This window comes from Pseudomonas sp. Sample_21, from assembly GCF_004307525.1.
Lineage (GTDB): Bacteria > Pseudomonadota > Gammaproteobacteria > Pseudomonadales > Pseudomonadaceae > Aquipseudomonas > Aquipseudomonas atacamensis.
In genome coordinates this window covers 1-55911 of record NZ_RCNZ01000033.1, presented here as the reverse complement: position 1 = coordinate 55911, position 55911 = coordinate 1, and the positions used below count along the sequence as shown (strand labels likewise).

The 55911-nt window shown below is 59.7% G+C and carries 52 protein-coding genes and 1 riboswitch (1 of these 53 only partly in view); of the genes, 37 read left to right on the top strand and 15 right to left on the bottom strand.

Annotated elements, in window-relative coordinates:
• Nucleotides 1–970, bottom strand: partial view of a glyoxylate carboligase gene (gcl, locus tag D8U71_RS03380; RefSeq protein ID WP_016771026.1) — the 5' portion only. It extends 806 nt beyond the left edge of the window; the window shows 970 of its 1776 coding nt (coding positions 1–970); the start codon lies at nucleotides 968–970; the stop codon falls past the left edge of the window.
• Nucleotides 971–1238: 268 nt separating this feature from the next.
• Between gcl and D8U71_RS03375 the strand changes: the two genes are divergently transcribed.
• Together D8U71_RS03375 and D8U71_RS03370 are read left to right on the top strand one after the other, a co-directional pair.
• The gene (locus D8U71_RS03375) at nucleotides 1239–1679 is read left to right on the top strand and encodes a heme-binding protein (protein WP_130887157.1); all 441 of its coding nucleotides are present in this window, start codon (nucleotides 1239–1241) and stop codon (nucleotides 1677–1679) included.
• 212 nt (nucleotides 1680–1891) lie between these two features.
• Nucleotides 1892–2350, top strand: a complete 459-nt coding sequence (locus D8U71_RS03370) for a transposase (protein ID WP_073472715.1) — start codon at nucleotides 1892–1894, stop codon at nucleotides 2348–2350.
• Between the two features lie 102 nt (nucleotides 2351–2452).
• On the opposite strand, the gene D8U71_RS03360 is transcribed toward D8U71_RS03370, so the two are convergent.
• Nucleotides 2453–3061: a TetR/AcrR family transcriptional regulator gene (locus D8U71_RS03360; RefSeq protein WP_041479604.1), complete on the bottom strand. Its 609-nt coding sequence runs from the start codon at nucleotides 3059–3061 to the stop codon at nucleotides 2453–2455.
• Nucleotides 3062–3196: 135 nt separating this feature from the next.
• Between D8U71_RS03360 and D8U71_RS03355 the strand changes: the two genes are divergently transcribed.
• A complete protein-coding gene (locus tag D8U71_RS03355) occupies nucleotides 3197–4111 on the top strand; it encodes a DUF808 domain-containing protein (RefSeq protein WP_130887155.1) in 915 nt (304 codons plus the stop codon).
• A 127-nt stretch (nucleotides 4112–4238) separates the two neighbouring features.
• Here the strand turns inward: D8U71_RS03355 and D8U71_RS03350 are convergent, their stop codons facing one another.
• Entirely contained in the window at nucleotides 4239–5027 is a 789-nt protein-coding gene (locus tag D8U71_RS03350) for a VacJ family lipoprotein (protein ID WP_024012144.1), read from the bottom strand.
• Nucleotides 5020–6318, bottom strand: coding sequence for a serine protein kinase PrkA (locus tag D8U71_RS03345; RefSeq protein ID WP_016771020.1), 1299 nt, complete (start codon nucleotides 6316–6318; stop codon nucleotides 5020–5022). The genes D8U71_RS03350 and D8U71_RS03345 overlap by 8 nt, the downstream gene beginning before the upstream one ends.
• Nucleotides 6319–6542: 224 nt before the next feature.
• Here D8U71_RS03345 and D8U71_RS03340 point away from each other — a divergent pair, with 224 nt between their 5' ends.
• Nucleotides 6543–6911: a hypothetical protein gene (locus D8U71_RS03340; RefSeq protein WP_130887154.1), complete on the top strand. Its 369-nt coding sequence runs from the start codon at nucleotides 6543–6545 to the stop codon at nucleotides 6909–6911.
• Nucleotides 6912–7031: 120 nt separating this feature from the next.
• On the opposite strand, the gene D8U71_RS03335 is transcribed toward D8U71_RS03340, so the two are convergent.
• Nucleotides 7032–8627, bottom strand: a complete 1596-nt coding sequence (locus D8U71_RS03335) for a beta (1-6) glucans synthase (protein ID WP_130887153.1) — start codon at nucleotides 8625–8627, stop codon at nucleotides 7032–7034.
• Between the two features lie 297 nt (nucleotides 8628–8924).
• Here D8U71_RS03335 and D8U71_RS03325 point away from each other — a divergent pair, with 297 nt between their 5' ends.
• The 3 genes from D8U71_RS03325 to D8U71_RS03315 all read left to right on the top strand — a co-directional run bounded on the left by D8U71_RS03325 (nucleotide 8925) and on the right by D8U71_RS03315 (nucleotide 11984).
• Nucleotides 8925–9776: a glycine betaine ABC transporter substrate-binding protein gene (locus tag D8U71_RS03325; protein ID WP_041479599.1), complete on the top strand. Its 852-nt coding sequence runs from the start codon at nucleotides 8925–8927 to the stop codon at nucleotides 9774–9776.
• A gap of 241 nt (nucleotides 9777–10017) precedes the next feature.
• Nucleotides 10018–10329, top strand: coding sequence for a DUF485 domain-containing protein (locus D8U71_RS03320; RefSeq protein WP_016771016.1), 312 nt, complete (start codon nucleotides 10018–10020; stop codon nucleotides 10327–10329).
• Entirely contained in the window at nucleotides 10326–11984 is a 1659-nt protein-coding gene (locus D8U71_RS03315) for a cation acetate symporter (protein WP_016771015.1), read from the top strand. The genes D8U71_RS03320 and D8U71_RS03315 overlap by 4 nt, the downstream gene beginning before the upstream one ends.
• 1013 nt (nucleotides 11985–12997) lie before the next feature.
• Here D8U71_RS03315 and gltA read toward each other — a convergent pair.
• On the bottom strand, nucleotides 12998–14287 hold the full coding sequence (gltA, locus tag D8U71_RS03310) for a citrate synthase (RefSeq protein ID WP_003222994.1): 1290 nt from the start codon (nucleotides 14285–14287) through the stop codon (nucleotides 12998–13000).
• 363 nt (nucleotides 14288–14650) lie between these two features.
• On the opposite strand from gltA, the gene sdhC reads away from it, so the two are divergent.
• The 10 genes from sdhC to brnQ all read left to right on the top strand — a co-directional run bounded on the left by sdhC (nucleotide 14651) and on the right by brnQ (nucleotide 27807).
• Entirely contained in the window at nucleotides 14651–15025 is a 375-nt protein-coding gene (gene sdhC, locus D8U71_RS03305) for a succinate dehydrogenase, cytochrome b556 subunit (protein WP_016773673.1), read from the top strand.
• Nucleotides 15019–15387 (top strand): succinate dehydrogenase, hydrophobic membrane anchor protein, encoded by a 369-nt coding sequence (gene sdhD, locus D8U71_RS03300; protein WP_008049683.1) that lies wholly within the window; start codon nucleotides 15019–15021, stop codon nucleotides 15385–15387. Before sdhC ends, sdhD begins: the two co-directional genes overlap by 7 nt.
• Before the next feature lie 3 nt (nucleotides 15388–15390).
• Complete coding sequence (gene sdhA / locus D8U71_RS03295) at nucleotides 15391–17163, top strand: succinate dehydrogenase flavoprotein subunit (protein ID WP_024012149.1); 1773 nt, start codon at nucleotides 15391–15393, stop codon at nucleotides 17161–17163.
• An 11-nt stretch (nucleotides 17164–17174) separates the two neighbouring features.
• Nucleotides 17175–17879, top strand: coding sequence for a succinate dehydrogenase iron-sulfur subunit (locus tag D8U71_RS03290; RefSeq protein ID WP_016773675.1), 705 nt, complete (start codon nucleotides 17175–17177; stop codon nucleotides 17877–17879).
• Between the two features lie 251 nt (nucleotides 17880–18130).
• Nucleotides 18131–20962, top strand: a complete 2832-nt coding sequence (locus D8U71_RS03285; protein ID WP_041479560.1) for a 2-oxoglutarate dehydrogenase E1 component — start codon at nucleotides 18131–18133, stop codon at nucleotides 20960–20962.
• 44 nt (nucleotides 20963–21006) lie between these two features.
• Nucleotides 21007–22233, top strand: coding sequence for a 2-oxoglutarate dehydrogenase complex dihydrolipoyllysine-residue succinyltransferase (gene odhB, locus D8U71_RS03280; RefSeq protein ID WP_125927004.1), 1227 nt, complete (start codon nucleotides 21007–21009; stop codon nucleotides 22231–22233).
• 108 nt (nucleotides 22234–22341) lie between these two features.
• A complete protein-coding gene (lpdA, locus tag D8U71_RS03275) occupies nucleotides 22342–23778 on the top strand; it encodes a dihydrolipoyl dehydrogenase (protein WP_016773678.1) in 1437 nt (478 codons plus the stop codon).
• 182 nt (nucleotides 23779–23960) lie between these two features.
• Nucleotides 23961–25127 carry an ADP-forming succinate--CoA ligase subunit beta gene (gene sucC / locus D8U71_RS03270; RefSeq protein WP_016773679.1) on the top strand — a complete coding sequence of 389 codons (1167 nt, stop codon included), beginning with the start codon at nucleotides 23961–23963 and terminating at the stop codon, nucleotides 25125–25127.
• On the top strand, nucleotides 25127–26011 hold the full coding sequence (gene sucD / locus D8U71_RS03265) for a succinate--CoA ligase subunit alpha (RefSeq protein ID WP_016773680.1): 885 nt from the start codon (nucleotides 25127–25129) through the stop codon (nucleotides 26009–26011). Before sucC ends, sucD begins: the two co-directional genes overlap by 1 nt.
• 482 nt (nucleotides 26012–26493) lie before the next feature.
• Entirely contained in the window at nucleotides 26494–27807 is a 1314-nt protein-coding gene (gene brnQ, locus D8U71_RS03260) for a branched-chain amino acid transport system II carrier protein (protein ID WP_016773681.1), read from the top strand.
• A gap of 96 nt (nucleotides 27808–27903) precedes the next feature.
• Here the strand turns inward: brnQ and D8U71_RS03255 are convergent, their stop codons facing one another.
• Entirely contained in the window at nucleotides 27904–29133 is a 1230-nt protein-coding gene (locus D8U71_RS03255) for a hypothetical protein (protein WP_130887152.1), read from the bottom strand.
• Nucleotides 29134–29365: 232 nt separating this feature from the next.
• Between D8U71_RS03255 and D8U71_RS03250 the strand changes: the two genes are divergently transcribed.
• Nucleotides 29366–30103: a DUF599 family protein gene (locus D8U71_RS03250; protein WP_016773682.1), complete on the top strand. Its 738-nt coding sequence runs from the start codon at nucleotides 29366–29368 to the stop codon at nucleotides 30101–30103.
• Entirely contained in the window at nucleotides 30103–30504 is a 402-nt protein-coding gene (locus tag D8U71_RS03245) for an MAPEG family protein (RefSeq protein WP_016773683.1), read from the top strand. Before D8U71_RS03250 ends, D8U71_RS03245 begins: the two co-directional genes overlap by 1 nt.
• Before the next feature lie 62 nt (nucleotides 30505–30566).
• On the opposite strand, the gene D8U71_RS03240 is transcribed toward D8U71_RS03245, so the two are convergent.
• Complete coding sequence (locus tag D8U71_RS03240) at nucleotides 30567–30803, bottom strand: hypothetical protein (RefSeq protein ID WP_007959016.1); 237 nt, start codon at nucleotides 30801–30803, stop codon at nucleotides 30567–30569.
• Between the two features lie 158 nt (nucleotides 30804–30961).
• Between D8U71_RS03240 and D8U71_RS03235 the strand changes: the two genes are divergently transcribed.
• The 4 genes from D8U71_RS03235 to D8U71_RS03220 all read left to right on the top strand — a co-directional run bounded on the left by D8U71_RS03235 (nucleotide 30962) and on the right by D8U71_RS03220 (nucleotide 34672).
• Nucleotides 30962–31438 (top strand): PaaI family thioesterase, encoded by a 477-nt coding sequence (locus D8U71_RS03235; protein WP_024012154.1) that lies wholly within the window; start codon nucleotides 30962–30964, stop codon nucleotides 31436–31438.
• A complete protein-coding gene (locus D8U71_RS03230) occupies nucleotides 31435–31887 on the top strand; it encodes a PaaI family thioesterase (RefSeq protein ID WP_130887151.1) in 453 nt (150 codons plus the stop codon). The genes D8U71_RS03235 and D8U71_RS03230 overlap by 4 nt, the downstream gene beginning before the upstream one ends.
• Before the next feature lie 82 nt (nucleotides 31888–31969).
• Nucleotides 31970–33874 carry a molecular chaperone HtpG gene (htpG, locus tag D8U71_RS03225; protein WP_038861952.1) on the top strand — a complete coding sequence of 635 codons (1905 nt, stop codon included), beginning with the start codon at nucleotides 31970–31972 and terminating at the stop codon, nucleotides 33872–33874.
• Between the two features lie 69 nt (nucleotides 33875–33943).
• Nucleotides 33944–34672: a dienelactone hydrolase family protein gene (locus D8U71_RS03220; RefSeq protein ID WP_130887150.1), complete on the top strand. Its 729-nt coding sequence runs from the start codon at nucleotides 33944–33946 to the stop codon at nucleotides 34670–34672.
• A 200-nt stretch (nucleotides 34673–34872) separates the two neighbouring features.
• Here D8U71_RS03220 and D8U71_RS03215 read toward each other — a convergent pair whose 3' ends face one another.
• Nucleotides 34873–35739, bottom strand: coding sequence for a pirin family protein (locus tag D8U71_RS03215; protein ID WP_130887149.1), 867 nt, complete (start codon nucleotides 35737–35739; stop codon nucleotides 34873–34875).
• 61 nt (nucleotides 35740–35800) lie between these two features.
• The gene (locus D8U71_RS03210) at nucleotides 35801–36217 is read right to left on the bottom strand and encodes an OsmC family protein (protein WP_130887148.1); all 417 of its coding nucleotides are present in this window, start codon (nucleotides 36215–36217) and stop codon (nucleotides 35801–35803) included.
• Nucleotides 36218–36370: 153 nt separating this feature from the next.
• Between D8U71_RS03210 and D8U71_RS03205 the strand changes: the two genes are divergently transcribed.
• Both D8U71_RS03205 and D8U71_RS03200 read left to right on the top strand, forming a co-directional pair.
• Nucleotides 36371–37393, top strand: a complete 1023-nt coding sequence (locus tag D8U71_RS03205; RefSeq protein ID WP_177434878.1) for an amidohydrolase family protein — start codon at nucleotides 36371–36373, stop codon at nucleotides 37391–37393.
• Nucleotides 37394–37531: 138 nt separating this feature from the next.
• On the top strand, nucleotides 37532–39157 hold the full coding sequence (locus D8U71_RS03200; RefSeq protein WP_130887146.1) for a methyl-accepting chemotaxis protein: 1626 nt from the start codon (nucleotides 37532–37534) through the stop codon (nucleotides 39155–39157).
• Nucleotides 39158–39395: 238 nt separating this feature from the next.
• On the opposite strand, the gene D8U71_RS03195 is transcribed toward D8U71_RS03200, so the two are convergent.
• The 3 genes from D8U71_RS03195 to purM are packed head-to-tail and all read right to left on the bottom strand — an operon-like array spanning nucleotide 39396 to nucleotide 41826.
• On the bottom strand, nucleotides 39396–40109 hold the full coding sequence (locus D8U71_RS03195) for a DUF3108 domain-containing protein (protein ID WP_016773693.1): 714 nt from the start codon (nucleotides 40107–40109) through the stop codon (nucleotides 39396–39398).
• Between the two features lie 8 nt (nucleotides 40110–40117).
• The gene (purN, locus tag D8U71_RS03190) at nucleotides 40118–40768 is read right to left on the bottom strand and encodes a phosphoribosylglycinamide formyltransferase (RefSeq protein WP_024012162.1); all 651 of its coding nucleotides are present in this window, start codon (nucleotides 40766–40768) and stop codon (nucleotides 40118–40120) included.
• A complete protein-coding gene (gene purM, locus D8U71_RS03185) occupies nucleotides 40768–41826 on the bottom strand; it encodes a phosphoribosylformylglycinamidine cyclo-ligase (RefSeq protein ID WP_016773695.1) in 1059 nt (352 codons plus the stop codon). The genes purN and purM overlap by 1 nt, the downstream gene beginning before the upstream one ends.
• 373 nt (nucleotides 41827–42199) lie before the next feature.
• On the opposite strand from purM, the gene D8U71_RS03180 reads away from it, so the two are divergent.
• The 5 genes from D8U71_RS03180 to D8U71_RS03160 all read left to right on the top strand — a co-directional run bounded on the left by D8U71_RS03180 (nucleotide 42200) and on the right by D8U71_RS03160 (nucleotide 46835).
• Nucleotides 42200–43255 carry a DUF2066 domain-containing protein gene (locus tag D8U71_RS03180; protein WP_130887145.1) on the top strand — a complete coding sequence of 352 codons (1056 nt, stop codon included), beginning with the start codon at nucleotides 42200–42202 and terminating at the stop codon, nucleotides 43253–43255.
• A gap of 34 nt (nucleotides 43256–43289) precedes the next feature.
• A complete protein-coding gene (locus D8U71_RS03175) occupies nucleotides 43290–44363 on the top strand; it encodes an AI-2E family transporter (RefSeq protein ID WP_130887144.1) in 1074 nt (357 codons plus the stop codon).
• A 206-nt stretch (nucleotides 44364–44569) separates the two neighbouring features.
• Nucleotides 44570–45274 carry a DnaA regulatory inactivator Hda gene (gene hda, locus D8U71_RS03170; protein WP_007919828.1) on the top strand — a complete coding sequence of 235 codons (705 nt, stop codon included), beginning with the start codon at nucleotides 44570–44572 and terminating at the stop codon, nucleotides 45272–45274.
• A 191-nt stretch (nucleotides 45275–45465) separates the two neighbouring features.
• Entirely contained in the window at nucleotides 45466–46083 is a 618-nt protein-coding gene (locus D8U71_RS03165; protein ID WP_130887143.1) for an NlpC/P60 family protein, read from the top strand.
• A 215-nt stretch (nucleotides 46084–46298) separates the two neighbouring features.
• Nucleotides 46299–46835, top strand: coding sequence for a C40 family peptidase (locus D8U71_RS03160; protein ID WP_016773700.1), 537 nt, complete (start codon nucleotides 46299–46301; stop codon nucleotides 46833–46835).
• 133 nt (nucleotides 46836–46968) lie between these two features.
• Here the strand turns inward: D8U71_RS03160 and D8U71_RS03155 are convergent, their stop codons facing one another.
• Both D8U71_RS03155 and D8U71_RS03150 read right to left on the bottom strand, forming a co-directional pair.
• Nucleotides 46969–48282, bottom strand: coding sequence for a sorbosone dehydrogenase family protein (locus tag D8U71_RS03155; RefSeq protein ID WP_024012166.1), 1314 nt, complete (start codon nucleotides 48280–48282; stop codon nucleotides 46969–46971).
• Between the two features lie 66 nt (nucleotides 48283–48348).
• Nucleotides 48349–48933 (bottom strand): hypothetical protein, encoded by a 585-nt coding sequence (locus tag D8U71_RS03150; RefSeq protein ID WP_130887142.1) that lies wholly within the window; start codon nucleotides 48931–48933, stop codon nucleotides 48349–48351.
• Nucleotides 48934–49095: 162 nt separating this feature from the next.
• Nucleotides 49096–49326, top strand: a riboswitch (cobalamin riboswitch).
• Nucleotides 49327–49408: 82 nt separating this feature from the next.
• Between D8U71_RS03150 and cobO the strand changes: the two genes are divergently transcribed.
• The 7 genes from cobO to cobU form a co-directional block, all read left to right on the top strand.
• Nucleotides 49409–50020 carry a cob(I)yrinic acid a,c-diamide adenosyltransferase gene (gene cobO, locus D8U71_RS03145; protein WP_016773703.1) on the top strand — a complete coding sequence of 204 codons (612 nt, stop codon included), beginning with the start codon at nucleotides 49409–49411 and terminating at the stop codon, nucleotides 50018–50020.
• Nucleotides 50017–51399 (top strand): cobyrinate a,c-diamide synthase, encoded by a 1383-nt coding sequence (locus D8U71_RS03140; protein ID WP_130887141.1) that lies wholly within the window; start codon nucleotides 50017–50019, stop codon nucleotides 51397–51399. Before cobO ends, D8U71_RS03140 begins: the two co-directional genes overlap by 4 nt.
• On the top strand, nucleotides 51396–52046 hold the full coding sequence (gene bluB / locus D8U71_RS03135) for a 5,6-dimethylbenzimidazole synthase (RefSeq protein ID WP_024012169.1): 651 nt from the start codon (nucleotides 51396–51398) through the stop codon (nucleotides 52044–52046). The genes D8U71_RS03140 and bluB overlap by 4 nt, the downstream gene beginning before the upstream one ends.
• Complete coding sequence (gene cbiB / locus D8U71_RS03130) at nucleotides 52043–52951, top strand: adenosylcobinamide-phosphate synthase CbiB (protein WP_024012170.1); 909 nt, start codon at nucleotides 52043–52045, stop codon at nucleotides 52949–52951. Before bluB ends, cbiB begins: the two co-directional genes overlap by 4 nt.
• Nucleotides 52944–53936 (top strand): threonine-phosphate decarboxylase CobD, encoded by a 993-nt coding sequence (cobD, locus tag D8U71_RS03125; protein ID WP_073472676.1) that lies wholly within the window; start codon nucleotides 52944–52946, stop codon nucleotides 53934–53936. The genes cbiB and cobD overlap by 8 nt, the downstream gene beginning before the upstream one ends.
• The gene (locus tag D8U71_RS03120; protein WP_130887140.1) at nucleotides 53933–55384 is read left to right on the top strand and encodes a cobyric acid synthase; all 1452 of its coding nucleotides are present in this window, start codon (nucleotides 53933–53935) and stop codon (nucleotides 55382–55384) included. Before cobD ends, D8U71_RS03120 begins: the two co-directional genes overlap by 4 nt.
• Nucleotides 55385–55504: 120 nt before the next feature.
• The coding region (gene cobU / locus D8U71_RS03115) for a bifunctional adenosylcobinamide kinase/adenosylcobinamide-phosphate guanylyltransferase (RefSeq protein WP_130887139.1) at nucleotides 55505–55911 on the top strand (407 nt) is incomplete at its 3' end.

Genomic DNA, 55911 nt, shown 5'->3' with positions numbered 1-55911 from the left:
CGGCGGCGTCGGAAACGATGCCCAGATCCGGCGTGAACACACGACCGATCTGCGTGCCTTCGATGTCGACGTGAATGAACTTACGACCTTCGGTGTAGACGTCAACCGAACCGGTGTGGCGGTTGGCCCAACGGTTACCAATGCCCAGCACCACGTCGGATTTGAGCATCGTCGCGTTGCCGTAACGGTGCGAAGTCTGCAGACCGACCATGCCGACCATCAGCGGGTGGTCGTCAGGGATGGTGCCCCAGCCCATCAGGGTCGGGATGACCGGAATACCTGTCAGCTCGGCGAACTCGACCAGCAGGTCGCTGGCGTCGGCGTTGATGATGCCGCCGCCGGCCACCAGCAGTGGGCGCTCAGCTTGATCCAGCAAAGCCAAAGCTTTTTCAACCTGAACGCGGGTCGCAGTCGGCTTGGCCAATGGCAGCGGTTGGTAAGCGTCGATGTCGAATTCGATTTCGGCCATCTGCACGTCGAACGGCAGGTCGATCAGTACAGGGCCTGGACGGCCGGAGCGCATTTCATAGAAGGCTTTCTGGAATGCGTAAGGCACTTGGCCCGGCTCCAGAACCGTGGTTGCCCACTTGGTGACTGGCTTGACGATGCTGGTGATGTCGACAGCCTGGAAATCTTCCTTGTGCATACGGGCGCGGGGTGCCTGACCGGTGATGCAGAGGATTGGAATCGAGTCGGCCGAGGCGCTGTAGAGCCCGGTAACCATGTCGGTACCGGCAGGGCCGGACGTGCCGATGCACACGCCGATGTTGCCGGCCTTGGTGCGGGTGTAGCCCTCGGCCATGTGCGAGGCGCCTTCAACGTGGCGAGCAAGGACGTGATCGATGCCACCGACCTTCTGCAAGGCGGAGTACAGCGGGTTGATCGCGGCGCCCGGGATGCCAAAAGCGGTATCAACCCCTTCACGGCGCATCACCAGAACGGCGGCTTCGATTGCTCTCATTTTGCTCATTGTTTTGTGCCTCTTTACGTTTTGTAATTGTATACAAGTGGCTTTGCGCAGAGTGTATTCACGGCGGACGGCGCAGGTCAATCCATTTTCTCAAGCGGCTGTTTCATTCGTCGGAAGCCCGATGTGCTGTGGCTTTTCGTCGCATGTGGCGCTTTTCGAGAATTATTGTATACAAAAAAATAACTCATTGTGTTCTATTTGTGTCACCGGACTGCGGCACAAACGCGCAGTCCCACGACTTTCCCTATAACAAAATGAGGACGGCACCATGAGCGCTTTAACCTTGAAAGTCGCAGTCAACCTGGTCAGCGAAGCCATCAACGCAGGACGCGGCATCAACGCCGCACCGCTGACCATCGCGGTACTCGATAACGGCGGCCACCTGATCGCCCTGCAACGCGAAGACGGCGCCAGCCTGCTGCGCCCCGACATCGCCATCGGCAAGGCCTGGGGCGCCATCGCCCTGGGTAAAGGCTCACGCCTGCTCGCCCAGGACGCCCAACAACGCCCGGCGTTTTTTTCTTCGTTGAACAGCATGGGGCAGGGCAGTGTCGTGCCGGCGCCGGGTGGCGTGCTGATTCGCAACCAGGCGGGTGAAGTGCTGGGCGCGATCGGGATCAGTGGGGATTTGTCGGACGTGGATGAGCAGGTGGCGATCAAAGCGGTGGAGGCGCTGGATTTGCGGGCGGATGGCGGGGTGGCTGTTTGAATGTCAGTGTCTGAATAACCGCTTTCGCGAGCAGGCTCGCTCCCGCATTGAGTTTGGGTTGGACACAAAATGTTCGAGTGTTCGAAAGCCCCTGTGGGAGCGAGCCTGCTCGCGAATAGGATCTGCGCTACACATCTTGCTAAAAGTCTGACGCTCCCTTTGCCATCTCCACGGCTAGCCTTCTCATGATCAACCTGTGAGAAGGCAACGGAATGCCGGGTTTATCTGCTTCACATCGCTTGCGCATCGGACGCTATTCAGAACACAACCGCATTTACCTTCTGACCGCCAATACCGCCGGGAGAGAACCCGTATTCAGCGATTTCTTCCTTGGCAGAATGCTTGTAAGCCAATTCCGGGCAGCTGAGGAAACGGGATTGGCCAATTCTCTGGCTTGGGTCGTAATGCCAGATCATTTTCACTGGCTGATTGAATTGAAGAGTGGCTCGCTCGGCGAATTGATGCAGCGAACCAAATCCCTCAGCACCAAAGCGGTAAAGCTTTCGACCGGTCGAAAGACCAGCCTTTGGCAACCTGGCTTCCATGACCGTGCACTGCGTAAAGAGGAGAATTTGGTGAAGATGGCGCGGTATGTCATTGCCAACCCATTGCGGGCAGGGCTGGTCAAAAGCCTTGGCGACTATCCGTTGTGGGATTCGATCTGGTTATGAGTTGAGGTGTGCGGTGCGGCTATTCGCGAGCAGGCTCGCTCCCACAGGAGAATGCATTCCAAATGTGGGAGCGAGCCTGCTCGCGAAGCGGTTCCACCGACATCACCGATCCGGCTCACACCCCTTCAACACCAACCGAATAATCGTCTGCGCCGCCGCTTCATAATCGGCCTCATCAAGCTTGTCCTTCCCGGTCACTGCGGAAATCTGCCAGTCGAAGTCGGCGTAGGTCTGGGTCGCGGCCCAGATGCTGAACATCAGGTGGTTGGGGTCGATCGGGGCGATCTGGCCGCGGTCGATCCAGCTCTGGATGCAGGCGATGTTGTGTTTGGCCTGGGCGTTGAGCTGCTCGACCAGGTCGGCGCTCAGGTGCGGGGCGCCGTGCATGATTTCGCTGGCGAACACCTTGGAGGCGTAGGGCAGGTCGCGGGAGATGCGGATCTTCGAGCGGATGTAGCCGCTCAGCACCTCGCTCGGCACGCCGTCCGGGTTGAACGGGGTCGAGGCCTGCAGAATCGGCTCGATGATGCTTTCCAGCACCTCGCGATAGAGGTTTTCCTTGGATTTGAAGTAGTAGTAGACGTTGGGCTTGGGCAATCCCGCCTTGGCGGCGATGTCGCTGGTTTTGGTCGCCGCGAAGCCCTTGTCGGCAAACTCTTCGCTGGCGGCGCGCAGGATCAGTTCTTTGTTACGCTCGCGGATTGTGCTCATAAACCCGGTGGTTCCTTGCCTGTTCTGGCGGTGGCGCATGGTAGCACCGGCCTTGAGCGGCGCTCAACAATGCAGCCTGTGGCCGGCGGTCGCGTTATGCTTGGCAACATTCATACACAGAAGGAAACAGGATTCATGGCAGGAAGCAGTTTGCTGGTGCTGATCGATGACATCGCCACCGTTCTGGATGACGTTGCATTGATGACCAAGATGGCCGCGAAGAAGACCGCCGGTGTACTCGGTGATGATCTGGCGCTTAATGCCCAGCAGGTTTCGGGCGTGCGCGCCGAGCGGGAAATTCCCGTGGTCTGGGCGGTGGCCAAGGGCTCGTTCGTCAACAAACTGATCCTCGTGCCGTCGGCATTGGCGATCAGCGCTTTCGTACCGTGGCTGGTGACACCACTGTTGATGGTCGGCGGCGCGTACCTGTGCTTCGAGGGTTTCGAGAAGCTCGCGCACAAGTTTCTGCACAGCAAAGAGGAAGACGAGGCAGAACACGCACAGTTGACCGAAGCAGTGGCCGATCCGGCGACCGATCTGGTGGCGTTCGAGAAGGACAAGATCAAAGGCGCAATCCGCACTGACTTCATTCTCTCGGCAGAAATCATCGCCATCACCCTCGGCACCGTGGCAGATGCCTCGCTGACTCAGCAAGTGGTGGTCATGTCCGGCATAGCCATTGTCATGACCGTGGGCGTTTACGGTTTGGTGGCGGGCATCGTCAAGCTCGACGATCTGGGGCTGTGGCTGACACAGAAGCCCGGGCAGATGGCGAAAAAGATCGGCGGCGGCATTCTCAGCGCCGCGCCGTACATGATGAAAACCCTGTCGGTGGTCGGCACGGCGGCGATGTTCCTGGTCGGCGGCGGCATCCTGACCCATGGCGTGCCGGTGCTGCATCACTGGATCGAAGGTGTTGGCGCAGCGGCAGGGAGCGCCGGGTTCGTCGTGCCGATGCTGCTCAATGGTGTGGCGGGGATTATTGCTGGCGCGGTGGTGTTGGCGGTGGTTTCGGTCGTAGGCAAGCTCTGGAAAGCGCTGAAGGGTTAATCAGCAACACATAACAAATGTGGGAGCGAGCCTGCTCGCGAATGCGGTAGCCCAGTCAATATTGATAGAGACTGGTACTCCGCGTTCGCGAGCAGGCTCGCTCCCACAGTGTTTTCCGGCAGCCGATTTACTCGGCGATCTGCAACTTGCGCGCTTCGGTATAGACGTACCGCACTTTCTCGTACTCGAACGGCGAGTTCATCTGACCATAGCGGAAGCTGGTCTGGTAGCGCTTGTCGATCGCACGCAAAGCCCAGACTTCCGGGTGGTTGGAGCTGACTTCGGCGACGTTGAGGAAGTTGATCGCAGTGTCGGCGGTGTAATCCACGGCCAGACCTGCGGTGTCGCGGATGTTCGACGGACCGAAGATCGGCAGTACGAAGTAGGCGCCGCCCGGTACGCCGTAGAAGCCCAGAGTCTGACCGAAGTCTTCGTTCTGGCGTGGCAGGCCCATGGCGGTGGCCGGGTCCCACAGGCCGGCGATGCCGATGGTGGTGTTGAGCAGCAGGCGCGCGGTGGTTTCCATCGAGCGCTGGCCCTTGAACTGCAACAGGCTGTTAACCAGGTTCGGCACGTCACCAATGTTGTTGAAGAAGTTGCTCACCCCGGTACGCACAAAGCTTGGGGTGATGTAGCGATAGCCATCGACTACCGGCAGGAACACCCACTGGTCAAAGCGATAGTTGAAGTGGTAGACCCGGCGGTTCCACGATTCCAGCGGGTCATAGACGTTCAGCGCGTTGAGCGTCGAACGTTCGAACTCGCGCTGGTCCAGGCCCGGGTTGAACTTGAGTTTGGTCAGCGGTTCCTTGAAGCCGTCGCTGTCGACCACTACCGGGGCATCGGCTTTACTGTTGTCGGCCTGGGCCACGCCTGCACAGAGGAACGCTGCAATCAGCAGGAGATATTTAGCCACGGAAGAACTCCAGCATGGCGTCGCTGTTGACGCGATAGTTAAGGTTGCCGCAGTGGCCGCCCAGTGGATAAACGGTCAGGCGATCACCGAAGGTTTTACGCAGGAAGCCCAGGTCGCCAGGGCCGAGGATGACGTCGTCGGCGTTGTGCATGACGGCGATTTTCGGGCTGTCGTGCAGGTAATCCTTAAGCGCATACAGGCTGACCTGATCGATCAGTTGCAGCAGGCTGCCGCCGTCAGTGCGCGCGCGCCACATCGGAATGACCTGCTCGGTGATGTAGCAGTCGAAGTCGCATTGCAGCGCACGCTTGAGGAACGGCGTGAGGCTGGTGCCTTCGGTGATCGGGAATTTCGGCGGGGTAATCAGACCGCGACGGTTGACCAGGTCCGAGGTGTAGGCAATGTCGGCTGCCGAGAAGCGGAACGACGTGCCGATCAACATGGCCATCTGTTCGTTGGTCAGATGTTGCTTGGATTGCTGGAAGTCATACAGCAGCGCATCGTTGAGGTCGATGTAGCCTTTCTGCTGGAAGTAGCGGGTCAGCTTGCTCAGTACCAGTTCGTAGAACGTGGTGCTGTTGTTGATGCCCTTGACCTCGGTCTGTACCAGCTTGTCGAGGTTGGTCACCGAGGTATAGAGGTTGACCGGCGGGTTCAGCAACAGGACTTTCTTGAAGTTGAAGCTGCGGCGGGTCTCGTCCAGGTGCGCGACGAACGCGGCATCAAGGGCGCCGAGGCTGTAACCGGTCAGATAGTACTCGGTGACCGGCAGTTTCGGGTTCTGCGCCCGCACGGCCTGCATCACCCGATACATGTCTTCGGCATCTTCCTTGGTCACGCCCGGGGTGGCGAAACGCGAGGCGGCGCTGATGAAGTCGAAGCTGGTCGGCGACGACAACTGCACGACATGGTAGCCGGCCTTGTAATACAGCTTTTTCAGGTATTCGTTGAGCGTGCTGTCAAAGCGCGCACCGGTGCCGGCGATCAGGAAGATCAGCGGCGCCGGCTTGTCCTGCGTGGCGATGCGATAGGTGAGTTTCTTGACTGCCCAGAAATTGTCCGGCAGCTGGAATTCACGCTCCGGGCGCAGGGTGAGGCTGCGGTCCGTTTGATTGATGTCGTCGTCCAGCGGCAACTCCGGACGCAGGTCCGGTGGGGTCGTGGCGATCGTCGCCTCGAACGGGTTGGTCAGCGGGTAGCCATAGCTGGCGGCGTCGATATCCACCGCCAGCGCGGACGCACTCAAGATAAGGCCGCTGAACAGCGCGGCGAAGCGCAAGGAACGGAGCATGACTAGATCCCTTAGAGGAAGGTGCCGATTGAAGTTCGCAGGCTATGACCACCGGCCGTGCGCCAAAGTGCCATGCTGCGGCACCAAACAGGCGGAATTCGGGGTAATAGTAGCTGGACGATACACGTTGCGAGGGCTTGCTGAACAGTTAACAGTTGTTAGTGCTTGCGAATGCCGGTCGGCAGATTAAGCTGGCCGCCGAATTCCGCAGATTGGAGTGCCCCATGTCCCGCCGCTTGCCCGTGATTGTGCTGCTTGTTTTGTTGCCGCTGTGGCTGGCCGCCGGTTATGCCGCGCGCTATGGCTTCATGGAAGACGGGCAGTGGGTGGGCATCTGCGTCGACGAGGCCAGTCGTTGGGAATGCGTGGTGCGTGCGAATCTGGGGCTGATGATTCATTTCAAGGTGGTGGGCTGGGCGGCGGTGGCCACCGCGGTATTGGCATTTGTCGTGCCGGGACGGGCAGGGTGGTGGCTGGCGGTGCTGGCGCTGGTGTTCGGCCTGCCGGCGCTGGCGTTGTACAACACTACATTAGCGGTGTTTGCGGTGGTGATTGCCGGGTTGCGCCTGGTCCGCGAGTCCCGCAGCGCCTGACAGTCAGTCATCGCGGGCAAGCCCGCTCCCACAGGAATTGAGGTGAACACAACATTTGTGTGCAGCAGAAATCCTGTGGGAGCTGGCTTGCCAGCGATGGCGATTTCGAAGGCGCTGAAATCAGGCCTTGCGAACCCGCAGGCATCGCCACAACGCCACCACCATCAAACCACTCACCAGCGCCCAGCCCCACGCCTGCTGATTCAGCATCCCTTCCTGATACAACTGCGGTGCAATCCCGGCGCCGATGATAAAGGTCAGCAGAGCAATCTCCCGACGCGGCACGCTCACCGGGCGGCACAGGTAGACCAGCGCCGGCAGGACGAACGCCATGCTGGCGAAACTGCGATAACGCGGATCGAAGACCATCTCCAGCATCATCACCGCCGCGGCAAAACCGGCCGCCACGACCAGCCAGCCGGCGCGCCGTTCGAGGAAATCGAAGGCTCGCGCGCGCCAACCGCTACGCGCGCTTAGCGTCAGCGCGGCATGCGCAAGGACCAATAGATTCAACCCGGTCAGCAAGCCGACCCACAGCCATTCACCGGCAAATCGTGTGGTCAATCGAGCCAGATCGCCCCAGGCGCCAATCGAGCACGCTGCGACCGCGCCCAGCAGTGGCAGCACAAGCGCCGAACGTGTGCTGCGCACGCGTCCACCAAGCATCAGCGTGCCAAGGAAAATCAATCCGCCTACCGCCAGCCATTCTTTCCAGTACGGCACGTTGCTCACCGGCCCGGCGAGTACGCCCTTGTCCTGCCGATCGGCATCGAACAGCCCCCAATAGCCGCCGACCGCGCCTTCACTGCCGCGCTTCCACGGTTGATCGAAGGCTTCGATCAGGTTGTAACGCCAGCCTTCCTGCTCGGCCATCGCCACAAAGCCACGAATGAATTTTGCCTCGTTGACCCGGCTCGGTACGGCTGTTTCACGCTGACGGCCTTCGCTCGGCCAGCCGGTTTCGCCAATCATCACGTCTTTGGGCGCGAACTTGTTGCCGAACACCTGGCGCACATCCGCCACATGCTGCAGCGCCACGTCGATGTTCGACGGATCGTCTTCCCAGTACGGCAGCAGGTGAATGGTCAGAAAGTCCACGGCCGGGGCGATTTCCGGATGCTTGAGCCAGAATTCCCAGACGTCGGCGTAGGTCACCGGTTGCTTGACCTGGCTTTTGACCTTGTTGATCAGCCGGGCCAGTTGCGCGCCGGTGACCTCTTTGCGCAGCAGTGCCTCGTTGCCGACGATTACGGCTGTGACCACGTCGGGGTTGGCATTGGCCGATTTGATCAGCAGCTCGACTTCCTGCTCGGTGTCGACCGGGTTGCTGTTGACCCAGGCGCCGATCATCAACTTCAGACCGTGCTTGCGCGCCAGATCGGGCAGGGCGTCGAGGCCGGTCATCGAGTAGGTGCGGATGCATTCGAAGCGCGTCGCCAGCAGCGCGAGGTCGGCGTCCATGCGCTCGGGGCGCAATTTGAACGGCACGTCGAACGGCGATTGGTCCTTGTCGAACGGTGTGTAGGAGGCGCATTGCAACTTGTGTGTCGGCGTTGCAGCGTCCGGCAGGATCACCGGTTGGCCGAGGCCATACCAGAAACCGCCAAGGGCCAGGAGCCCGAGCAGGCAGGCGAACAGATATGGCAGAAAAGGAAATCGGGACGTTGCGGACATGGTCAGGCCGAGTGGCTGCAAAGCGACGCATGTTACCTGCATTTATACAAGGGCAGGTGGCTCGCAGGCGTTGTACATGCAAAGTTCGGGCGGATTGTCTGGCGTCAATTAATCGCGCTTGATTAATGGCTTTCTGATGTCGTTTCTCGCTGCCTTGAGGTCGCTGACAGAGCAGGTCGCCGGCCGCTTGAGGTTGATGATCAAACCATCAGTACCCTTTTTGAAAAATCGGCTGATGTTCGGTGTGTGAGGTCCGGCGTGATGGGGGCGCTGTGCACCATAACAATACGTTGACGATGCCCGGCATCCGTCGGGCGCAGCATTTCGGGGAAGTAAACGATGAAGATGCGACGACTTTTAGGCGCAGGTGCCGCTCTGGCGCTTGCGATGAGTTCCACTTTCGCCAACGCTGAAAAACAGACCCTGAACATCGGTTACGTTGACGGCTGGTCCGACAGCGTCGCGACCACTCACGTGGCGGCCGAAGTGATCAAACAGAAACTCGGTTATGACGTGAAGCTGCAGGCCGTCGCCACCGGGATCATGTGGCAGGGCGTGGCCACCGGCAAACTCGACGCGATGCTCTCGGCCTGGCTGCCCGTGACCCACGGTGACTACTGGACGAAAAACAAGGATCAGGTCGTCGATTACGGCCCGAACTTCAAGGACGCGAAGATCGGCCTGATCGTGCCGGAGTACGTCAAAGCCAAATCGATCGAAGACCTGAAAACCGACGATACCTTCAAAAACCGTATCGTCGGCATCGACGCCGGTTCAGGCGTAATGCTCAAGACCGATCAGGCGATCAAGGATTACGGTCTGGACAAGTACAGCCTCAAGGCCAGTTCCGGCGCCGGAATGATTGCCGAACTGACCCGCGCCGAGAAGAAGAATGAATCCATCGCTGTCACCGGTTGGGTGCCGCACTGGATGTTCGCTAAGTGGAAACTGCGCTTCCTCGACGACCCGAAAGGCGTGTATGGCCAGGCTGAAACCGTGAACAGCATCGGCAGCAAAGGCCTGGACGCCAAGGCGCCGGAAGTGGCCAAGTTCCTGAAAAACTTCCAGTGGGCGTCGAAAGACGAAATCGGCGAGGTCATGCTGGCAATTCAGGACGGCGCCAAGCCTGATGCAGCGGCCAAGGACTGGGTAGCCAAACACCCGGATCGTGTAGCTGACTGGACCAAATAATTTAAACACCGCCACACCCCAGTGGGAGCGAGCCTGCTCGCGAATGCAATCTGTCAGTTGATGCGATATCGACTGATACGGCGCCTTCGCGAGCAAGCTCGCTCCCACAGTTGTTTTTGTGTGTGCTTGAAAATGGCCAGAACATCATGGCCATCTACTACTAAGGTCGTCTGGAACCTCTCTCGCAGCCGCATACATTAGCTACGTTCCAACAATAATTTGTGCTGCGAGGATAAAAACAATGAACGACAGCATTTACCTCTCGATTCAAAACAGTCCCCGATTCAAGGAGCTGGTTCAGAAAAGGGAACGATTCGCCTGGATTCTCTCGGCAATCATGCTTGGGCTGTACTCCGCATTCATCCTGCTGATCGCATACGGGCCGCACGTGCTCGGGGCGAAACTCAGTCCTGAATCCTCGATCACTTGGGGCATCCCGATCGGTGTCGGCCTGATCATTTCAGCCTTCGTCCTGACCGGCATCTACGTGCGCCGCGCCAATGGCGAGTTCGACGACCTGAACAATGCGATTCTCAAGGAGGCTCAGCAATGATCCGGCGTCTACTGGCTCTATTGAGTGTTGCGGCTTTCGCGCCGAGTGTCTGGGCGGCTGACGCGTTGACGGGGGAGGTGGCCAAACAGCCGCTGAACATCCCGGCGATCCTGATGTTCGTGGCCTTCGTCGGCGCGACGTTGTACATCACCTACTGGGCTTCGAAGAAAAACAATTCGGCCGCCGATTATTATGCGGCGGGCGGCAAGATCACCGGTTTCCAGAACGGCCTGGCGATTGCCGGCGACTACATGTCGGCGGCGTCCTTCCTGGGTATTTCCGCGCTGGTGTTCACCTCCGGCTACGATGGCCTGATCTACTCGATCGGCTTCCTCGTGGGCTGGCCGATCATTCTGTTCCTGATCGCCGAACGCCTGCGTAACCTGGGTAAATACACCTTCGCCGACGTGGCGTCCTACCGCCTCGGGCAAACCCAGATTCGCACCCTGTCCGCCTGCGGTTCGCTGGTGGTGGTGGCGTTCTACCTGATCGCGCAAATGGTCGGTGCCGGCAAGCTGATCCAGCTGCTGTTCGGCCTCGATTACCACGTTGCGGTGATTCTGGTCGGCGTGCTGATGTGCATGTACGTGCTGTTCGGCGGCATGCTCGCGACCACTTGGGTGCAGATCATCAAGGCAGTGTTGCTGCTGTCCGGTGCCTCGTTCATGGCGCTGATGGTGATGAAGCACGTGGGCTTCGACTTCAACACGCTGTTCTCCGAAGCGATCAAGGTTCACGCCAAGGGCGAAGCGATCATGAGCCCTGGCGGTCTGGTCAAGGATCCGATTTCGGCGTTCTCGCTGGGTCTGGCACTGATGTTCGGTACCGCTGGCCTGCCACACATTCTGATGCGCTTCTTCACCGTGAGTGACGCAAAAGAAGCGCGCAAGAGCGTGCTGTACGCTACCGGCTTCATTGGCTACTTCTACATCCTGACCTTCATCATCGGCTTCGGCGCGATCCTGCTGGTCAGCACCAACCCGGCCTTCAAAGATGCAGCGGGCGCCTTGCTCGGCGGCAACAACATGGCGGCGGTGCACCTGGCCAACGCGGTGGGCGGCAGCATCTTCCTAGGCTTCATCTCGGCAGTGGCGTTCGCAACCATTCTGGCGGTGGTAGCCGGTCTGACGCTGGCGGGTGCTTCGGCGGTTTCTCACGACCTGTACGCCAGTGTGATCAAGAAGGGCAAAGCCAACGAGAAGGATGAGATTCGCGTGTCGAAGATCACCACCATCGCCCTGGCGGTGCTGGCGATTGGTCTGGGCATTCTGTTCGAAAGCCAGAACATTGCGTTCATGGTCGGCCTGGCGTTCTCCATCGCGGCGAGCTGCAACTTCCCGGTGCTGCTGCTTTCGATGTACTGGAAGAAGCTGACTACTCGCGGCGCGATGATCGGCGGCTGGCTGGGTCTGGTAAGTGCTGTTGGTCTGATGATCCTTGGCCCGACCATCTGGGTGCAGATTCTGCATCACGAGAAGGCGATCTTCCCTTACGAATATCCGGCGCTGTTCTCGATGATGATTGCGTTCATCGGGATCTGGTTCTTCTCGATTACCGACAAGTCGGCGGCTGCGGACAATGAGCGGGCGCTGTTCTTCCCGCAGTTTGTGCGTTCGCAGACCGGGTTGGGGGCGAGTGGGGCGGTTTCGCACTAAGAGATCAGATGTAAGCTGCAAGCTGCAAGCTTCAAGAAAACGCCCTGGTTGAGAGATTGGGGCGTTTTTTTTGTGGGCGGTTATCGGTTGGTTTGGTGTGTATATCCGTTGCTGCGGTAACGGCGGCTTAGGGTTTCGCCCTTACGGCGAGTCACCTTTTCCAAACGCCGAAAAGGTAACCCAAAAGGCTTGCTCCTGCGTTCGGCCCTCGCAGGCTCGGGTTCCTTCGCTCCGGGACTGATCCGGGCGCAGCGGCTCCGGTTTGCTTCGCTGCACCTACACTCGCTGTGTACGACTGCGTCGTACGGTCGCTGCGCTCCCACGCCCGGATCAATCCCTCCACTCAGCCTTCCGACGTCGCCGGTGGATCAAGATCAAGAGCACTCGAGCTTGCGCTCATTGTTGAGTGGTTAGAAGCGTCGCATGGCTTGAGATTTTCGGTGGATTCGCCCCTCACCCCAGCCCTCTCCCGAGGGAGAGGGAGCCGATTTGTGTGGTGTTCAAAACCTGCATTCGACTCGGTATCGCAAGTCGGCGTGTTTCGCCCAAACACCTCGGTCAGTCCCCTCTCCCTCTGGGAGAGGGCTAGGGTGAGGGGCTCTTGATCTGGCTTTGGCTTTTGATCTTTTGCCCTTTCGGCAGGCTTCGTTACGGGATCGATCCGGGTGTGGGAGCGCAGCGACCGTACGACGCAGTCGTACACAGCGAGTGTAGGTGCAGCGAAGCCAACCGGAGCCGCTGCGCCCGGATCGGTCCCGTAACGAAGGTACCCCGAGCCCCGGCGAGCGGGCCGTACGCCGGGGCAAAGCCTTTTGGGTTACCTTTTTGGCGTCTGAAAAAGGTGACTCGCTGTAAGAGCGAAACCGCCAGCGGCAGCACCCGCAGCAACGGATATGCCCCCAGAATCCAAGAACCAGTCGGCCCGAAGGCCGCTGAGACCACAAACAAAAACGGCCTCTATATAAGAGGCCGTTCCTGACACACCACTAAACCATCACAAAAAAGAAAAACCCTTATTTGCGATCTTCCAGCTTGGTGATGTCACGCGACTCGTAACCGGTGTACAGCTGGCGCGGGCGGCCAATCTTGTACGGGCTCGAGAGCATTTCCTTCCAGTGCGAAATCCAGCCGACAGTACGTGCCAGGGCGAAAATCACCGTGAACATGCTGGTTGGAATGCCGATCGCCTTGAGGATGATCCCCGAGTAGAAGTCGACGTTCGGGTACAGCGAGCGTTCGATGAAGTACGGGTCGGTCAGGGCGATCTCTTCCAGGCGCATGGCCAGTTCGAGTTGCGGATCGTTGTTGATGCCCAGTTCCTTCAACACTTCGTCGCAGGTCTGCTTCATGACAGTCGCGCGAGGGTCGCGGTTCTTGTAGACGCGGTGACCGAAGCCCATCAACTTGAACGGATCGTTCTTGTCCTTGGCCTTGGCGATGAACTTGTCGATGTTCGACACATCGCCAATCTCGTCGAGCATGGTCAGCACGGCTTCGTTCGCACCGCCGTGGGCAGGGCCCCACAGTGCGGCGATACCGGCGGCGATACAGGCGAACGGGTTGGCACCCGAAGAACCGGCCAGACGCACGGTGGAGGTCGAAGCGTTCTGCTCGTGGTCGGCGTGGAGGATGAAGATCCGGTCCATGGCCTTGGCGAGTACCGGGCTGATCGGTTTGATCTCGCACGGGGTGTTGAACATCATGTGCAGGAAGTTTTCCGCGTACGTCAGGTCGTTGCGCGGGTACATCATGGGTTGGCCCATGGAGTACTTGTAGACCATCGCTGCCAGGGTCGGCATCTTCGCAACCAGACGGATCGCGGAGATTTCGCGATGCTGCGGGTTATTGATGTCCAGGGAGTCGTGGTAGAAGGCCGAGAGGGCGCCGACTACACCGCACATGACGGCCATCGGGTGGGCGTCGCGACGGAAACCGTTGAAGAAGGTTTTCAGCTGCTCGTGAACCATGGTGTGGTTTTTCACGGTGCTGACGAACTGGGCCTTCTGTTCTGCGGTCGGCAATTCGCCGTTGAGCAGCAGGTAGCAGGTTTCCAGGTAGTCCGACTTTTCAGCCAGCTGTTCGATCGGGTAGCCGCGGTGCAACAAAATGCCGTTGTCGCCGTCGATATAGGTAATTTTCGATTCGCACGAAGCGGTCGACATGAAACCCGGGTCGAAAGTGAAGCGGCCCGTGGCCGTCAGGCCCCGAACATCGATTACATCGGGACCAACGGTGCCGGTTAAAATGGGCAGCTCGACGGGGGCTGCGCCCTCGATGATCAACTGCGCTTTTTTGTCAGCCATGTGGCCTCCTATTTATGCTTGAACCATCAGACAGACCCCCCACGCAGGGCCCGCACCACTATAGTGAGATAAATTCGAATGTCAATTTGCCTAAAGTCTTGCTCCAGAAGGCTTTAAGCCGACTTTTTCCTCGAAATTGCCTGCCATTTACGCCTTTTATGCAACTTGTGCAATCCGCTATTGGGGGTAGGTGAACGCGTTGTCATTAGTAGCCTAACTGTCTATACTCGGCCACCGACCGCCAAGGGCTTTTGGGCTTGCTTTCATTGGGGGTCGCATCCCTGGGTGGTGGTTACCTGACCAGTGCACTCCCCAACAACTTTGCCCTGATTGTTAGGGGCTCTTCAGTGTGAAAAAAAAGCCGTGAAAAGCCAACGACCTGTAAACCTAGACCTAAGGACCATCAAACTCCCAGTCACTGCTTACACGTCCATTCTTCACCGTATCTCCGGTGTCATCCTCTTCGTGTGCCTTGCCATCATGCTTTACGCATTGGACAAGTCGCTGAGCTCCGAGGAAGGCTTCGGTCAGGTGAAAGCGTGTCTGACCAGTCCGCTAGCCAAGCTAGTGATTTGGGGCATCCTGTCCGCTCTGCTGTATCACCTGGTAGCCGGTGTGCGCCACTTGATCATGGACATGGGCATCGGTGAGACGCTGGAAGGCGGCAAACTGGGCTCGAAAATCGTTATCGCCGTTTCCGTGGTGGTAATCGTTCTGGCAGGAGTCTGGATATGGTAACTAACGTCACTAACCTGTCGCGTTCGGGCCTCTATGACTGGATGGCACAGCGTGTGTCTGCGGTCGTTCTCGCGGCTTACTTCATCTTTCTGATCGGATACATCGTCGCCAATCCTGGCCTCGAGTATGCCCAGTGGCATGAACTGTTCGCTCACAACGGAATGCGTATTTTCAGCCTGCTGGCCCTTGTTGCTCTGGGCGCTCACGCCTGGGTCGGCATGTGGACCATCGCGACCGACTACCTGACGCCAATGGCGTTCGGCAAGTCCGCAACGGCGATACGTTTCCTTTTCCAGGCAGTATGCGGCGTTGCGATGTTCGCTTACTTCGTCTGGGGTGTGCAGATTCTCTGGGGTATCTGATTCATGGCTAACATTCCAACGATTTCTTTCGACGCCATCATTATTGGTGGTGGCGGTGCCGGCATGCGCGCTGCGCTGCAGCTGGCACAGGGCGGCCACAAGACTGCGGTGATCACCAAGGTTTTCCCGACCCGTTCGCACACTGTGTCCGCGCAGGGCGGCATCACGTGCGCCATCGCTTCCGCCGACCCGAACGATGACTGGCGCTGGCACATGTACGATACCGTCAAGGGTTCCGACTACATCGGTGACCAGGACGCTATCGAATACATGTGTCAGGAAGGCCCGGCTGCCGTGTTCGAGCTGGACCACATGGGTCTGCCGTTCTCGCGTACCGAGCAAGGCCGCATCTATCAGCGTCCGTTCGGTGGCCAGTCCAAGGACTATGGCAAGGGCGGTCAGGCTGCACGTACCTGCGCTGCGTCCGACCGTACCGGTCACGCGCTGCTGCACACGCTTTATCAGGGCAACCTGAAAGCCGGTACCACGTTCCTCAACGAGTACTACGCTGTTGATCTGGTGAAAAACCAGGAAGGCGAATTCGTTGGTGTGATCGCGATCTGCATCGAAACCGGCGAAACCTCCTACATCCGTGCCAAGGCCACCGTTCTGGCCACTGGCGGTGCAGGCCGTATCTACGCGTCCACCACCAACGCCCTGATCAACACCGGTGACGGCGTCGGCATGGCTCTGCGTGCTGGCGTGCCGGTACAAGACATCGAAATGTGGCAGTTCCACCCGACCGGTATCGCCGGCGCCGGTGTACTGGTTACCGAAGGTTGCCGTGGTGAAGGTGGTTACCTGATCAACAAGCACGGCGAGCGTTTCATGGAGCGTTATGCTCCGAACGCGAAAGACCTTGCAGGTCGTGACGTGGTTGCCCGTTCGATGGTCAAGGAAATCATCGCCGGCAACGGTTGCGGTCCGAATGGCGACCACGTGATGCTCAAACTCGACCACCTGGGCGAGGAAGTGCTGCACAGCCGTCTGCCAGGCATCTGCGAACTGTCGAAGACTTTCGCCCACGTTGACCCGGTCGTTGCTCCGGTTCCGGTTGTGCCGACCTGCCACTACATGATGGGCGGCGTTGCCACCAACATTCATGGCCAGGCGATCACCCAGAACGCCGAAGGTCAGGACCAGATCATTCCTGGCCTGTTCGCGGTAGGCGAAGTGGCTTGCGTATCGGTACACGGTGCGAACCGTCTGGGCGGCAACTCGCTGCTCGACCTGGTGGTCTTCGGTCGCGCTGCCGGTCTGCACCTGGAAAAGGCGTTGACCGATGGCATCGAATACGACGACGCTACCGAGTCCGACATCGAAGCTGCACTGTCGCGTCTGAACGCGCTGAATAACCGTACCGACGGTGAAGACGTTGCCACCCTGCGTCGCGAGCTGCAAAGCTGCATGCAGAACTACTTCGGTGTATTCCGTACCGGCGAATACATGCAGAAGGGCATCGCTCAGCTGGCCGATCTGCGCAAGCGTATCGCCAACGTGAAGATCAACGACAAGTCGCAAGCGTTCAACACTGCACGTATCGAAGCGCTGGAACTGCAGAACCTGCTGGAAGTGGCTGAAGCTACCGCCATCGCGGCCGAAGTACGTAAAGAGTCCCGCGGCGCTCACGCCCGTGAAGACTTCGAAGACCGTGATGACGAAAACTGGCTGTGCCACACCCTGTACTTCCCGGGTGACAAGCGCGTCACCAAGCGTGCCGTGAACTTCTCGCCGAAGACTGTTCCGACTTTCGAACCTAAAGTCCGGACTTATTAAGGGTGACCGCCATGTTGCAAGTCAGTGTTTATCGCTACAACCCTGATCAGGACGCCGCGCCGTTCATGCAGGATTTCCAGGTCGATACCGGTGGTAAAGACCTGATGGTGCTGGACGTGCTGGCCCTGATCAAAGAGCAGGACGAAGGTTTCTCCTATCGTCGCTCCTGCCGTGAAGGCGTCTGCGGCTCCGACGGCATGAACATCAACGGCAAGAACGGTCTGGCCTGCATCACGCCGCTGTCTGCCGTTGTAAAAGGCAACAAGCTGATCGTTCGTCCACTGCCAGGTTTGCCGGTTATCCGTGACCTGGTCGTCGATATGAGCATCTTCTACAAGCAATACGAGAAGGTGAAGCCTTACCTGCAGAACGACACGCCGGCTCCGGCCATCGAGCGTCTGCAGTCGCCAGAGGAGCGCGAAAAGCTCGACGGTCTGTACGAGTGCATCCTGTGCGCCTGCTGCTCGACCTCTTGCCCGTCCTTCTGGTGGAACCCGGACAAGTTCCTGGGTCCTGCTGCGCTGCTGCAAGCCTACCGCTTCCTGGCAGACAGCCGCGACACCAAGACCAGCGAGCGTCTGGCTTCACTTGACGACCCGTTCAGCGTTTTCCGCTGCCGGGGCATCATGAACTGCGTCAACGTATGTCCGAAAGGCCTGAACCCGACTAAGGCCATCGGTCACATCCGTAACATGCTGCTTTCGAGCGGCGTGTGATTCAGCTGCTGTAACCGTTGCACCGTAGAGGCTGTGGCGCGGGCTTCAACCCGCGTCATGGCTATAACCAGAGCAGTAGCCATAAGCTGCAGCTCTTCTTTTGAAGAAATGAGACAAGCAGGGGCATCCGGGCTGGTACCCGGACTATCAGTGTGATCCTAGGTGGCTTGTTTTAGTCGCTGCATTCGGACTTCTGCAAGTTTGCTCGGTGTCGACACCGATGGTGTTCCCCTAACCGAGGGTGACCAAGCATGCAAGAAAGCGTGATGCAGCGCATGTGGAACAGCGCCTACCTTTCAGGTGGAAACGCTGCCTATGTGGAAGAGCTTTATGAGCTCTACCTGCACGACCCTAACGCTGTGCCAGAAGAGTGGCGCACCTACTTTCAGAAGTTGCCAGCCGACGGCAACTCTGCCACTGATGTTTCGCACTCGACGATTCGCGATCATTTCGTGCTGCTGGCAAAGAACCAGCGCCGCGCCCAACCGGTTTCCGCCGGCAGCGTGAGCAGTGAGCACGAGAAGAAGCAAGTCGAAGTGCTGCGATTGATCCAGGCCTACCGTATGCGTGGCCACCAGGCAGCCCAGCTTGACCCGCTGGGACTGTGGCAGCGTCCTGCACCTGCAGACCTGTCGATCAATCATTACGGCTTGACCAATGCCGATCTTGATACGACCTTCCGTGCCGGCGACCTGTTCATCGGCAAAGAGGAAGCGAGCCTACGCGAAATTCACGAAGCGTTGCAGCAGACATATTGCCGCACCATCGGCGCTGAATTCACGCACATCACCGATTCCGAGCAGCGCCAGTGGTTCCAGCAGCGTCTGGAAAGCGTGCGTGGTCGTCCGACGTACTCCGCCGACATCAAGAGCCACCTGCTTGAGCGCGTGACTGCCGGTGAAGGCCTGGAAAAATACCTGGGCACCAAATACCCGGGCACCAAGCGTTTCGGTCTGGAAGGCGGCGAAAGCCTGATTCCGATGCTCGACGAACTGATCCAGCGTTCCGGCTCGTACGGCACCAAGGAAGTCGTCATCGGCATGGCCCACCGTGGCCGTCTGAACGTTCTGGTCAACACCTTCGGCAAGAACCCGCGCGAGCTGTTCGACGAGTTCGAAGGCAAGAAGAAGGTCGAGCTGGGTTCCGGTGACGTTAAATACCACCAGGGCTTCTCGTCCAACGTGATGACCACCGGCGGTGAAGTTCACCTCGCCATGGCATTCAACCCGTCCCACCTGGAAATCGTTTCCCCGGTGGTCGAAGGTTCGGTGCGCGCCCGTCAGGACCGTCGCAACGACCTGACCGGTGAGAAAGTTCTGCCGATCTCCATCCACGGTGACGCGGCATTCGCCGGTCAGGGCGTGGTCATGGAAACCTTCCAGATGTCGCAGACCCGCGGTTTCAAGACCGGCGGTACCGTGCACATCGTGATCAACAACCAGGTTGGTTTCACCATCAGCAACCCGCTGGACTCGCGCTCCACCGAGTACGCCACCGACGTTGCCAAGATGATCCAGGCGCCGATCCTCCATGTGAATGGTGATGATCCGGAAGCCGTGCTGTTCGTGACCCAACTGGCCATCGACTACCGCATGCAGTTCAAGCGTGACGTGGTGATCGATCTGGTCTGCTACCGTCGTCGCGGCCACAACGAGGCCGACGAGCCAAGCGGCACCCAGCCCCTGATGTATCAGCAGATCACCAAGCAGCGCACCACCCGTGAGCTGTACGCTGATCGCCTGACCCAGGCCGGTGTGCTCGACGCTGAACGTGTTCAGGCCAAGGTCGACGAATACCGCAACGCGCTGGACAACGGTCTGCACGTGGTGAAATCGCTGGTCAAAGAGCCGAACAAAGAACTGTTCGTCGACTGGCGTCCGTACCTGGGCCACGCCTGGACCGCGCGTCACGACACGCGTTTCGATCTCAAGACCCTGCAAGAACTGTCCGCCAAGCTGCTGGAAATTCCGGAAGGCTTCGTCGTTCAGCGTCAGGTCGCGAAGATCTACGAAGACCGTCAGAAGATGCAAGCCGGCGGCCTGCCGATCAACTGGGGTTACGCCGAAACCATGGCGTACGCGACCCTGGCGTTCGAAGGTCACCCGATCCGCATGACCGGTCAGGACATCGGCCGCGGTACGTTCTCGCACCGTCACGCTGTGTTGCACAACCAGAAAGACGCGGGCACCTACATTCCGCTGCAGAACCTGTACGACGGTCAGCCACGTTTCGACCTGTACGACTCGTTCCTCTCGGAAGAAGCGGTACTGGCATTCGAATACGGTTACTCGACCACCACGCCAAACGCGCTGGTGATCTGGGAAGCCCAGTTCGGCGACTTCGCCAACGGTGCTCAGGTCGTGATCGACCAGTTCATCACCAGCGGCGAGCACAAATGGGGCCGTCTCTGCGGTCTGACCATGCTGCTGCCACACGGTTACGAAGGCCAAGGCCCTGAGCACAGCTCGGCACGTCTTGAGCGTTACCTGCAGCTGTGCGCCGAGCACAACATTCAGGTGTGCATGCCGACCACGCCAGCGCAGATCTACCACTTGCTGCGTCGTCAGGTGATCCGTCCGCTGCGCAAGCCGCTGGTCGTGCTGACGCCGAAGTCGCTGCTGCGCCACAAGCTGGCCATCTCGACACTGGAAGATCTGGCCGAAGGTTCGTTCCAGACCGTGATCCCGGAAATCGACGCACTGGACCCGAAAAAGGTCGAGCGCGTGGTTCTGTGCAGCGGCAAGGTCTACTACGACCTGCTGGAAAAACGCCGTGCCGAAGGCCGCGAAGATATCGCCATCGTGCGTATCGAGCAGCTGTATCCGTTCCCTGAGGACGACTTGAAAGAAGTCCTGGCTCCGTACACCAACGTCAAACACGCCGTTTGGTGTCAGGAAGAGCCGATGAACCAGGGTGCCTGGTACTGCAGCCAGCATCACTTGCGTCGCAGCATCGCCAACCTCGACAAGACTCTCGTACTCGAGTACGCGGGCCGTGAGGCTTCGGCTGCGCCAGCTTGTGGTTACGCATCGATGCACGCCGAGCAGCAGGAAAAACTGCTGCAAGATGCTTTCACTGTTTAACGCCTTCGCGCTGACTGAAACCGAATTTTAAGGACCCACAGATAATGGCTATCGAAATCAAAGCCCCGTCATTCCCGGAATCGGTTGCCGATGGCACCGTTGCCACCTGGCACAAGAAACCAGGTGAGGCCGTCAAGCGTGACGACCTGATCGTCGACATCGAAACCGACAAAGTCGTGCTCGAAGTGTTGGCTGAAGCAGACGGCGTGCTGGGCGCAATCGTTGCCGAAGAGGGCGCTACCGTTCTGTCGAACCAGGTCCTGGGCTCGATCGAAGAGGGCGGCGCTGCTGCTGCCGCTCCTGCCGCCGCTGCTGCTCCGGCTGCTACTGCCACTGCCGCACCGGCTGCTGCCGATGGCGAAGATGACCCGATCGCAGCTCCTGCCGCGCGCAAGCTGGCTGAAGAGAACGGCATCAACATCGCTTCCGTTGCCGGCACCGGCAAGGGCGGTCGTGTGACCAAGGAAGACGTGGTAGCAGCAGTTGCTGCGAAGAAAGCCGCTCCGGCTGCCGCGCCTGCCAAGGCTGCTGCTCCTTCGGCTGCTGCGCCTGTGTTCGCTGCTGGCGACCGCATCGAGAAGCGCGTACCGATGACTCGCGTACGTGCCACCGTGGCCAAGCGTCTGGTTGAAGCCCAGTCGAACATGGCGATGCTGACCACGTTCAACGAAGTCGACATGACCGAAGTCATGGCCCTGCGTTCGAAGTACAAGGACCTGTTCGAGAAGTCCCACAACGGCGTACGCCTGGGCTTCATGTCGTTCTTCGTGAAAGCGGCCACCGAAGCGCTGAAACGCTTCCCGGCTGTCAACGCGTCGATCGACGGCGGCGACATCGTTTACCACGGCTATGCGGACATCGGCGTTGCCGTTTCCAGCGACCGTGGCCTGGTGGTACCGGTTCTGCGTAACGCCGAGCTGATGAGCCTGGCTGAAATCGAAGGCGGCATCGCAACATTTGGCAAGAAAGCCCGTGACGGCAAACTGTCGATGGACGAGATGACCGGTGGTACCTTCACCATCACCAACGGTGGTACCTTCGGTTCGATGATGTCGACACCGATCGTCAACCCGCCGCAGGCAGCGATTCTGGGCATGCACAACATCATCCAGCGTCCGATGGCCATCAACGGTCAGGTCGTGATCCGTCCGATGATGTACCTGGCTCTGTCCTACGATCACCGCCTGATCGATGGCAAAGAAGCTGTGACCTTCCTGGTGACCATCAAGAACCTGCTGGAAGATCCGGCTCGTCTGTTGCTGGATATCTAAAAAGCAGCTGCAAGCTTTCAGCTACAAGCCTCAAGCTCAAGGCGAGCGGGTGGGCTTGCAGCTTGAAGCTTGCGGCTTGTAGCTTTATTGCTAAAGAGGATTTTTTGAATGTCGCAGAAATTTGACGTAGTAGTGATCGGTGCCGGCCCTGGTGGCTATGTAGCGGCCATCAAGGCTGCTCAGTTGGGCCTGACCACTGCCTGCATCGAGAAGTACACCGACGCAGAGGGCAAGCAAGCCCTGGGCGGTACCTGCCTGAACGTGGGTTGCATTCCTTCCAAGGCGCTGCTCGACAGCTCGTGGAAATACAAGGAAGCCAAAGAGAGCTTCAACGTTCACGGTATCTCGACCGGCGAAGTCAAAATGGACGTCGCTGCGATGGTTGGCCGCAAGGCTGGCATCGTCAAGAACCTGACCGGCGGCGTTGCCACCCTGTTCAAGGCCAACGGCGTTACTTCGATCCAGGGCCACGGCAAGCTGCTGGCCGGCAAGAAAGTCGAAGTCACCAAGCCGGACGGTTCGGTTGAAGTCATCGAAGCGGAAAACGTCATCCTCGCGCCAGGTTCGCGTCCGATCGACATTCCACCGGCTCCGGTTGACCAGAAAGTCATCGTCGATTCGACTGGCGCTCTGGAATTCCAGTCCGTACCTAAACGTCTGGGCGTGATCGGCGCTGGCGTGATCGGTCTGGAGCTGGGTTCGGTATGGTCGCGTCTGGGTGCAGAAGTGACTGTTCTCGAAGCACTGGACACTTTCCTGATGGCAGCGGACACCGCTGTTTCCAAGGAAGCGCTGAAAACCCTGACCAAACAGGGTCTGGACATCAAGCTGGGCGCTCGCGTTACCGGTTCGAAAGTCAACGGCGAAGAAGTCGTCGTCAACTACACCGATGCCAACGGCGAACAGACCATCACTTTCGACAAGCTGATCGTAGCCGTTGGTCGCCGTCCGGTGACCACTGATCTGCTGTCTGCCGACTGCGGCGTGGAAATCGACGAGCGCGGTTTCATCGCGGTCGATGACCATTGCGTCACAGCTGTACCGGGCGTCTTCGCCATCGGTGACGTGGTTCGCGGCATGATGCTGGCCCACAAGGCCTCGGAAGAAGGCATCATGGTTGTCGAGCGCATCAAGGGCCACAAGGCTCAGATGAACTATGATTTGATCCCTTCGGTTATTTATACTCACCCGGAAATCGCGTGGGTTGGCAAAACCGAGCAGGCGCTGAAGGCCGAAGGCGTTGAAGTCAACGTCGGCACCTTCCCGTTCGCCGCTTCCGGCCGTGCCATGGCTGCCAACGATACCGGTGGTTTCGTCAAGGTCATCGCCGATGCCAAGACCGACCGCGTATTGGGCGTGCACGTGATTGGCCCGAGCGCTGCAGAACTGGTTCAGCAGGGCGCGATCGGTATGGAATTCGGCACCAGCGCTGAAGACCTGGGCATGATGGTTTTCTCCCATCCGACCCTGTCCGAAGCCTTGCACGAAGCTGCTCTGGCAGTGAATGGCGGCGCCATTCACATTGCCAACCGCAAGAAGCGTTAAGACATAATAAGAAACCACGGCGGTAGCGGCCCGTCGTGAGCCTTGCGAGCAAGACTCACCGCGGAATGTCCGCCGGACGCAGTCTTGCGTAGCCCAGCTACGCAAGCAGCAGTCACAGGTGGCGCGGCACTCAAACGAGCGCAGCGCCGAATGCGCAGTACCTAACGAAGACGGTAAAAAGCATGAATCTTCACGAGTATCAGGGTAAGCAGCTGTTCGCTGAATACGGCCTGCCAGTTTCCACTGGTTATGCAGTAGACACCCCGGAAGCAGCAGCAGAAGCTTGCGACAAGATCGGCGGCAACGAGTGGGTCGTCAAAGCCCAGGTTCACGCCGGTGGTCGCGGTAAAGCGGGCGGCGTAAAGCTGGTTCGCAGCAAAGAAGACGCCAAAGCCTTCGCACAGCAGTGGCTGGGCAAGCGTCTGGTGACTTACCAGACTGACGCCAATGGCCAGCCAGTCACCAAGATCCTGGTTGAATCGTGCACTGATATCGCTAAAGAGCTGTACCTGGGCGCTGTCGTTGACCGTTCGAGCCGTCGCATCGTGTTCATGGCTTCCACCGAAGGTGGCGTGGACATCGAGAAAATCGCTCACGACACTCCAGAAAAAATTCTCAAGGCCACTATCGATCCACTGGTTGGCGCTCAGCCATCCCAGGGTCGCGAGCTGGCATTCCAGCTGGGTCTGGAAGGCAAGCAGGTCACTCAGTTCGCCAAGATCTTCGTAGGTCTGGCCAAGCTGTTCAAAGACCACGACCTGGCTCTGCTGGAAGTGAACCCGCTGGTGATCAAGGCTGACGGCGATCTGCACTGCCTCGACGCGAAGATCAACATCGACGCCAACGCCATGTATCGTCAGCCCAAGCTGAAGGCTTTCCACGATCCGTCGCAGGACGATCCGCGCGAAGCGCACGCTGCCAAGTTCGAACTGAACTACGTAGCCCTGGAAGGCAACATCGGCTGCATGGTCAACGGTGCCGGTCTGGCCATGGGTACCATGGACATCGTCAACCTGCATGGCGGCAAGCCAGCCAACTTCCTCGACGTAGGTGGTGGCGCTACCAAGGAACGCGTTACTGAAGCGTTCAAGATCATCCTGTCCGACCAGAACGTCGCGGCAGTACTGGTCAACATCTTCGGCGGCATCGTTCGCTGCGACATGATTGCCGAAGGCATCATCGGCGCTGTGAAAGAAGTCGGCGTGAAAATCCCGGTTGTTGTTCGCCTTGAAGGCAACAACGCTGAGCTGGGCGCTAAAGTACTGGCAGAAAGCGGTTTGAACATCATCGCTGCAACCAGCCTGACCGACGCTGCTCAACAAGTTGTCAAAGCTGCGGAGGGCAAATAATGAGCGTCCTGATCAATAAAGACACCAAAGTTATCTGCCAGGGTATTACCGGTTCGCAAGGTAGTTTCCACACCCAGCAAGCCATCGAATACGGCACCAAGATGGTTGGCGGCGTAACTCCGGGCAAAGGCGGCACCGAGCACCTGGGTCTGCCAGTGTTCAACACCGTTAAAGACGCAGTAGCTGCCACTGGCGCTACCGCCAGCGTGATCTACGTTCCGGCTCCGTTCTGCAAGGACTCGATCCTGGAAGCGGCATTCGGCGGCATCAAGCTGATCGTCTGCATCACCGAAGGCATTCCTACCCTGGACATGCTGGACGCCAAAGTTAAGTGCGACGAGCTGGGCGTAGTCCTGATCGGCCCTAACTGCCCAGGCGTGATCACCCCAGGCGAATGCAAGATCGGCATCATGCCAGGTCACATTCACTTGCCAGGCAAGGTCGGTATCGTTTCGCGTTCCGGCACCCTGACCTACGAAGCTGTGAAGCAGACCACTGACGCCGGTTTCGGTCAGTCGACTTGCGTCGGCATCGGCGGTGACCCGATCCCGGGTTCGAACTTCATCGACATCCTGAAGCTGTTCCAGGAAGACCCGAAGACCGAGGCGATCGTGATGATCGGCGAGATCGGCGGTTCGGCTGAAGAAGAAGCGGCTGCCTACATCAAGGCTAACGTGACCAAGCCGGTTGTTTCCTACATCGCTGGTGTGACTGCTCCTCCGGGCAAGCGCATGGGCCATGCTGGCGCAATCATCTCTGGCGGCAAAGGCACTGCAGACGAGAAATTCGCTGCGCTGCAAGACGCAGGCGTTAAAACCGTGCGTTCGCTGGCAGACATCGGCAAGGCCCTGGCCGAGCTGACTGGCTGGGAAGTGAAGAAGTAAGCTTCGGCTGACTTTTTAGCTCCAGCAGCAAAGGCCACCTTCGGGTGGCCTTTGTCGTTTCTGGCGTATGAGAATTTTGAGCGCTGTTGTGGCGAGGGGATTTATCCCCGCTGGGCTGCGAAGCGGCCCCTATGCCAGCGTCCATGATCAGTCAGGCAGTTCCAGCTCGGATTCTTTGGGACTGCTGCGCAGTCCAGCGGGGATAAATCCCCTCGCCACAGGTTTGCTGTGATGAATACGTGTTCTCTGTATGAAAAATAGATATGTAAACGCGACACGGAAACGTCGCGTATCGGATAGTTCGCCCTCCAACAGTGCGTTTGTCAGCCAAATTCGTTAGGCTGGCCGCCATTTTTGCGTCCGCCGCCCACAAGGCAGCCACGCGCTTTAAGGGTCAGTCCCATACGGATCGACAGCATTTCCCTAATCCAACAGGGCAATCCCCCTCTAAATTCCGATTTCAGTAGTGTGGTATTACCTTAATGAAAGTTTTGAAAGGTCAGGACATCCTGGCACTTGGTTTTATGACGTTTGCCCTGTTTGTCGGGGCCGGTAACATCATTTTCCCGCCGATCGTCGGCTTGCAGGCCGGACCTCACGTCTGGATGGCTGCGCTGGGCTTTCTGATTACCGCTGTTGGTTTGCCGGTGGTCACCGTGGTGGCGCTGGCCAAGGTCGGCGGCGCGATGGATGCGCTGAGCAGCCCGATCGGCAAGATCGCCGGCGGTATCCTCGCGGCGGCATGCTATCTGGCCGTTGGTCCGCTGTTCGCCACTCCGCGTACCGCGACCGTTTCCTTCGAAGTGGGTCTGGCGCCATTGACCGGCGAGAGCCCGCTGGCGCTGTTCCTTTACAGTTCGGTGTACTTCCTCTTGGTGTTCTTCATTTCGCTCTACCCTGGGCGTTTGCTGGATACCGTGGGCCGCTTCCTCGCGCCGCTGAAAATCATTGCGCTGGCAGTACTGGGCATCGCCGCGTTCGCCTTGCCGGCGGGTGACATCGGTCACGGCACTCCAGAGTATGTGGCGGCACCGTTTTCCCAAGGCTTCATCAATGGTTACCTGACCATGGATACCCTTGGCGCACTGGTATTCGGCATCGTTATCGTCAACGCGATCCGCTCCCGTGGCGTCGAGTCGCCAGCGCTGATCACCCGTTACGCGATCATTGCCGGGCTGATTGCCGGCGTCGGTCTGGCGCTGGTCTACGTCAGCCTGTTCCGCCTCGGTTCCGGCAGCCATGAAGTCGCGGTCGGCGCCACCAACGGCGCGGCGGTGTTGCATGCCTACGTGCAGCACACCTTCGGTTCGCTGGGCAGTGGTTTCCTTGCGGTGCTGATCTCGCTGGCGTGTCTGGTCACGGCGGTTGGCCTGACCTGTGCCTGTGCTGAGTACTTCAGCCGTGTGCTGCCACTGTCCTACAAGACGCTGGTGATTATCCTCGCAGCGTTCTCGCTGCTGGTCTCCAACCTTGGTCTGACCAAGCTGATTGCTTTCTCGATTCCAGTACTCACCGCGATCTACCCGCCGTGCATCGTTCTGGTCGCGCTGAGCTTCTGCAAGGATTTCTGGCATGAGCACGGGCGCATTCTTGGCCCGGTGATGCTGGTTTCCTTCGTTTTCGGCACCATCGACGCCCTGAAAGGCGCTGGTCTGGCCGACTGGATGCCAACTCAGCTGACCCACCTGCCGCTGAGCGAGCAGGGTCTGGCGTGGCTGGTGCCGTGCGTGATGACCCTGGTGGTGGCCGTGGTCTGCGATCGCCTGCTGGGCAAGCGCAGCGAAGTCACTGCCTGACGGGGTTCGGACCCGCCACAAGTGGGTCAGCCCCGGTTAAACAGAAATGCCCCGTATCAATCGATACGGGGCATTTTTTATCAGAGCTGATAATCCTCAGCCCAGATAACGTACGACCAGAGCTCCCACATTGACGTTGTCGCTGTCACGGCTCAGGAGTATTCGCTTGTCGGGCTGTACTGCCACCGAGATCCATTGCATACCGGGCCCCATAGAGTGAGTTACGTATCCCTTGCCATCTCCAAAGGTTGTGTCCAGTTCACCCGTTGCCAGATAGCGGCAGGCAAGCATTTGCTCCCTGGTTATTTGCCCTGTACTCCCCACCACAACCAAGCCATCCTCAGGCTCTCCACTTAGATCGAACAAAGTGCAACCGTCGGTTAATCCAAGATCAGTGACAACAGGCTTACCCTGATTGAATGCGAGATTTGGTCTACCGTTCGGGTTGTACGCGGCCATCATTGCTTTGCGTCCTTTACCCCAAACGTCGTTAGGAGATGTGTCGACTTGGCCGGCAACAAAGAAGCTGCCGTCAGCACGTAACATCAGGCTTCGTACGCTGGCCGGGTAATCCGATGGAATGTAGACGGTCCCGGTGCCATCATCGCCGAAGTCTTTATGGGGTGTTCCATCGACGTTCAGGCGCACAATCTTTCCTTCTCCAGCCCTCGAACCTGTGACTGTGATTACTCCATCCTCTGCTACTGAAACCGAAGCAATGCCCATTGCAAGATCCAGCCAGCCTTGGTTGTTGAAAGCGGTATCGAAATCTCCTTTCTGATCAAGTCTGAACAGTCGGTCGCTTTGACCGACGAGTATTTTTTCATCAGCAGTCAGTACTAACCTGGTTCTGGATTGCGACTTGATGGAAGCTTCCGGTTTTGGCAATTGCGATTCGGACTGTGGCAGGAAAGGGACGTAAACCGTCCCATCGGGACCGAAATCGCGATCTCTTTGACCATCAGCGAAGAATCTGGCAAGCGCAAATCGGGTTCCTTGGTCCTCATCATATTGATACCCAAAAAGCAGCGCCTTACCGTCTTTATAAAGACAGGCGCCAGTGCCGCTGGCTTGTCCCGCACCTGTAAACGTACCTACGATCAAACCGTTTTCGTTGAAGCCAGTATCGTTAGTACCGTCTGCCAGTAATTGCGCCAAATGAAAACTGGCCTTGCCCTCTACAAAAGTTTGTCCCACGAGAAGGATCTTTCCATCCGGGCGCAAGCCTGCGATGTTCAAAGCCTGGCTTCCCGCAGCAAATGAATCGGCGTACCCCCGGTTGCCAAACGTTGTGTCAATGGGCAGCGCAGCGTTCAAAGGTGTCATGCTCAAATCCTTGTCTGATAGGGAAGCGGTCAGTGTTCTCGTTTGAGAAAACGACCTTATGCCTCGCCATACCCTCGGCGCTACTGTCAGAGTTGACAGGTATAAGCCTTTGAAAGCTGATAGCTGCGGTCTATTTTGAATGTATTTGACTCTTCAATGAGCGTGTCTTTTTACGAGCCAACACGTCGAAACGAAGTGTTCCCTCCATCATTCCTCTTGCTCAGGACAACGAATGTCGTTCATCCAAGCCAATCTGATCCACCTGCTCGCCGCCGTCTGGTTTGTCGTCTGCTGGGGCGGTTACACCCGTTATGCCACCTGGAAGGCCCGTGATACGGCGTGTCTGGCCAGCGTGTTGCACCTTTACCGCGAAGACTGGATGCGCCGCATGCTGCTGCGTGACAACCGCATCGCCGATGCCAGCGTGATCGGCAATCTGGAGCGCAACGCCTCGTTTTTCGCGTCCAGCACGCTGATCATCCTCGCCGGTATTCTCACCGTGCTCGGTGCGTCCGACCGAGCTGTGTCGTTGTTGGCGGATATTCCGATGGTGCAACAGGCCTCGCAAGGCATGTCGGAGATCAAGTTGCTGTGCCTGGCACTGGTGTTCGTCTATGCGTTCTTTACTTTCAGCTGGTGCATGCGCCAATACAACTTCGCGGCGATTCTGGTCGGTTCAGCGCCGATGATCGGCGAGCGCCAAGTGACCGAGCAGGAACGCAAGGCGTTCGCTTCGCGGGCGGCTCGGGTGATTTCGATGGCGGCCAACCAGTTCAACTTCGGCCTGCGCTCTTATTACTTCGGCATGAGCATGCTGGCGTGGTTCGTCAGCCCGTGGCTGTTCATGATCATGAGCGCGGGCGTGGTGGTGGTGTTGTATCGCCGCGAGTTTCATTCCGACGTTCTCGATGTCATGGTCTATACCCCTACAGAGGCGCCCGTCCCTGAGGCAAACAAAGAGGCTGTTTGATGAGTATTCCGTTCTGGTGTGTGTTTATCAGTGCTTTATTGATCTACGTGGCGCGCATGCCGGTGGCCAAGGCCATGAAAGAGCAGGGCGGGTATGACAATCACTTGCCGCGGCAGCAGCAGGCGCAGTTGACTGGCTTCGGTGCGAGGGCGCTGGCGGCCCATCAAAACAGCATCGAGGCCTTCATCCTGTTCGCTGTCGGCGTGCTGATGGCGCACACCACGCAAACCGCGGGTTGGCTGATCGATGCGCTGGCGATCATCTTCGTGATCTCGCGAGTGTTCTATCTGTGGTTCTATCTGGCCGATCTGGCGAAGTTGCGCAGCCTGATGTGGCTAGTTGGCTTCATCTGTTCGTTGTTGCTGATGATTAGTCCGACTTTTAGAACCGTGTTGCTCTAACCGGTAAATCGCAGGCAAAAGAAAACCCGCACTTGGCGGGTTTTCCTTTCACACCACAAAGCTTATTGCTTTTTGGCGGCTTCTTCTTGAGCAGCGGCGTTCGATTCAGCCTGAGCTTTGGCAGCTTCGGCGTTTTCTTTTGCTGCGTCGTTCACTTTATCCTGAGCTTTGTTCATGTCTTGCTGAGCTTGCTCAGCATGTTGGTTGGCATCTTGAGCTTTGTCCTCGGATTTTTTATCGCAGGCAGCGAGACCGAGGGAAGCGGTCAACATCAAGGCAATAGCTAAAGTCTTACGCATGGGGTGTATCTCCTTATGGAAAATAACTACTGGCCTTAAGAACTCGGCGCTACGGGTTAAGTTCCTCAATTGTTTCAGATATATAAGTTTGTTTTATCACGGAACTTTTGCCGCTTTTCTCACTACTGGCACAAGGCCCAAACGCGAGTAATTATCACATGGCCGAAAACCCCGTTTTTGAGCGCGCGACGCGCTTTTTATCGGCATTGCGACACTGTCAGGTCTTGGGTCTGCAAGTGCACAGTGCCTCCAGCGAAGGGCTGACGGTGATCCTGCCGTACAGCGAAAAAATCGTCGGCAATCCCGAAACCGGTGTCATTCATGGCGGCGCCATCACTTCATTGATGGACACCGCCTGCGGCATGTCGACCCTTTGCGTGCTGCCGGAGTTCGAAGTCTGTCCGACCCTCGATCTGCGCATTGACTACATGCACGCCGCTGAACCGAACAAAGCGGTGTACGGCTTTGCCCAGTGCTATCGCGTGACCACCGACGTGATCTTTGCCCGTGGTTTTGCTTACCAGGACGATCCCGAGCAACCGATTGCCCACGTCGTCGGCACATTCATGCGCATGGGCATCGGTCTGAAGGGCAGCAAGGGTTTCGCGGGCGCGATCAAGGGAGCGAGCCAATGAGCAACGATCTCAGGGAGCAGCTGCAACAGGCTCACGCGCAGGGCGATTACGCGCCGCTGCTGGCGTTGATTCCTTATGCCTGGCTGATCGGTATCGAATGCTCGCGAGTCGGCGATGAGTTGCTGTTCAAGCTGCCGGCGAACAAGGACAACATTGGTAACCCTTTATTACCGGCGATCCATGGTGGCGTGATTGCCGGGTTCATGGAGCTGGCCGCAGCCCTGCATTTGCTGATTTTCACCGGCACGCCGGGTGTGCCGAAGATCATCGATTTTTCCCTCGATTACCTGCGCGCCGGGCAGTTTCGCGACACTTGGGCCAGGTGTCAGGTCTGCCGTCAGGGCCGTCGCGTCGCTAACGTAGCGGTCACTGCCTGGCAGAGTACCGAGGCCGAACCGATCGCCACCGCCCGCGCGCACTTCAAAATTGATGAGCCCTTGAAATCCTGAACAGCGCCCCCAACTCAGATGACAACCCGCCGCAGACCATTTCGGGTCGCGGCCACTGCCATCTGATTGGAGTTTGATGACCATGAGTGTGGAAACTCAAAAGGAAACCCTGGGCTTCCAGACCGAGGTAAAGCAGCTGCTGCACCTCATGATCCATTCGCTGTATTCGAATAAGGAAATTTTCCTTCGCGAATTGATCTCGAACGCCTCTGACGCTGTCGACAAGCTGCGCTTCGAAGCCCTGGCCAAGCCTGAGTTGCTCGAAGGTGGCGCTGACCTGAAAATCCGTGTGAGCTTCGACAAGGACGCCAAGACCGTCACCCTCGAAGACAACGGTATCGGCATGAACCGTGACGATGTGATCACCCACCTGGGGACCATCGCCAAATCCGGCACCGCCGACTTCATGAAAAACCTGTCCGGCGATCAGAAGAAAGATTCGCACCTCATCGGCCAGTTCGGTGTCGGCTTCTACTCGGCCTTCATCGTTGCCGACAAGGTTGATGTTTACAGCCGTCGCGCCGGCACTGCCGCCAGCGAAGGCGTGCACTGGTCGTCGAAAGGCGAGGGCGAGTTCGAAGTCGCCACCATCGACAAGCCAGAGCGCGGCACCCGCATCGTCCTGCACCTGAAATCCGGCGAAGACGAATTCGCGGATGGCTGGCGTCTGCGCAACATCATCAAGAAGTACTCCGACCACATCGCTTTGCCGATCGAACTGCCGAAGGAAGTCACTGCGGCCGAAGGCGAAGAGGCTCCAGCCGTTGAATGGGAAACCGTCAACCGTGCCAGCGCCCTGTGGACCCGTCCGCGCACTGAAGTCAAAGACGAGGAATACCAGGAGTTCTACAAACACATCGCTCACGACTTCGAAAATCCGCTGTCGTGGAGCCACAACAAGGTTGAGGGCAAGCTCGAGTACAGCTCGCTGCTGTACGTGCCGGCCCGCGCACCGTTCGACCTGTACCAGCGTGAAGCGCCGAAAGGCCTGAAGCTGTACGTGCAGCGTGTGTTTGTGATGGATCAGGCCGAGTCGTTCCTGCCGCTGTACCTGCGCTTCATCAAAGGCGTGGTCGATTCCAACGACCTGTCGCTGAACGTGTCGCGTGAGATCCTGCAGAAAGACCCGATCATCGATTCGATGAAAACCGCGCTGACCAAGCGTGTGCTCGACATGCTGGAAAAACTGGCGAAGAACGAGCCTGAGCAATACAAAGGCTTCTGGAAAAACTTCGGTCAGGTCATGAAAGAAGGCCCGGCAGAAGATTTCGCCAACAAAGAAAAAATTGCCGGTCTGCTGCGTTTCGCATCGACCCAGGGCGACGACGGCGAGCAGGTTGTCGGTCTGGCTGACTACCTGGCCCGCGCCAAGGAAGGTCAGGACAAGATCTACTACCTCACCGGCGAAACTTACGCGCAGGTCAAGAACAGCCCGCACCTGGAAGTCTTCCGCAAGAAAGGCATCGAAGTGCTGCTGCTGACCGATCGCATCGACGAGTGGCTGATGAGCTACCTCAGCGAATTCGACGGCAAGACGTTTGTCGACGTGGCGCGCGGTGACCTCGATCTGGGCAACCTGGATTCGGAAGAGGACAAGAAAGCCGCAGAAGAAGTCGCCAAGTCCAAAGAAGGCCTGGTCGAGCGTCTGAAAACTGCTCTGGGTGATTCCGTGGCTGAAGTCCGCGTATCCCATCGTCTGACCGATTCGCCGGCCATTCTGGCCATCGGCGAACAGGACCTGGGCCTTCAAATGCGCCAGATCCTCGAAGCCAGCGGGCAGAAAGTCCCGGATTCGAAGCCGATTTTCGAATTCAACCCAAGCCACCCGCTGATCGAGAAACTCGATGGCGAGCAGAGCGAAGAGCGTTTTGGCGACCTGTCGCACATCCTCTTCGATCAGGCCGCCCTGGCGGCGGGCGACAGCTTGAAGGATCCGGCCGCTTACGTGCGCCGGCTGAACAAGCTGCTGGTTGAACTGTCGGTTTGATCACGTTGTAGGAAAAACCCGCTTCGGCGGGTTTTTTCGTTCTGGTGTTTACTCAATCAGGAGTCAGAAATGAGCCAAGTCACTGTACGTTCCGTGGTCTATCAGATTGACGGCCAGGCCTATGAAGGTCGCCTGGCGTTCGACGCCGAGCACAAGGCTGCGCGCCCGGGTTTGCTGATGGCGCCGAACTGGATGGGCGTCAGCGCCGGTGCCGAAGACATCGCCAAGTCGGTCGCGGCCAAGGGTTACGTGGTGCTGATCGCGGATGTCTACGGCCAGAGCGTACGTCCGCAGAACGCTGATGAGGCGCTGGCAGCAATGATGCCGCTCAAGGACGACCGCGCGCTGCTGCGCAAACGTCTGCAAGTGGCTTTCGAGCAATTGCAGAGCCAGGGCGAAGCCACGGTGGATACTTCGAAACTGGCGGTGTTCGGTTTCTGCTTCGGTGGTTGCTGTGCGCTGGACCTGGCCCGCACCGGCGCGCCGGTAAAAGCGGCGGTGTCGTTCCACGGCACGCTGGATTCGCCGAACCCGGCGGATGCGCAGAACATCAAGGGCTCGGTGCTGGTGCTGCATGGCGCATCCGATCCGTTGGTGCCGAAGGAGCAACTGCCAGCGTTCGAAGAGGAAATGAACGCAGCGAAGGTCGACTGGCAACTGTTCAGCTACGGCGGCGCGGTGCACTCGTTTACCGATCCGCACGCCAACGTACCGGGCAAGATGATGTACGACGAAAAGACCGCCAAGCGCGCGTTCAAGTCGATGCATGATCTGCTGGATGAAGTGTTCAACGGTTAAAAGCGAAAAGCGAAAAACCCCTCACCCTAGGCCTCTCCCGGAGGGAGAGGGGACTGATTGGGGGGGCTCGGGAGTGGCGTCGACCTGAACGTGAATAGGCGAATCCATAATCGCCGAGATTTTTCAGGTCGATGTATAACGCAAGACACCTCACCCCAGCCCTCTCCCTCTGGGAGAGGGCTGGGGTGAGGGTAAGCGGCCTAGCGCGGTAATTCGATCCGCTCGACTTCCCCCGGCACCGTCGGCCAATCCTTGGCCGCCCACTTGCGCCGTGCCTCATCAATCGCCGCCGGATCACTAGCAACAAAATTCCAATTGATCCGTCTCGGTCCGTCCAGTGCCGCGCCGCCGAACACCACCGCGTGCACATCGCTTTCGGCAAACAGGCTCATCTCTTCGCCGGCCGGCAACACCACCAGCGCATGCGGCTCGATCGCCTCGCCATTCAACTGCGCATCCCCGCTCAACGCATACACCGCGCGTTCTTCATGCTCGGCCGGAATCAGCAATGTGGTCGCGGTCTGCATCTTCACTTCCGCATACAACGTAGGAGAAAGCACCGGCACCGGCGATTCCAGGCAAAAGCCTGACCCGGCAATCATGCGAATCTGCACGCCAAGGTTATCGCTGACCGGCAACGTCGCTGCCGGGTGATGGCTGTAATGCCCCGGGCCCTGTTCGTGCGCCTTGGGCGAGGCCAGCCAGACTTGCAGGCCGTGCAGGGTGAAGGTTTCGGCGAGCAGTGGCGCAGGCGTGCGCTCGACGTGGGCGATGGCGCTGCCAGCGGTCATCCAGCTGACATCGCCGGCGCCGACCACTTGATCGGAGCCCAGACTGTCCTTGTGCTGCAATTGCCCTTCGAACAGATAGGTAAGTGTCGACAGGCCAATGTGCGGATGCTGGCGGATATCCATGCCTTTACCCGTCGGATAAATCGTCTCGAGCATGTGGTCGAAAAACACGAAAGGCCCGACGTTGCGGCATTTGGCTGACGGCAGCGGGCGCAGAATCGGCTGGCCTTCGACGTCTTCGGCGCGCGGGCGGATGATCAGGAGTGGCGTGTCCATGGTGCATTCCAGGCTGAGCGGGTGATGCCAGAAGCATAACCCGCCGCTGGCATCAGGAGGATTATTGGCTGTCGAAGCCTTGTGGTGCGTGAGTTTCGATGCTGACTTCGCTGGTGGTCATCAATTTGTGAATCGGGCAGCGATCGGCCACACGCAGCAGTTCCTCGCGCTGGGCGTCGGTGAGTACGCCTTTAAGGGTAAGGGTGACATGCAGGGCGTATTTGCCTTTCTGTTCCTGGCTGTTGTCGCGCTTTACCTCGACTCCCACGCCTGTCAGCGGGATGTTTTTTTTCTTCGCATACATCTTCACAGTCAGCGCTTTGCAGGCGCCCAGCGCAGCGTCGAAGTAATCGTGTGGCTCTGGTGCGGTGCCTGCACCTCCGGCGGTTTTCGGTACATCGGCAAACAATTCGTGGTCGTCGATCTGGACGGTGTGACGAAAACCTTCGGCAGAGACGGTATTGACGGTAACAGTCATGGAAACCTCACAGGCGGCAGGAGAAATCGTTCGATCAAAGCAGACCTTGCAGTTATAGAGCATTCCCGGCAGTGGGCGTTCCGCTTTTCGGCAGGGATGAACCCTTGTCGTTCGGGCGCGGTCTAGGCTATGCCCATCTGCCGGAGATTACTTGTGTCCTTGTCTCGTCTGAGTCTTGCCTGTCTGCTGCTGTTCGCTGGCAGCGCCAGTGCCCGCGAATACACCTACAGCGATGCGCACCTGCATTACGTGGATTTTTTCCAGGAAAGCGCCGGCATGCAGAAATTGCTCACGGCCATGAAAGAAAATTCCATCGAGCACGTGATGATTTCCGGCATTCCCGTGGCGAAGAAATGGCATGAAGACGAACCCAAGCGCCCGCGTTATTACGCCGGTGATGACGCCGATGCCTATTGGTACAGCGCCACCGACGTGATCATTGCCGACGCGGTGCAAAAACTGGCGCCGGAGCAGCGCCAGTACTTTCATCCGTTCCTGTCCGGCTTCAATCCCAATGACAAGAATTCCGCCGCGCACATCCAGCGCATGCTCGATCTGTATCCGGGTTTGTGGCAGGGCATCGGCGAGGTGTTCACCCGACACGATGACCTGACCGCGCTGACCTCCGGCGACACGCCTCGAGCGAACAACGAGGCTATGACCAAGATCTATCACCTCGCTGCGGAAAACGATCTGCCGGTGATGCTGCACTCCAACATCACTTCCAAGCGTGAGAAAAATCCGCTGTACCTGAAGGAAGTCGAAGAGCCGCTGCGCAATCATCCGCACACGCGATTCATCTGGGCGCATGCCGGCACCAGCGCCGAGATCCATCGGCATCAGACCCAGTTGCCGTTTCTCCTGCCAACCCTGACGCGCATGCTTGAGGCTTATCCGAATCTGTTTATCGACCTGTCGTGGAGCATGCTCACGCCGTATTTGCTCGACGAGCAGGGCAAGCCGCGCGCCGAATGGCTGGCGCTGGTGGAAAAGTATCCCGAGCGCTTCATGCTCGGCTCTGACGTGGTAGGACGGTTCAACAAGCTCGGTGAGGAAATGCACAGCTACAAACCATTTCTCGATGCGCTGCCGGAGGCGGTGGCGCGCAAAGTCGCGCGGGATAACTTCCTGGCAATCTTGCCGCGCAACACAGGTAAACCCGCTGCTCCGCGCTGAAACGTCAAAGCCATGGGTTCGGACTAGCCGCTCGTCTGCCTATCGCTTTTTCGTCTTACGCAATTTCAGGGCAATGCCGATACCTTCTAAAGCAACCCGCTGCAGGCTGATGCAGCGCTTTTGGAAGGAGCCAGAGTGATGAATATCCGTAGTCTCAATATTGCCCCGCGTGCCGGTCTCGGTTTTGGCCTGCTGGCCCTGATGGTGTTTGCCCTTGGCGCGTTCGCCTTGCTGCAAATGTCGAACATGCGTGCGCAGTCCGATGAAGTCGACAACAACTGGCTGCCAAGCGTGATGGCGGTCGGTGAGATGAGTCAGGACATGCTGCGCCTGCGCGCACTGACCATGCGCCTGTTGCTCAACCGTGACCCCAAGGCACTGGAGCAGAATGTCGCCAAGCTCGACGAGCTGCGCAGTGGCTTGAGCGAAGCGCAGCAGCGTTATGACGCGTTGATCGTTTTGCCGGAAGAGCGCGCGCTGTTTGATCGCTTCAAGGTTGCCGAGCACAAATACCTGGAACTGCAGGCGCAAGTCCTGCAGCTGTCAGCGCAGAATCGGGTGGCAGACGCTTCGGCGATTCTCAATGATCAGATGAGTCCGCTGGCCGATGAGATTGCTTTGACTCTGCGCGATCTGGTCGAGTTGAACAAGCAAAATGCCGGTCTCGCCACTGAGGCAGCGCGCTTGGTCTTCAAACAATCGCGGGTGTGGGTCGCAGTAATGATCGCCATGGCTGCGCTGATTACCGTCGGCCTGGCGTTGCTGCTGACGCGCAGCATTGTCGTGCCGTTGTCGCAATCGCTCAGCGTGGCCGAAGTGGTGGCCGGTGGGGATTTGACCGGTGACATTCACATCGTTGGCAAAGACGAGCCGGCGCGTCTGCTGCAAGCGCTGAAAAGCATGCAGCACAATCTGCGCGACACGATCCGACGCATTTCCGAGTCGTCCACGCAACTGGCCTCGGCTGCCGAAGAACTCAGCAGCGTCACCGAAGATGCCACTCGCGGCCTGCATCAGCAGAGCCAGGAAATCGAGCAGGCCGCCACTGCGGTCAACCAGATGACGGCGGCGGTGGAAGAGGTGGCGAACAACGCCGTGGCCACGTCTGAAGCTTCCCGCGAATCCGACCGCATCGCCCGCCAAGGGCGCGAGCAAGTGCAGCAGACGGTGACGTCGATCGAGTTTCTCGCTGGCGATGTCACCAATAATGCCGCGCAGGTCGAGGCGCTGGCGCAAAAGGTTCATGGCATCAGCAAAGTGCTGGACGTGATTCGCTCGATCGCCGAACAGACCAATCTGCTCGCACTCAACGCCGCGATCGAAGCGGCGCGCGCCGGCGATGCCGGGCGTGGCTTTGCGGTGGTGGCGGATGAAGTGCGCGCGCTGGCTCATCGCACCCAGCAGTCGACCCAGGAAATCGAGCAGATGATCGGCGGGATTCAACAGGGCACCGATTCAGCGGTCAGCTCGATGCAGCAGAGCAACTCAAGGGCGCGCTCGACCCTCGAGCTGGCGAAGAGCGCAGGCTCGGCCCTGGAGGAAATTGCCTCGGCGTTTACCTTGATCAACGAGCGCAATCTGGTCATTGCCAGTGCCTCGGAACAGCAGGCGGCGGTGGCGCGCGAGGTGGATCGCAATCTGATGAATATTCGTGATCTGGCAATGCAGACATCGGCGGGGGCCAATCAGACCAGTGCGGCGAGTCAGGAGTTGTCGAAGTTGGCGGTGGATCTGAACGGGATGGTGGCGCGGTTTTCGGTGTGAGTTTGACCTTCAAAAGCCCCTCACCCTAACCCTCTCCCGGAGGGAGAGGGGACTAATCCTGCGATGCTTTGGAATCCATATTCGACTCGGTTTCTCAGCTCGATGGTTAGCGGCAGACACCTCGGTCGGCTCCCTCTCCCTCGGGAGAGGGCTGGGGTGAGGGGTAGGCCGCCGCGCAGTATCATCGAACAGATAAACAAAAGCCCCGCGTTCGCGGGGCTCTTTGTTCTGCTATGGATCAGCTGCCTTTAACGGTTTTGCCGTTAACCGTGCCGTCCTGGAGCATGATGTTGTACTCCTTGCCGTCAGTCTCGACCTGTTGCAGACGCACCAGCAGGTAATCCCAGTCCTTGGCGAACCACAGCACGGTGATGCGCTTGCTTTGTGTCGGATCGCGCACGCGTTCGACCTTGATCGCGTCGATCTGGCCGGCCTTGGTGTCGACCTTTTCCGAACCCAGCACGCGGAAGTCATAGGTATCGACTTCGCCATCATCAACCACCTGATAGCTCATGCTTTTCTTGCCGGCGGCAACGTCGTGCTGCAGCGCCAGTTGGTAGGTCGACTTGTCGACCATGCCACGGTTCAGCGGGATTTTCACCGCGTCGCCACGGTCGGTGCCGGTCACCAGTTTGTTGGCCCAGTCGAAGTCCAGATCAGCTTTTTTCGCTTTGCCCAGACCGCCACGTTCAAAGTGGTAGGACTGCGGCAGCAGGGTGTCCTTGTCCAGCTTCAGGGTGCTTTCTTCAGTCAGGCTGGCGATCATCATCGAGGCCTTGAAGCTGAGTTTCCAGACGCCGTTGGCTTCCTTGGTCAGGCTGCGTTCGGCGGTGCCGCTCATGGGCAGCTGCTTCCAGTCGGCGGTGTAACTGGCGGAGAACGGTTGAAGGTCCGCTGCCTGCGCGAAGGGCAGGGCGAGCAGAGCGCAAGCGAAGAGCAGGGCGCGACGCATAATATCTCCTAGTGTCGAATCAAGTGGCCGCTGGCGGCGAGTAACTGGCCGTCGAGTAAAGCACCCTGGTCACCGAGTGTCAGCCTGCCTTCGGCAAACCAGCGTACTGCCATCGGGTAGATCAGGTGTTCCTGAGCGTGGACTCGTTGCGCCAGACTCTGCGGCGTGTCATGCAACTCTACCGGTAATACTGCTTGTACGACCAGTGGTCCGCCATCGAGTTCCTCGGTGACGAAGTGCACGGAGCAGCCATGTTCCGTGTCGCCGGCCTCCAGCGCACGCTGATGAGTGTGTAACCCCTTGTATTTGGGCAGCAGCGACGGGTGGATGTTGAGCAGGCGACCCTGGTAGTGGCGCACGAAATCAGCGCTGAGAATGCGCATGAAGCCGGCCAGTACCACGAGTTTGGGGTTGAATTGGTCGATCAGTTCGATCAGTGCGGCATCGAAGGCCTCGCGGCCCTCGAATGCCTTGTGATCCAGCGAGCGTGTGGCGATACCCGCATCGCGGGCGCGTTGCAGGCCGTAGGCGTCGGCGCGGTTGGAAATCACCGCAGCAATGCGGACCGGGCTGTCGCCGGTCCGCGTGCTGTCGATCAGAGCCTGCAAGTTACTGCCGGTGCCGGACAACAGCACCACGACATCACAGGACTTTGGCATCAGTGAGCCTTGAGGTTCTTCAGCTCGACCTGCGCAGCGCCCTCGGCGGCCACGGCGATCTGACCGATGACCCAAGGCTGCTCGCCAGCGTCACGCAGAGTGTTCAGGGCCACTTCGACGTGCTCCTGAGCTACGCAGATGACCATACCGACGCCGCAGTTCAACACGCGGTGCATTTCGGTTTCATCAACGTTGCCTTTCTCTTGCAGCCAGTCGAACACGGCCGGGCGAGTCCAGCTGGCCACATCAACTACAGCCTGAGCGCCTTTTGGCAGTACGCGCGGGATGTTGTCGAGCAGGCCGCCACCGGTGATGTGGGCCATGGCCTTCACAGCGCCAGTGTCCTTGATCAGCTTGAGCAGTGGCTTGACGTAGATGCGGGTCGGGGCCATCAGCAGGTCGGTCAGCGGTTTGCCGTCGAGCTGGGTGTTTTCGATGTCGGCGCCGGAGACTTCGATGATCTTGCGGATCAGCGAGTAGCCGTTGGAATGCGGGCCGGACGATGGCAGGGCGATCAGCGCGTCACCGGTGGCGACTTTCGAGCCATCGATGATTTCCGCCTTTTCCACGACGCCGACGCAGAAGCCGGCCAGGTCGTAGTCTTCGCCTTCATACATGCCTGGCATTTCAGCGGTTTCGCCGCCAACCAGCGAGCAACCCGACAGTTCGCAGCCAGCGCCGATGCCGGTAACCACTTGGGCAGCGGTGTCGACATTCAGTTTGCCGGTGGCGTAGTAGTCGAGGAAGAACAGCGGCTCGGCGCCGCACACCACCAGATCGTTGACGCACATGGCGACCAGGTCGATGCCGATGCTGTCGTGCTTGTTCAGGTTCAGCGCCAGACGCAGCTTGGTGCCGACGCCGTCGGTGCCGGAGACCAGCACTGGCTGCTTGTAGCCGGCCGGGATTTCGCAGAGGGCGCCGAAACCGCCCAGGCCGCCCATGACTTCCGGGCGCGCAGTGCGCTTGGCGACGCTCTTGATGCGTTCGACCAATGCTTCACCGGCGTCGATGTCTACACCGGCGTCCTTGTAGCTCAGGGAGGGTTGCTTGCTCATGATCCAGGCCTTTAGGGGAGGGGATTCAGGGGGTAACGACCGAGTTCAGCGGGAACATCGAACTCGATGGGCGATCGCCTCACGCGAGTTTCGAGGGGCCCGGCTGTTGCCGGTCTGCGAAGGCGCGCGATTTTATCAGGCTTGAGGGGCAGCGGCCATCCTCGCACCGACGGGCAGGGCCATATCGGCGGAAATTTTTTGCAATCGCAGGGTATGAGTGCCTGTATAAGGTGTGGCGATTAACCGTCTATCGTTAGGACTATGCAAAAACTTACCGCCACCGTGTGAATGTTTTGCCAGGGGAGGGGGTCACAGCCTTGCTCAAACGGTTCACGCGGCGTGTTCCAGCCGCTCCTGTCGACGGGAATTTTCCATGCGTTTTTGTAAATTGTTATTTGTAGGCTGCCTGACGCTGGTCAGCCTGGCGAGCCATGCCGAAAACCTCAAAGGCCTGTATCAGGTGCGTCAGCCAGTCAACGGCCAGGCACCGCAAGAGCGTGATCGCGCCACGCAGGCGGCGCTCGATACCTTGGTGCTGCGCCTGACCGGCGACCCGAAAGCCGCGCAGAACCCGGGGCTGGCGCCGATTCGCAAGGATCCGCAGCAGATCATCAGCCAGTTCGGTTTCGACGCCGGGCCACCGGAAGTGCTGAAAGTCGACTTCGATCCGGCAACCACCGAGCAGGCCTTGCGCCGGGCCGGGTTGCCGGTGTGGGGCGCCAGTCGACCGTCGATCCTCGGCTGGTGGCTGAACGACTCGACCGAAGGTGCGAGTCTGGTCGGTGACGGTCAAACCGCAGCCTCAGCATTGCGCACAGCCGCACAACATCGCGGTTTGCCACTGCGTTTGCCACTCGCTGATCTCAGTGAGCAACTGGTTGCCACCGCACCGGCGCTGGAAAGCGCTGATCCCGCGCCCCTGCGCAGTGCTTCGGAACGCTACAACGCCGACGCCTTGCTGGCGGTGCACGCGCGCGAAGAGGGCGGGCAGTGGCAGGCGAAATGGCGCTTGTGGCTCGGTGATCAGAAAGAGGCCGGCAGCGTACAGGGCGCCGATCAGGCAGCTGTTGCCGATGCGGTGATGCTGGCGGTAGCCGAGCGTCTGGCGCCGCGATTTGTCGCCAAGCCCGGCGCGTCGGGTCAGCAGACCCTGGAAGTGCAGGGCATGAATCTGGAGCATTATGCGGCGCTGCTGCGGTTACTCGAACCGTTCGGCGTGCGTCTGCAAAGCGTGCAGGGTGATCGCATCGTCTACCGGGTCAATGGCAGCGTCGATCAATTGCGCGCGCAATTGTCGCTGGCGAAGTTGCAGGAACTGCCGGCCGAAGCGCCGGCCCCGGTGGCGCCTGCCCAGCCAGCGGCAGATGGTACGCCTGCGGTCGCAGCGCCAACCCCGGCAGCGGCGCCGTCGTTGCGGTTTCGCTGGTAAGTCTTTCCTTATATAGAAGCATCAGGAGTGGTAAATGGCCGATACGCGGCGTTGGTTCTGGCTCGGTGGGGTAGTCCTGCTTTGCGCGTTTGTATGGTTGCTGCACCCGATCCTCACGCCGTTTCTGGTCGCGTTGTTGCTGGCTTATCTGTTCGACCCGCTGGTGGATCGTCTGGAACGGCTCGGGCTGTCGCGAACCTGGGGTGTGATCGCCGTGTTTGCCTTGTTCACCTTGATCGTCACCGCGTTGCTGCTGGTGCTGGTACCAATGCTCGCCAAGCAGTTGCTGCGTCTGTACGAGCTGGCGCCGCAGATGCTCGACTGGTTGCAGCACACCGCTGTGCCGTGGGCGCAAGCGAAACTGGGGCTGTCGGACGGCTTCTGGAAATTCGATAAGGTCAAAGCTGCGATCAGCGAGCACATGGGCCAGACCACCGACATCGTCGGCGTGGTGCTGAGTCAGGCGACGGCCTCGAGCCTGGCGCTGATCGGCTGGCTGGCAAACCTGGTGCTGATTCCGGTGGTGAGCTTCTATCTGTTGCGCGACTGGGACGTGATGATGGGCAAGATCCGCAGCCTGCTGCCCCGTGATCGCGAAGAGCGCGTGGTTTCGCTGGCGGGCGAGTGCCACGAAGTGCTCGGCGCGTTTGTGCGCGGGCAGTTGCTGGTGATGGTTGCGTTGGGGGTGATCTACGCGGCTGGCCTGATGATCGTCGGTCTCGAGCTGGGGCTGTTGATCGGCTTGATTGCCGGGCTCGCGGCGATCGTGCCGTACATGGGTTTTGTCATCGGCATTGGCGCGGCGCTGATCGCCGGATTGTTCCAGTTCGGTGGCGATCTGTACCCGATGGTCGGGATTGTCGCGGTGTTCATGGTCGGTCAGGCACTGGAAGGCATGGTGTTGACGCCGCTCCTGGTCGGGGATCGGATCGGCTTGCACCCGGTGGCGGTGATCTTCGCGATCCTCGCTGGCGGCGAGCTGTTCGGTTTCACCGGCGTTCTGCTGGCGTTGCCGGTGGCGGCGGTGATCATGGTGCTGGTGCGTCATGTCCACGACTTGTATAAGGATTCCGGGATCTACAGCGGCGTTGACGAACCTGAGCTGTGATGGCGCGGGCGGCCCGGCGCTTGGCCGGGCTGCCCCGTTTCGTTCGGGCGAGGGCGCCAGAGAATCTGCCATCAAACCGCTGCGTCAACGCAAACCTTTGATTTTGCTTGGGGTCTGTCGCATTGTGCGCTCAGCCTCACGGGTATAAACTTCGCCAACTTTACACAGAGGCCACTAACGGTTCCTTTGAGAACTGTTCAGTCAGCATGAAACCGATTCAGCTGCCCCTAGGTGTGCGTCTGCGTGACGACGCCACCTTCATCAACTACTACCCAGGCGCCAATGCCGCTGCACTCGGCTATGTCGAGCGTCTCTGCGAAGCCGACGCCGGGTGGACGGAGAGCCTGATCTACCTGTGGGGCAAGCACGGCGTCGGGCGCACGCATCTGTTGCAGGCCGCGTGCCTGCGCTTCGAGCAGATGGGCGAACCGGCGGTGTATCTGCCGCTGGCCGAGTTGATGGACCGCGGCGTGGAAATCCTCGACAACCTTGAACAGTACGAACTGGTCTGCCTGGATGACTTGCAGGTGATTGCTGGCAAGGCGGACTGGGAAGAGGCGATGTTTCATCTGTTCAATCGTCTGCGTGACAGCGGCCGGCGCCTGCTGATCGCCGCGTCCACTTCGCCGCGCGAATTGCCAGTGAAGCTGGCCGATCTGAAATCCCGCCTGACCCTGGCGCTGATCTTCCAGATGCGTCCACTTTCTGATGAAGACAAATTGCGTGCGCTGCAATTGCGCGCATCCCGTCGCGGTCTGCACCTGACCGATGAGGTTGGGCACTTTATTCTCACTCGCGGCACGCGCAGCATGAGCGCGCTGTTCGATCTCCTCGAGCAGCTTGATCAGGCTTCCTTGCAAGCGCAACGCAAGCTGACCATTCCCTTCCTCAAGGAAACTCTGGGCTGGTAGTAGTGGGCTTTTGCCAGCTTTCAGGCGCCAGAAAACCCGCGTCTTTGCGCCGATTCACCGGCCAGACGAGTTACGCGCTTAGATGTAAACGCGAAACCGGGAAGTCACATAAAGTTCGATTGAATTTGCAAATGAGGACGATAGCGGGCATAGTCTCGGCTTCTTTACAACTATCAGCCACGGTCGTGCCCATGCTAAAGCGCTTCGCACCCCTCGTGCCTCTCGCACTCGTTACCCTGTTATTCGGTTGTGCTGCTCATTCTCCGGTTCAAGAGCCGCCGCGACAGGTCAAGAATTCTGCTACCGCCCAGTCTTCCGTTATTTACCAAGAAGAGCTGGACACCGAAAAAGAACTCAACCAGTTCAACGGCAGCAAGCCTTATCAGCTTCCTGTTCTGGCTGACAGCATCCTCGAACGCGGCATGTCCCTGATCGGTACCCGTTACCGTTTCGGCGGTACCTCTGAAGCCGGCTTCGATTGCAGCGGTTTCATCGGTTACCTGTTCCGCGAAGAGGCGGGCATGAACCTGCCGCGCTCCACTCGCGAAATGATCAACGTTGATGCGCCGCTGGTTTCGCGCAGCAACCTTGAGCCGGGTGATCTGCTGTTCTTCGCCACCAATGGTCGTCGCGGTCGTGTCAGTCACGCCGGCATCTACCTGGGTGACAACCAGTTCATTCACTCCAGCAGTCGTCGCAGCGGCGGTGTTCGCATCGACAGCCTGGGTGACAGCTATTGGAGCAAGACTTTCATCGAAGCCAAGCGCGCACTCGCCATGGCGCCGACCGTGGTCACCGCTCGCAAGTAACCTGCATGTCGCTGCGTTCGCGGCGACAAAACGGCACGGCAACGGAGTAGACCTAAACTTTACAAGGTGAAGTTAAAGTCTTACTTGAAGTTTGCCGCGTAGCCGCTAGAATCCTGAATCTATATTGATGGCAAACCGCCTGCGTGATGACGCAGGCGGTTTTGTTTCTGTCCATTCGGCAGAGAAAGCCGCAGCCAGATCAGGATGTTCTGCTTATGACGATGTCGGCCCGCCTCACCTTGATCCTTTGCGCCGCGCTGCTCAGCGCCTGCGCCAGCCGTACACCGCCGCCAGCCCCCGTGGTTCGCGCGCCGATCGTGTTCGGTCCTTCCCAGGCTTTTTCTCCCGTTGCTGAAGACGTGCTGTTCCGCGCCCTCGGCCTGGTCGGCACTCCGTATCGCTGGGGCGGCAACACGCCAGATTCCGGTTTCGATTGCAGTGGTCTGATCGGTTTCGTCTACCGCGACGCGGCGGGAATTTCGCTGCCACGCTCGACCCGCGAAATGATCGTCATGCAGGCGCCGAATGTCGGCAAGGAAGGCTTGCAGACCGGCGACCTGATTTTCTTCGCCACCAATGGCGGCTCGCAGGTCAGTCATGCGGGGATTTACGTCGGTGAGGGGCGCTTCGTGCATGCACCGGCCACGGGTGGCACGGTCAAGCTCGATAGCCTGTCGAAGGCCTATTGGCAGAAGGCGTATCTGAGCGCCAAGCGGGTGTTGCAGCCGGGGCAGCTGGCGCATAACCCGTAGTAAAAATCGCATACATTCTAATGTGGGAGCGAGCCTGCTCGCGAAAGCGGTGTATCAGCCAATTCAATGGAGGTTGACACTACGCATTCGCGAGCAGGCTCGCTCCCACAGTTGTTTCAAGTCACATTCGACATCACTTCGTGGCCGACACACGCCACACTTTGTTCCCGACATCATCCGCCACGAGCAAGCCACCTTGCTGATCGATCACCACGCCCACCGGGCGGCCCAGCGCATTCTCGTCCTTGTCGAGGAAACCGGTCAGCACATCCACCGGCTGCCCGGTCGGCTTGCCGCCAGTAAACGGCACGAAAATCACCTTGTAGCCGCTGTGCGGTTTGCGGTTCCACGAGCCGTGCTGGCCAATGAATGCGCCTTCCTTGAATTGCGCCGGCAGGCTGTTGCCCTCGGCGAAGGTCAGGCCCAGCGAAGCGGTGTGCGGACCGACCGCGTAATCCGGCGCGATGGCCTTGGCCACCAGATCCGGATTCTGCGGTTTGACCCGCACATCGACGTGCTGGCCGTAGTAGCTGAACGGCCAGCCATAGAAGCCGCCGTCCTTGACCGAGGTGATGTAGTCCGGCACCAGATCGCTGCCGATTTCGTCACGCTCGTTGACCGCTGTCCACAAGGCGCCGCTGGTGGGTTCCCAGGCAAGGCCGTTGGGGTTGCGAATGCCCGAGGCGAAGATCCGGTGATTGCCGGTCGCCCGATCCACTTCCCAGATCGCCGCGCGGCCTTCTTCCTGATCCAGACCGTTTTCGCCGACGTTACTGTTCGAGCCGACGGTGACGTAGAGCTTGTTGCCGTCCTTGCTGGCGATGACGTTCTTGGTCCAGTGGTGATTCAGCGTGCCGCCGGGCAAGTCGACGACTTTGATCGGTTGGGTTTTGATCTCGGTGGCGCCCGGCTCGTAGTTGAAGCGCAGCAGGCGGTCGGTGTCGGCAACGTACAAATCATTGCCAACCAGCGTCATGCCAAACGGCGAATTGAGGTTCTGCAGGAACACCGTGCGGGTTTCCGCGACGCCATCGTGGTCGGCATCACGCAGCAGGGTGATGCGGTTCGGGCTGGGTACGCCGGCACCGGCCTTGCCCATGACTTTCTTCATCACCCAGCCACGAATGCCTTTGCTGTCATCGGGCTTGGGCGGCGCATTGGTTTCCGCCACCAGCACATCGCCGTTGGGCAGCACGTAGAGCCAGCGCGGGTGATCGAGGCCTTCGGCAAACGCGGCGACCTGGGTGCCGGCCGCTGCGGTCGGTTTCGCGCCGTCCGGCCAGCCCACCGCCGGGGCGATGTTGACTGTCGGGATCAGCGTCTTGTTCGGTTCGGGCAGTTTCGGTGACGGACCGGTGCCGTCGGAGACTTGCAGGCTGGAGGTTTCACCGCAGGCAGCGAGCCCGCCAGCGACGGCGATGATGAGAGCGAGTGGGGCCTTGCGCATTGCTGATCTTCCCTATGAATGCATTCCTAAACATAGAGGAGGGCGCAGGCCCGATGGTTCAACTGCTCAACCGCGGGCTTCCTTGAACAGCACGGCGATGCCCGGATGATAGTTGCCCGCGTCGCTGTGCAATTTGCGATAGGCGTAGGGGAAATACCAGGCTACGGCGCAGGTGTGTTCCTTTTGCAGGTCGTCGACCATGTCCTGCAGTTCTTCAGGGCTGGCGCTGTGCTGGACCTTTTGCGGGGCGACGAAGAGGCAACCGAGCTTGAGATCGCTGGCGTAGCTGATGCGCTTGGCATCAGCGGTGATGTCGAGCAGGGCCTGGGTCAGGTTGAGGTTGTTGACCCGTGGCCAGCGTTGCGTGGCCTGAATGAACGCGCGGTCTTCGGCGCCGGCAATCAGCAGATCTGCGCGAGCATTGCGTTCGCCTTCTTCGTTCTGTTTGCGCGTGGCCGTGTCGTTCAGCGTGACCATTTCAGCCATCCACGCCGCTGCCGCGAGCAGGCCGAGATTGGCTTTTTCGTCGTGCCAGTACGGCGTGTCGTTGTCGCCGCGAACGGTGTTGTAGCGATCGATACAGTCAAACCAGCGTTCCAGCACCGGGCGCAGGAATTCCAGGCGCGGGTTGCTGATGATCATGCCTTGCATCGTCGTCATCCTTATTGTTGTAGTGGGCTTTTCAGAAAAAGCATGGCTCTTTGATATCACTTGTCACAGTCTGGCACAAGATTGCCGCTGCACATTTGATCAGCGGCAGTTATTCGCGCGCAAAGCGCCTCTTCAATTGACGCTCCACCCCCAACCCTCTAACCTTCGCCGCTTGTTTCAGGTGCTCTGTGGCCCCGCGTCGACAGAGTGAAACAGGGAAGCCGGTGAGTGTGGTCTTCAAGCGAAGCCACGACGATCCCGGCGCTGCCCCCGCAACGGTAAATGAGTGAAAACTGCGCCTTGAGCCACTGCCTCGAAAGAAGCGGGAAGGCGCGCAGTCAGGCGAAACGCCGCTCATGAGCCCGGAGACCGGCCTGATCCATCTCAGCGGCATCACGGTGGGCGATGCCAGGCTTTTTGCCTTCTATTCTTGTGCCTGCCCGCCGTTATCCAGCCTCAACGGAGAGCTCCCCCCATGACTGATTCCCCCGAGCGTGACGAACGCCATCTGGCGCGCATGCAGCGCAAGAAAGCCGTGATCGACGAACGCATCGCCAACTCGCCCGACGAATGTGGCCTGGTGCTGGTGCTGACCGGCAACGGCAAAGGCAAGAGCAGCTCGGCATTCGGCATGCTCGCCCGCGCCATGGGCCACGGCATGCAATGCGGCGTGGTGCAGTTCATCAAGGGCCGCAACAGCACTGGCGAAGAATTGTTTTTCCGCCGCTTCCCCGAGCAGGTGCGTTTCCACGTCATGGGCGAAGGCTTCACCTGGGAAACCCAGGATCGTCAGCGCGACATCGCCGCGGCGACCGCCGCTTGGGAAGTCTCGCGCGAATTGTTGCGCGACCCTTCGATCGGTCTGGTGGTGCTCGACGAATTGAACATCGCCCTCAAGCACGGCTACCTCGATCTCGATCAGGTGCTCAGCGATTTGCAGGCGCGTCCGCCGATGCAGCACGTGGTGGTCACCGGTCGCGGCGCCAAGCCGGAAATGATCGAGATGGGCGACACGGTCACCGAGATGGGCATGCTCAAGCACGCCTTCCAGGCCGGGATCAAAGCGCAGAAAGGCGTCGAACTTTGAAGCAACCACGTCACTGCCCGGCGGTATTGATTGCCGCGCCGGCCTCCGGTCAGGGCAAGACCACCGTCACCGCTGCACTCGCCCGTTTGCATCGCAACCAGGGGCGCAAGGTGCGCGTGTTCAAATGCGGCCCGGACTTTCTCGACCCGATGATCCTCGAGCGCGCCAGCGGTGCGCCGGTGTATCAACTGGACATGTGGATGGTCGGCGAGCAGGAAAGTCGCCGGCTGTTGTGGGAAGCCGCCGCCGAAGCCGACCTGATTCTGATTGAAGGGGTGATGGGCCTGTTCGACGGCACGCCATCCAGCGCTGATCTGGCGCGCCACTTCGGTGTGCCGGTGCTCGGCGTGATCGATGGCACCGCCATGGCGCAGACCTTTGGCGCCTTGGCGCTGGGCCTGGCGAAGTATCAGCCGGACTTGCCGTTCGCTGGCGTGCTGGCCAACCGCGTCGGCACCCTGCGCCATGCGCAATTGCTCGAAGGCAGCCTCACCGAAGGTTTGCGCTGGTACGGTGCGCTGTCCCGCGAGACCGGCATCGAATTGCCGAGCCGCCACCTCGGTCTGGTCCAGGCCAGCGAATTGAATGATCTGGATCTGCGTCTCGACGCGGCTGCCGATGCGCTGGCCAGCAGTTGCCAAGTCGCGCTGCCACCGGCGGTTGAATTCGCCGCGCCTGACCTCATCGCCGCCGAGCCTTTATTGAATGGTGTGCGCATCGCCGTCGCCCGCGATGAAGCCTTTGCCTTCACCTATGGCGCCAGCCTCGATCTGCTGCGGGCGATGGGCGCCGAGCTGCAATTTTTCTCGCCGATCCGCGACACGCAATTGCCCGAGGCGGACAGCCTGTATCTGCCGGGCGGCTATCCAGAGTTGCATCACGTCGCGCTGGCGCAGAACACCTCGATGCTTGCAGCAATCCGCGCGCACCACGCGGCGGGCAAGCCGTTGCTCGCCGAATGTGGCGGCATGCTTTACCTGCTTGATTCGCTGACCGACGTGGAAGGCACCCGTGCTGAGCTGGTCGGTTTGCTCAAGGGCGAGGCGGTGATGCAGAAGCGTCTGGCGGCGCTGGCGTTGCAGGCGGTTGAGCTGCCGGAAGGGGAGTTGCGTGGGCATACCTATCATCATTCGCTGACCACCACCGAGCTGACGCCTATTGCCCGTGGGCTGAGTCCCAATGGCGGGCGCGGCGCTGAGGCGGTTTATCGCGAGGGACGGATGACGGCGTCGTACGTGCACTTTTATTTCCCATCGAATCCGACTGCGATTGCGTCATTGTTTGCGCCAGACAGTGAGGCCGGCTTCGCGAGCAAGCTCGCTCCCACAATGGATGACCTGAACCCTGCGGGAGCGAGCCTGCTCGCGAAAGGGCCATGACCGACAACACATTCTCCGAAGCCGAACGCGCGGCGGTCTACAAGGCCATCGCCGAACGCCGCGACATGCGCCACTTCACCGGCGGCAGCGTCGAACCGCAGCTGCTGCGTCGTCTGCTCGAAGCCGCTCATCAAGCGCCGAGCGTCGGCCTGATGCAGCCGTGGCGCTTCATCCGCATCAGCGATCGCGCTCTGCGCGGGCAGATCCGCGATCTGGTGGAAGAAGAGCGCATCCGCACCGCCGAAGCCCTTGGCGAGCGCAGCGATGAGTTCATGCAGCTCAAGGTCGAAGGCATCAACGACTGCGCTGAGGTGCTGGTCGCGGCGCTGATGGACGATCGCGAAAAACACATCTTCGGTCGGCGCACGTTGCCGGAAATGGACATGGCCTCGTTGTCCTGCGCGATCCAGAATCTGTGGCTGGCCTCCCGCGCTGAAGGCTTGGGCATGGGCTGGGTCTCGCTGTTCGAGCCGCAAGCGTTGGCGGATTTGCTCAAGTTGCCGGCCGGTGCCAAGCCGCTGGCGGTGTTGTGTCTGGGCCCGGTCAAGGAATTCTATCCGGCACCGATGCTGGTACTTGAAGGCTGGGCGCAGGCGCGGCCGCTGAACGAGTTGCTGTACGAAAATTACTGGGGAGTGAGTCAATGAGTGTGGCGTTGCTGAGTGTCGCCGCGGTAGCGCTGGATGCGCTGCTCGGTGAACCGAAACGCTGGCATCCGCTGGTGGCGTTCGGCAATTTTGCCGCGCGCATCGAGCAACGCTTCAACGCCGGCGGTCGAGGCTGGCGCAGCCATGGCGTGACCGCGTGGGTTATCGCGGTACTGCCGCTGACCTTGCTCGCCACGGCATTTTCCTGGGCGCCCTATGTCGGCTGGATTGTCGAGATTCTGGCGCTGTATTGCGCCCTCGGCATGCGCAGCCTCGGCGAGCATGTCGCGCCGGTCGCGGCTGCGTTACGCGCCGATGATCTGGACGAGGCACGCAAGCGCGTCGGTTATCTGGTCAGCCGCCAGACCAATGAACTGGACAGCAACGCCGTGGCCCGCGCCGCCACCGAGTCGGTATTGGAGAACGGCAGCGATGCGGTGTTCGCTGCGCTGTTCTGGTTTGTCGTTGCCGGCGCGCCGGGCGTGGTCCTGTATCGCTTGAGCAATACCCTCGATGCGATGTGGGGTTATCGCAACGAACGCTTCGAGCGTTTCGGCTGGGCGGCGGCGAAAATCGACGACGTGTTGAACTACATTCCTGCGCGTCTGGTGGCATTGACCTACGCGCTGCTCGGCAAAACCCGCCTCGCGCTCAAATGCTGGCGCACCCAGGCGCCGCAGTGGGACAGCCCCAACGCCGGCCCGGTGATGGCGGCTGGTGCCGGTGCGCTGGGCGTCGAGTTGGGTGGCCCGGCGATCTATCACGGCGAACTGCATGAGCGCCCGCAACTGGGCGAAGGTGCGCCGGCCGATGCCGATTCCATCGACCGTGGCTGGCAATTGGTTCAGCGCGGCGTATGGTTGTGGCTGCTGATGCTTTGCCTGGGGGCGGAATTTTATGCTTGAGCACGGTGGCCGGTTGCGCAAGGCTGCACTCGATTACGGGATTGCCGAAGCCGACTGGCTCGACCTGTCCAGCGGCCTCGCGCCGTGGCCGTTCCCGATCCCGGAGATCCCGCTACGCGCCTGGGCGCGCTTGCCGGAAACCGATGACGGTCTGGAACAGGCCGCCTGCGATTATTACGGCGCCGCGCAGGTGCTGCCGGTCGCCGGCTCGCAAATGGCCATCCAGTTGCTGCCGCGTCTGCGCCGGGCCGGCAAGGTCGGCGTGTTGTCGCCGTGCTATGCCGAGCATGCCGAAGCCTGGAGGCGCAGCGGTTACATTGTCCGTGAAGTGCTCGAGCAGGAAGTCGAGTTCTTTCTCGACAGTCTTGATGTGCTGGTGGTGGTCAATCCGAACAATCCGACCGGCCTCAGCCTGACCCCGGCGCGCCTGCTCGACTGGCATGCGCGGCTGGCGCAACGTGGCGGCTGGCTGGTGGTCGACGAAGCGTTCATGGACAACACGCCGCAACTGAGCCTGGCGCCCTATGCGCATCAGGTCGGGCTGGTGGTGTTGCGTTCGTTCGGCAAGTTTTTCGGTCTGGCCGGGGTGCGCCTCGGTTTCGTTCTGGCCGAGCGCAAGTTGCTCAAACTGCTCGCCGAACAGGTCGGGCCGTGGGCGGTGAGCGGGCCGACGCGGGTGCTCGGTACGGCGTGCCTGCAAGACACCGAGGGTCACACCCGTCAGCGGATTCGCAGCGATGAAGCGAGTGAACGGTTGGCGGCGCTGCTGACCCGTTGCGGTTTTGCACCGCAGGGTGGCTGCGCGCTGTTTCAGTGGCTGATCACCGAGCACGCCGAAGCGCTGCACGAATTCCTCGCCCGGCGCGGCATCCTCCTGCGCCTGTTCAGCCACAACAGCAGCGTGCGTTTCGGCCTGCCAGCGGATGCCGCGCAAGCGCTGCGTCTCGAACAGGCTTTGCAAGCTTTCACCAAGGACCATCCATGACCACTCTGATGGTGCAAGGCACTACGTCCGATGCCGGCAAAAGCACTTTGGTGACGGCGTTGTGCCGCTGGGCCACCCGCCAGGGTGTGGCGGTGGTGCCGTTCAAGCCGCAGAACATGGCGCTCAACAGCGCAGTCACCGCTGACGGCGGCGAGATCGGCCGCGCGCAGGCAGTGCAGGCGCAAGCGGCCTTTCTCGAACCCCACACCGACATGAACCCGGTGCTGCTCAAGCCCAACAGCGACACCGGCGCGCAGGTGATCATTCATGGCCGCGCGGTGACGACGATGAACGCCGTCGCCTATCACGATTACAAGGCCATCGCGATGCAAGCGGTGCTCGCCTCGCACGAGCGACTCAGCGCTGCGTATCCGCTGGTAATGGTCGAAGGCGCCGGTTCGCCGGCGGAGATCAATCTGCGCGCCGGCGACATTGCCAACATGGGCTTTGCCGAAGCGGTGGATTGCCCGGTTTTGCTGATCGCCGACATCAATCGCGGCGGCGTGTTTGCGCATTTGGTCGGCACCCTGGAATTGCTTTCGCCGAGTGAACAGGCGCGGGTCAAAGGCTTCATCATCAACCGCTTTCGCGGCGATATCGCCTTGCTGCAACCGGGCCTCGACTGGCTGGAACAACGCACCGGCAAATCGGTGGTCGGCGTGTTGCCCTACGTGATGGACCTGCACCTCGAGGCCGAGGACGGCATCGACCAACGCCAGACCGACAAGGCCGAGCAGGTGTTGAAGGTGGTGGTGCCGGTGCTGCCGCGCATCAGCAATCACACCGATTTCGACCCGCTGCGTCTGCACCCGCAGGTGGATCTGCAATTCGTCGGCCCGGGCCAGGCAATTCCCGCCGCCGACCTGATCATCCTGCCGGGCTCGAAAAGCGTGCGCAGTGATCTGGCTTATCTGCGCGCCAACGGCTGGGACGCGGCAATCAATCGGCATCTGCGCTACGGCGGCAAGGTGCTGGGGATTTGCGGCGGTCTGCAGATGCTCGGCGAGCAGGTGCACGATCCGCTTGGGCTCGAGGGTGCTGCCGGCTCGAGCGCCGGTCTGGGTCTGCTGGCGTTCGAAACCCAGCTCGAAGCCGAAAAGCAACTGCGCAACGTGCGCGGGCGGCTGGCACTGGAAAACGCCGCAGTCAGCGGTTACGAAATTCATGCTGGCGTAACCAGCGGGCCGGGGCTGGAAACCCCGGCGGTGCATCTGGACGACGGTCGTTGCGATGGTGCGCAAAGTGCCGATGGCCAGGTGTTCGGCACCTATCTGCATGGCTTGTTCGAATCCCCCGAGGCGAGCGCGGCGTTGTTGCGCTGGGCCGGGTTGAGTGATGTGCAGGAAGTCGATTACCACGGCTTGCGCGAACGCGACATCGAGCGGCTGGCGGATCTGGTGGAGAAGCATCTGGATACCGGGCTGTTGCGTCAGCTCTGCGGGATTTGAGTTGTCCTGGCTGGCCTCTTCGCGAGCAGGCTCGCTCCCACAGGGAACTGCGATCAACGGTGGGAGCGAGCCTGCTCGCGAAGGGGCCGGTTGCCTTACCACACATTTTTGGATGAACCCATGCTCCAACTGATCCTCGGCGGCGCCCGCTCCGGCAAAAGTCGTCTGGCGGAAAAACTCGCCAGCGACAGCCATCTGGCGGTCACCTACATCGCCACCAGCCAACCGCTCGACGGCGAAATGAATCAACGCGTCGCCCATCATCGCGCACGTCGCCCGGTCGAATGGGCGTTGATCGAAGAACCACTGGAACTGGCCCGCGTACTGCGCGAATCCGCTGGCGCCGAGCGCTGCCTGCTGGTCGATTGCCTGACCCTGTGGCTGACCAATCTGCTGATGCTCGACGACGCCGAACGTCTCGCCGCCGAGCGTGAAGCCTTGCTCGACTGCCTGGCGTCGTTGCCGGGTGAAATCATTTTTGTCAGCAACGAGACCGGAATGGGTGTCGTGCCGCTGGGCGAATTGAC

Excerpts from the sequence above, each read along its gene's own strand:
- D8U71_RS03375 (WP_130887157.1), top strand. The coding sequence starts at position 1,239 with ATGAGCGCTTTAACCTTGAAAGTCGCAGTCAACCTGGTCAGCGAAGCC.
- D8U71_RS03370 (WP_073472715.1), top strand. The coding sequence starts at position 1,892 with ATGCCGGGTTTATCTGCTTCACATCGCTTGCGCATCGGACGCTATTCA.
- D8U71_RS03360 (WP_041479604.1), bottom strand. The coding sequence starts at position 3,061 with ATGAGCACAATCCGCGAGCGTAACAAAGAACTGATCCTGCGCGCCGCC.
- D8U71_RS03355 (WP_130887155.1), top strand. The coding sequence starts at position 3,197 with ATGGCAGGAAGCAGTTTGCTGGTGCTGATCGATGACATCGCCACCGTT.
- D8U71_RS03345 (WP_016771020.1), bottom strand. The coding sequence starts at position 6,318 with ATGCTCCGTTCCTTGCGCTTCGCCGCGCTGTTCAGCGGCCTTATCTTG.
- D8U71_RS03340 (WP_130887154.1), top strand. The coding sequence starts at position 6,543 with ATGTCCCGCCGCTTGCCCGTGATTGTGCTGCTTGTTTTGTTGCCGCTG.
- D8U71_RS03335 (WP_130887153.1), bottom strand. The coding sequence starts at position 8,627 with ATGCAGGTAACATGCGTCGCTTTGCAGCCACTCGGCCTGACCATGTCC.
- D8U71_RS03325 (WP_041479599.1), top strand. The coding sequence starts at position 8,925 with ATGAAGATGCGACGACTTTTAGGCGCAGGTGCCGCTCTGGCGCTTGCG.
- D8U71_RS03320 (WP_016771016.1), top strand. The coding sequence starts at position 10,018 with ATGAACGACAGCATTTACCTCTCGATTCAAAACAGTCCCCGATTCAAG.
- D8U71_RS03315 (WP_016771015.1), top strand. The coding sequence starts at position 10,326 with ATGATCCGGCGTCTACTGGCTCTATTGAGTGTTGCGGCTTTCGCGCCG.
- gltA (WP_003222994.1), bottom strand. The coding sequence starts at position 14,287 with ATGGCTGACAAAAAAGCGCAGTTGATCATCGAGGGCGCAGCCCCCGTC.
- sdhD (WP_008049683.1), top strand. The coding sequence starts at position 15,019 with ATGGTAACTAACGTCACTAACCTGTCGCGTTCGGGCCTCTATGACTGG.
- sdhA (WP_024012149.1), top strand. The coding sequence starts at position 15,391 with ATGGCTAACATTCCAACGATTTCTTTCGACGCCATCATTATTGGTGGT.
- D8U71_RS03290 (WP_016773675.1), top strand. The coding sequence starts at position 17,175 with ATGTTGCAAGTCAGTGTTTATCGCTACAACCCTGATCAGGACGCCGCG.
- D8U71_RS03285 (WP_041479560.1), top strand. The coding sequence starts at position 18,131 with ATGCAAGAAAGCGTGATGCAGCGCATGTGGAACAGCGCCTACCTTTCA.
- odhB (WP_125927004.1), top strand. The coding sequence starts at position 21,007 with ATGGCTATCGAAATCAAAGCCCCGTCATTCCCGGAATCGGTTGCCGAT.
- lpdA (WP_016773678.1), top strand. The coding sequence starts at position 22,342 with ATGTCGCAGAAATTTGACGTAGTAGTGATCGGTGCCGGCCCTGGTGGC.
- sucC (WP_016773679.1), top strand. The coding sequence starts at position 23,961 with ATGAATCTTCACGAGTATCAGGGTAAGCAGCTGTTCGCTGAATACGGC.
- sucD (WP_016773680.1), top strand. The coding sequence starts at position 25,127 with ATGAGCGTCCTGATCAATAAAGACACCAAAGTTATCTGCCAGGGTATT.
- brnQ (WP_016773681.1), top strand. The coding sequence starts at position 26,494 with ATGAAAGTTTTGAAAGGTCAGGACATCCTGGCACTTGGTTTTATGACG.
- D8U71_RS03255 (WP_130887152.1), bottom strand. The coding sequence starts at position 29,133 with ATGACACCTTTGAACGCTGCGCTGCCCATTGACACAACGTTTGGCAAC.
- D8U71_RS03250 (WP_016773682.1), top strand. The coding sequence starts at position 29,366 with ATGTCGTTCATCCAAGCCAATCTGATCCACCTGCTCGCCGCCGTCTGG.
- D8U71_RS03245 (WP_016773683.1), top strand. The coding sequence starts at position 30,103 with ATGAGTATTCCGTTCTGGTGTGTGTTTATCAGTGCTTTATTGATCTAC.
- D8U71_RS03240 (WP_007959016.1), bottom strand. The coding sequence starts at position 30,803 with ATGCGTAAGACTTTAGCTATTGCCTTGATGTTGACCGCTTCCCTCGGT.
- D8U71_RS03235 (WP_024012154.1), top strand. The coding sequence starts at position 30,962 with ATGGCCGAAAACCCCGTTTTTGAGCGCGCGACGCGCTTTTTATCGGCA.
- D8U71_RS03230 (WP_130887151.1), top strand. The coding sequence starts at position 31,435 with ATGAGCAACGATCTCAGGGAGCAGCTGCAACAGGCTCACGCGCAGGGC.
- htpG (WP_038861952.1), top strand. The coding sequence starts at position 31,970 with ATGAGTGTGGAAACTCAAAAGGAAACCCTGGGCTTCCAGACCGAGGTA.
- D8U71_RS03220 (WP_130887150.1), top strand. The coding sequence starts at position 33,944 with ATGAGCCAAGTCACTGTACGTTCCGTGGTCTATCAGATTGACGGCCAG.
- D8U71_RS03215 (WP_130887149.1), bottom strand. The coding sequence starts at position 35,739 with ATGGACACGCCACTCCTGATCATCCGCCCGCGCGCCGAAGACGTCGAA.
- D8U71_RS03210 (WP_130887148.1), bottom strand. The coding sequence starts at position 36,217 with ATGACTGTTACCGTCAATACCGTCTCTGCCGAAGGTTTTCGTCACACC.
- D8U71_RS03200 (WP_130887146.1), top strand. The coding sequence starts at position 37,532 with ATGAATATCCGTAGTCTCAATATTGCCCCGCGTGCCGGTCTCGGTTTT.
- D8U71_RS03195 (WP_016773693.1), bottom strand. The coding sequence starts at position 40,109 with ATGCGTCGCGCCCTGCTCTTCGCTTGCGCTCTGCTCGCCCTGCCCTTC.
- purN (WP_024012162.1), bottom strand. The coding sequence starts at position 40,768 with ATGCCAAAGTCCTGTGATGTCGTGGTGCTGTTGTCCGGCACCGGCAGT.
- purM (WP_016773695.1), bottom strand. The coding sequence starts at position 41,826 with ATGAGCAAGCAACCCTCCCTGAGCTACAAGGACGCCGGTGTAGACATC.
- D8U71_RS03180 (WP_130887145.1), top strand. The coding sequence starts at position 42,200 with ATGCGTTTTTGTAAATTGTTATTTGTAGGCTGCCTGACGCTGGTCAGC.
- D8U71_RS03175 (WP_130887144.1), top strand. The coding sequence starts at position 43,290 with ATGGCCGATACGCGGCGTTGGTTCTGGCTCGGTGGGGTAGTCCTGCTT.
- hda (WP_007919828.1), top strand. The coding sequence starts at position 44,570 with ATGAAACCGATTCAGCTGCCCCTAGGTGTGCGTCTGCGTGACGACGCC.
- D8U71_RS03165 (WP_130887143.1), top strand. The coding sequence starts at position 45,466 with ATGCTAAAGCGCTTCGCACCCCTCGTGCCTCTCGCACTCGTTACCCTG.
- D8U71_RS03160 (WP_016773700.1), top strand. The coding sequence starts at position 46,299 with ATGACGATGTCGGCCCGCCTCACCTTGATCCTTTGCGCCGCGCTGCTC.
- D8U71_RS03155 (WP_024012166.1), bottom strand. The coding sequence starts at position 48,282 with ATGCGCAAGGCCCCACTCGCTCTCATCATCGCCGTCGCTGGCGGGCTC.
- D8U71_RS03150 (WP_130887142.1), bottom strand. The coding sequence starts at position 48,933 with ATGCAAGGCATGATCATCAGCAACCCGCGCCTGGAATTCCTGCGCCCG.
- cobO (WP_016773703.1), top strand. The coding sequence starts at position 49,409 with ATGACTGATTCCCCCGAGCGTGACGAACGCCATCTGGCGCGCATGCAG.
- bluB (WP_024012169.1), top strand. The coding sequence starts at position 51,396 with ATGACCGACAACACATTCTCCGAAGCCGAACGCGCGGCGGTCTACAAG.
- cbiB (WP_024012170.1), top strand. The coding sequence starts at position 52,043 with ATGAGTGTGGCGTTGCTGAGTGTCGCCGCGGTAGCGCTGGATGCGCTG.
- cobD (WP_073472676.1), top strand. The coding sequence starts at position 52,944 with ATGCTTGAGCACGGTGGCCGGTTGCGCAAGGCTGCACTCGATTACGGG.
- D8U71_RS03120 (WP_130887140.1), top strand. The coding sequence starts at position 53,933 with ATGACCACTCTGATGGTGCAAGGCACTACGTCCGATGCCGGCAAAAGC.